Genomic DNA, 55,850 nt, shown 5'->3' with positions numbered 1-55,850 from the left:
CGTTGTCGTTGTCGTTGTCGTTGTCGTTGTCGTTGTCGTTGTCGTTGTCGGGATTTTGATCTGGTTTGCTTTATGGCTTTGCTTGCCGCTTCGCCGGTCAAAAGCAGACCCGGAGGGCGGCCCGCAGGGAGGCGGGCCGTGCGCAAGCAGGCCATGGATGGCCTGTCTGGAGCATCCCTGCGTCGGCATCGATCATGCGGGCTTGTGCCCTTGCAGGGAGAAGCACTTTTCTTTGGTGACTTTCTTTTGTTGCTTTGGACAAAAGAAAGTTACCCGCACCCTTTAGGGGGCGGAAGCTCTGCTATTGATATTGCTTCACCGCCCTGCGGCAAAAGCGCCGCAACCGAAGACGACGGGGTCGCGACTTGCGTCGCTACCCCCGCGAGAGTTAACGGCTTCGACCGGTGACTTCCGCGTTATGGACTCTGCGCGTGCCTTGGTCGCGGCTTACGCCGCTCCTACAGGGACTGCGGCCAGGAACGCCGTGAGGTCGTGCCGACGCGATCGCGACTTGCGTCGCTCCTACCCCGCGAGAGTTAACGGCTTCGACCGGTGACTTCCGCGCTGCGGACTCTGCGCCTCCCTTGATCGCGGCTTACGCCGCTCCTACAGGGGCTGCGGCCAGGAACGCCGTGAGGTCGTGCCGACGCGGTCGCGACTTGCGTCGCTCCTACCCCGCGAGAGTTAACGGCTTCGACCGGTGACCTCCGCGTTGCGGACTCTGCGCGTCCCTTGGTCGCGGCTTACGCCGCTCCTACAGGGACTGCGGCCAGGAACGCCGTGAGGTCGTGCCGACGCGGTCGCGACTTGCGTCGCTCCTACCCCGCGACAGTCAACGGCTTCGACCGATGGCCTCCGCGTTGCGGACTCTGCGCGTGCCTTGGTCGCGGCTTACGCCGCTCCTGCAGGGGCTGCGGCCAGCGACGCCGCAAGGCCGGGCCAGCGCGATCGCAGCTTACGCCGCTGTGCCCTTGGAGCTACGGAAAACGACGAGGCGAAACCGAAACAACGCGATCGCCGGCCGCGACCCGACGCCGCGCTACTTGCCGATGCAAAAACTCGAGAAGATATGCCCCAGCAGATCGTCGGCGCGCACGCGGCCGGTGATTTCGCCGAGCGCTTCGTGCGCCTGGCGCAAGGCCTCGGCGGCGAGGTCGAGCATTTCGTGGTCGAGTTGCACCCGCGCGTCGTCGAGTTCTTCGCGCGCACGCAGCAGGGCGTCGACATGACGGGCGCGCGCGGTGAAGGCGCCCTCCGAAGATTCGGCGGTATCGCCCTGGGCCAGGGCGCGCAGTCGCGCGTGCAGGCCGTCGAGGCCGGCGCCGCTGCGCGCGGAGACGAACACGCGGTCTTCGCCGCCGATGTCGACCGGGGTCGGCGAGCCGTAGTCGGACTCGATCAGATCGATCTTGTTATAGACGTAGAGCCGCGCCGGCACTTCGGCGATCGCCTCGGCGACCGCCTGCAGGCCGGTTTCCGGATCGCTCGCGTCGAGCACCACGATCGCCAGGTCGGCGCGTTCGAGTTCGCCGCGGGCGCGGCGCATGCCTTCGCGCTCGATCGCGTCGCCGCCGTCGCGCAGGCCGGCAGTGTCGACCAGAGTCAGTTCGACGCCGTCGAGCTTGACCGTCTCGTGCAGCAGGTCGCGGGTGGTGCCGGCGATGTCGGTGACGATGGCGCGGTCGCTGCCGGCCAATGCATTCAGCAACGAACTCTTGCCGGCGTTCGGCGGGCCGACGATCACTGCATGCAGGCCGTCGCGCAGGCGGCGGCCGCGTTCGGCGGCGGCGAGCAGGTCGTCGAGCGAGGCCGAGGCGGCGGCGAAGCGCGCGCGCAGGGCCGAGCCGCCCAGGGTGTCGAGCGGCTCATCGGCGAAGTCGATCGCCGCTTCGACGTGGACGCGGATCGCGAGCAGGTCGCCTGCCAGGGCCTCGACCCGCCGCGAGAACTCGCCGTCGAGGGCGCGCCGGGCGGCGCGCGCGGCGCGGACGTCGGCCGCGGCGATCAGGTCGGCGACCGCTTCGGCCTGGGCCAGGTCGAGGCGGCCTTCGAGAAAGGCGCGCTCGCTGAACTCGCCGGGACGCGCGCGCCGAGCGCCCAGGGCGCAAGCGCGAGCGAGCAGGGCCTCGAGCAGGGCCGGGCCGCCGTGGGCCTGCAACTCGACCACGTCCTCGCCGGTGTAGCTGGCCGGCGCGGCGAAGTACAGGGCGATGCCGTCGTCGATGGTTTCGTCGCGCTCGTCGCGGAAGCGCACGTAGTGCGCGTGGCGCGGGCGCAAGGCGCGCGCGGCGACGGTTTCGGCGATCGCCAGCGAACGCGGGCCGGACAGGCGGACGATGCCGACCCCGCCGGCGCCCGGCGCGGTCGCGATGGCGGCGATGGTGTCGCGGGCGGGGACGTCGGTCATGGGCGACATGATAGGGGGCCGCCGGTGCTCTACGTGAAAGCTCCGCGGCAAGGACGTCGCAAGACGTCCCGGTGAATCCGTTCGCACAAACACGAAGCCCGCCTGGCGGCGGGCTTCGTCGATCGGTTCAGGGCACGAACCGGACCGTCATTCCTTGCTGGCCGGCGCTTCGGCGTAGCGCTTGGTGGTCAGCCACTGCTGCAGCAGGCCGAGGCCGCCGTTGGCCACCTGGTACAGCACCAGGCCGGCCGGCAGGAAGGCCAGGATCACGCCGAAGATCAGCGGCATGAACTGCATCATCTTGGCCTGGGCCGGGTCCATGCCGGTCATCGGGGTCAGCTTCTGGGTCGCCCACATGATCGCGATGTTGATCAGCGGCAGCACGAAGAAGGGATCGCGTGCGGTCAGATCCTGGATCCAGCCGAACCACGGCGCATGACGCAGCTCGACCGACTCGGCGAGCATCCAGTACAAGGTCATGAAGATGATCATCTGCGGCAGCAGCGGCAGGCAGCCGCCGACCGGATTGATCTTCTCCTTCTTGTACAGCTCCATCAGCGCCATCTGGAACTTCTGCTTGTCGTCGCCGTAACGCTCCTTGAGCTGGGCGACGCGCGGCTGGAACTTGCGCATCTTCGCCGCCGACTTGTACTGCGCCGCCGACAGCGGGTACAGCACGAGCTTGAGCAGCACCACCAGGCCGACGATGGCCCAGCCCCAGTTGCCGAACAGGTTGTGCATTTTCTCCAGCAGCCAGAACAGGCCGTTGGCGAGCGTCGCGAAGATGCTGTAGCTGCTGAAGTCGACCGCGCGGTCGAGGCCGGCGACGTCCTGCGCCTCGATCGCCTTGACCAGCTTCGGGCCGACCCACAGGCGCGCTTCGGTCACCGCCCTGGCGCCCGGGGCGACGTTGACGCCGGGGCCCATGTCGCGGATCAGGTACTGCGGCGCGCCGCCGGCGCTGAGTTCTTCGAGCGAGAACTGGCCCGCATCCTTCGCGCCCGGGATCCAGGCGGCGAAGAAGTGGTGCTGCAACATCGCGATCCAGCCGCCGTTGACCTGCTTGTCGAGCTTGCCGTCGTCGCTGAAGTCCTCGAACTTGCGCTTCTCGTACTTGTCGGTCGGGCTGTACCAGGCGGCGCCCTGGAAGCTGTACTGCTCCGGGCTGAACGGACCCTTGTGGGCGAGCTCGCGCGGCACGCGGCTGAGCTGGCGATAGACATAGCCCTGCCACGGCGAGGGGCTGGCGTTGATCACTTCGTCGCGCACGCGCACCGCGTAGTCGCCACGGCGGAAGGTGTAGGTGCGCTGGATGCTGACGCCGTTCGGGCCGGTCCAGACGAACGGCACGGCGAGCTCGTTGGCGCCCGCGGCCAGGGCCAGGTTGCGCTGCTCGCCGGCGTAGCGGAAGCCCGACTCGTGCGTCGGTGCGGCATTGCCCTGGCTGACCCAGCCGCTCTGGGCGACGAAGTACAGGGTCGAGTCGCTGGCCAGCAGACGCATCGGCGGACTGTTCGGCTCGGAGGTCTTCGGGTACTTGAGCAGGTCGGCTTCGCTGAGCTCGCCCCCGCGCAGGTTGACCTTGAGCACGTCGGTGGTCACCACGACCAGCGGCTCGCCGGCGGCGGTGCCGGCGGTGCTCACCGTCGAGGCGGCGGGGGTGCTCGGCACTGCGGCGGTGTTCGGAGCGCCCGGCACGCCGGCGGCGACCGACGGCGCAGCCGTCGGTACGCTGCTGGCCGGAGCGACGGCGGCGGCAATCGGAGCCGGCGGAGCCGACTTCTCCTTGCCCCATTCCATCCACAACAAGGTCGCCACCATCAGCCAGGCGAGGATCAGAAAAGCACGGGTCTGGTTCATGGGCAGCAGGCAGGCTCAGCCGGGACCGGGGTCCGGCAGGGGGTCGGAAGGGGAAGCGGCCGGCATTGTGCCGGGCGCAGGGGTCGTGGGCAATGCGGGCGCAGGCCGGGTGCCGGCGCGCTTGAGCAGACTATGCAGGGCGGCGCGCAGTTCCTCGCCGCTGCAGCGCGAGGCGCCGGGGCGGGCGACGATCACATAGTCGCCCGGCGCCAGCTCGGCGCGCAGGTGACGGAAGGCGTCGCGCAGGATGCGCTTGATGCGGTTGCGGCCGACCGCATGCGGATCGACCTTGCGCGACACGGCCAGGCCGAGTCGCGGAGCGACGGCCGGATCGGCTTGAAAATGCAAAGCAAGCACGGGCAGCGCGACGCGCCGACCATGCTTGAAGATTCGATCGAAGTCGGAGCGCGCGCGTACCCGCGCGGTGCGCGGGAAGCGGGTCGAATTCATCGTATGCGAACGGCCGCGCGACGCCAGGTCAGCGCAGGCGGCCGAATCGACGCTTAGGCGCAGAGACGCTTGCGGCCCTTGGCGCGACGACGGGCGAGAATCTTGCGGCCGTCGGCGGTCGCCATGCGGGCACGGAAACCGTGGTCGCGCTTGCGCTTGAGGTTGCTGGGCTGATAGGTGCGCTTGGTGGCCATGATCCGGCTCGATGTAACGACGTAATAGGACCGCCGATTCTAGAGGGTGCTCAGAGTCCGGGTCAAGCCCTTGTTTACTTTGACGTTTGGGCCGATGCCCTCGTGCGCGTCGGCGCGACCCGCGCAACCTGTGCATGAACCTGTGGATTAGTCCTGTTCCGGACTGGGTCCCGATGGTAGTCTGACCGACCCCCGGCCCTGTCCGCCACGATGTCCGCATCGTGCGCTCGGCCGCTTTCGTCCGCTGCGCCGCCAGGCCTGCCGACCGAGTCAGTTACACATAAGAAGACGCATTACAGATGGAAGCCTGGCCCCGCTGCCTCGAACGCCTCGAAGCCGAATTTCCGGTCGAGGATGTACACACCTGGTTGAAACCGCTGCAGGCGACGCGACGCGACGACGTCACCGTGCTGTACGCGCCGAACGCATTCGTGGTCGAACACGTGCGCGAACGTTACCTGGGACGGATCCGCGAGCTGCTGTCGTATTTCGCCGGCAGCGGCGAGGTCAGCCTCGAGATCGGTTCGTTGCCGCGGGCGGTGCCGGCGGTGGCGCGCGAGTCCGAAATCGCGGTCAGCGCGCCGCGTCCGGTCGCGCCGCCCGAGCCGTTCCAGGGCAACCTCGACAATCACTACACCTTCGACAACTTCGTCGAAGGCCGCAGCAACCAGCTCGGCCGCGCCGCGGCTTGGCAGGCGGCGCAGAAACCCGGCGAACGCGCCCACAACCCGCTGCTGTTGTACGGCGGCACCGGCCTGGGCAAGACCCACCTGATGTTCGCCGCCGGCAACGCCATGCGCGACGCAAATCCGGCGATGCGGGTGATGTACCTGCGTTCGGAGCAGTTCTTCAGCGCGATGATGAAGGCGCTGCAGGACAAGACCATGGATGCGTTCAAGCGTCAGTTCCAGCGCGTCGACGCGCTGCTGATCGACGACATCCAGTTCTTCGCCGGCAAGGACCGCACCCAGGAAGAGTTCTTCCACACCTTCAATGCGTTGTTCGACGGCAAGCAGCAGATCATCCTGACCTGCGATCGCTACCCGCGCGAGGTCGAGGGGCTGGAGCCGCGGCTGAAGTCGCGCCTGGCCTGGGGTCTGTCGGTGGCGATCGAGCCGCCGGACTTCGAGACCCGCGCCCAGATCGTGATCTCCAAGGCCAAGGAACGCGGCGCCGCGGTGCCCGAGGAAGTCGCCTTCCTGCTGGCCAAGAAGATGCGCTCGAACGTGCGCGACCTGGAAGGCGCGCTCAATACGCTGACCGCCCGCGCCAACTTCACCGGCCGCGCGATCACCACCGAGTTCGCCCAGGAGACCCTGCGCGACCTGTTGCGTGCGCAGCAGCAGGCGATCGGCATCCCCAACATCCAGAAGACCGTGGCAGACTACTACGGCCTTCAGATCAAGGACTTGTTGTCGAAACGGCGTACGCGCTCGCTCGCTCGTCCACGTCAGGTCGCCATGGCGCTGACCAAGGAACTGACCGAGCACTCGTTGCCGGAGATCGGCGATGCCTTCGCCGGCCGCGACCACACGACCGTTCTGCATGCCTGCCGGCAGATCCGCACGTTGATGGAAACCGACGGCAAGCTGCGTGAGGATTGGGACAAGTTGATTCGCAAGCTCAGCGAGTGAGGCCGCCCGACCGCATCCGCGGTCCGCGCTCACCCGGTGGGAACGCAATACCGCTCGATGCTGTCGTCGTAAAACCGCGAGAGTTCGATGCCGACGTTCGAAGTCCGGATGCCCGTCGTCCGCTTCGTTCGCCGGGACCGCGGGCTGGCCCGGGGGCCTGCTCCGGGCTCCGGGTCCCCGGCATCGTCGCTGCTGCGGAGGCCCGGAACTGAACGTGTTTCGGGGGTTCGCGCTGCGACGAGCACAAGGTAATCGGTAAGTACTTGTTGCGAAAGGCATAACTCGGGGGATGAAAGTCGTACAAACTGTGGACAAGTCAGCGGCCGCCGGCAGGCGCCATTCTTATCCACAGGATGTACCGCATGCCCAGGGTCAGTTCTACCCGCTTTTGAAGTGCCGAAAACCGCTTGTAAATCAAATATTTAAGTGACTTCTCCAGCGTTTTTCGCTACACCATCACCACCAAGCTTTTGATTTATACATCTCTTTAGTAATGGGCTTAGGCCCACCGACGGGCAAGGGGTCCGCATGCGTTTCAGCCTGCAACGCGAAGTCTTTCTCAAGCCGTTGGCCCAAGTGGTCAACGTCGTCGAACGCCGGCAGACCTTGCCGGTCCTGGCCAACCTGCTCGTGCAGGTCAAGGACGGGCAGCTCTCGCTGACCGGTACCGATCTCGAAGTCGAAATGATTTCGCGGGTCGCGGTCGACGATGCGAAGGACGGCGAAACCACGATTCCGGCACGCAAGCTGTTCGAGATCGTTCGAGCGCTTCCGGACGGCAGCAAGGTCACCGTGTCGCAGACCGCCGAAAAGGTCACGGTGCAGGCGGGGCGCTCGCGCTTCACCCTGTCGAGCCTGCCGGGCAACGACTTTCCGTCGATCGACGAAGTCGAAGCGACCGAGCGCGTGCGCGTGCCGGAAGCCGCGCTGAAGGAACTGATCGAACGCACCGCGTTCGCGATGGCCCAGCAGGACGTGCGCTATTACCTCAACGGCCTGTTGTTCGACCTGCGCGAGAACAGCCTGCGCTGCGTCGCCACCGACGGACACCGCCTCGCCCTGTGCGAAGCCCCGTATGAAGGCAATGCCCAGACCAAGCGCCAGATCATCGTCCCGCGCAAGGGCGTGCAGGAACTGCAGCGCCTGCTCGAAGGCGGCGATCGCGAGGTCGAACTCGAGATGGGCCGAGGCCACATCCGGGTGAAGCGCGACGATGTCACCTTCACCAGCAAGCTCATCGACGGCCGGTTCCCGGATTACGAAGCGGTGATCCCGATCGGCGCCGACCGCGAGGTCAAGATCGAACGCGAAATCCTGCGGGCCTCCCTGCAGCGCGCCGCGATCCTGTCGAACGAGAAGTACCGCGGTGTGCGCATCGAGGTTTCGCCGGGCCAGCTCAAGATCAGCGCGCACAACCCGGAGCAGGAAGAAGCCCAGGAAGAAGTCGAAGCCGACACCAAGGTCGACGACCTGGCCGTGGGTTTCAACGTCAATTACCTGCTCGACGCGCTGACCGCCCTGCGCGACGAGCACGTGATCCTGGCGTTGCGCGATGCGAACTCCTCGGCTCTGGTACGCGAGGCATCGAACGAGCGTTGCCGTCATGTCGTGATGCCGCTGCGCCTGTAACGGCCAGCGCAGCAGAACCGGCTTCGTCCCGGTTCCACGTGGAACATCACACGCCCGGCCTGTCCGGGCGTGTCCGTTTGCGGCTTTCGGATCACGTGCCCGTCTGCCGGCCCTCCCCTTCTGCGATCATCTGCCGATGCATGTCACCCGTCTGGAAGCCCGAGGATTCAGGCGTTTCGCTGAAGTCGGCCTGCTGCCGGCTCCCGGAATTAATCTGATTACCGGCGAAAACGGTGCGGGCAAGACCAGCCTGCTCGAAGCCCTGCATCTGATGGCCTATGGCCGCAGCTTCCGCGGCCGCGTACGCGATGGGCTGATCCGGGCCGGCGATACGGCGCTCGAGGTCTTCGTCGAGTGGCAAGAGGCCCGACGCGAGCCGCGCCGCAAGGCCGGGCTGCGCCACAGTGGCCAGGAATGGGCCGGCCGGCTCGACGGCGCCTCGGTATCCCAGCTCGGCGAGCTTTGCGCCGCCTTGGCCGTGGTCAGTTTCGAGCCGGGCAGCCATTCCCTGATCACCGGCGCCGGCGAGATCCGTCGTCGTTACCTGGATTGGGGCTTGTTCCACGTGGAACCTGACTTCACTCCGCTGTGGCGCCGCTATACCCGGGCGCTCAAGCAGCGCAATGCTCTGCTCAAGGCGCGGGCCCGCGACGGCCAGCTCGATGCTTGGGATCACGAGCTGGCCGAGGCCGGCGAACCGCTGACCCGGCGCCGGCACCAGTACCTCGACGAGCTGCAACCCAAGTTTTCCGCCCTCGCCGCCGAACTGGCGCCGGGACTAGGCTCGGTCCGTCTGGATTACCTGTCCGGCTGGCGACGCGACGAGTTTCCGCTCGCCGATGCCCTGCTGCTGGCCCGCGAACGCGATCAGTTGGCAGGCTATACCTCGGTCGGGCCGCATCGGGCGGACTGGCGCATCGCCTTCGGTGGCCTGCCCGGTCGCGAAGCCCTTTCGCGCGGCCAGGCCAAACTGACCGCCCTGTGCGCCCTCCTGGCCCAGGCCGAACACCATGCGGCGAACCGCGGCGAATGGCCGGTCGTGGCTTTGGACGACCTGGCCTCGGAGCTCGACCGGAATCACCAGCAACGGGTGCTGGAGCGCCTGCTGGCCTCGAAGGCCCAGGTCTTCATCACCGGCACCGATCCGCCGCCGGCACTGGCCTCGATGCGGGTCGAGCTGACCAGGTTCCACGTGGAACACGGACAGCTCGGTGAGCTGTCGCGCGCGGGCTGAGCGGGGCCATACCTCGCGGAGTTCGCGGTATGGCAGTGCGCGCCTCGGATTAAGCAACAGTGGGGCATTGTTCGTTCGCGTCGACGCGGAATACCTCTGGCGGGCAGGTTTGGCTCGTCGTCGGATGGAGCAAATCGCCGACTGAGCACCGGCGTCGCCTAGGGGAGGAATCAGCGTCTGCAGTCAGGCCGCCGCGGGCGGCCGTTCGATTCCGGCCGTGCATTCCCTGGCCGGAGACGTTATCGGCGTCTGCGCCGTGGGCGGCCGAGCGTTCCTCGCCCCGAATCGACCCGAACCGGGTCAGTCGCCGCAGCTGAAGACCATGTTCCACGTGAAACATGACCGCCAGCCGCCTGCGTCGACTTTGAAAGCCGCCCCTCAGCCACCATCTCAAGGGCCATAACGGCGCTGTAAGCGCCCCGGAGCCCGTTTCGGCCCGGAGCGCCACCCACCCGGCGCTCCGGGTCGGCCTCCGCTCAGCCGGCCCGTACGCCCCGCCTGCTATACTGCAACCACTCACTACTGTGTCTCGACGCGTTCGGCGCCTTCGCCGGCAGCGCGTCGTCGGAGACTGTTGACGCAATGACCAACACCGAGCACGACCCCTCGCAAGACCCGACCTCCGACCCGATCCCGCAATCGCAGACCTACGACTCCAGCAAGATCACCGTCTTGCGCGGTCTCGAGGCCGTGCGCAAGCGCCCGGGCATGTACATCGGCGACGTCCACGACGGCACCGGCCTGCACCACATGGTCTTCGAGGTCGTCGACAACGCGATCGACGAGGCGTTGGCCGGTCATGCCGACGACGTCGTGGTCACCTTGCACGAAGACGGCTCGGTCTCCTGTTACGACAACGGTCGCGGCATTCCGGTCGACATCCACAAGGAAGAAGGCGTGTCCGCGGCCGAGGTGATCCTCACCGTGCTGCATGCCGGCGGCAAGTTCGACGACAACAGTTACAAGGTTTCCGGCGGCCTGCACGGCGTCGGCGTGTCGGTGGTCAACGCCCTGTCCGAGCACCTGTGGCTGAACATCTGGCGCGACGGCCACCAGTACCAGCAGGAATATTCGCTCGGAGAGCCGCTCTACCCGTTGAAGCAGCTGGAGGCCTCGAGCAAGCGCGGCACCCTGCTGCGCTTCAAGCCGGCGGTGGAGATCTTCACCGACGTCGAATTCCACTACGACATTCTGGCCAAGCGCCTGCGCGAGCTGTCGTTCCTGAATTCCGGGGTCAAGATCACCCTGGTCGACGAGCGCGGCGAAGGCCGCCGCGACGTGTTCCAGTACGAGGGCGGCATCCGCTCCTTCGTCGAGCATCTGGCCCAGCTCAAGACCCCGCTGCACCCGAACGTGATCTCGGTGTCGGGCGAGCAGAACGGCATCACCGTCGACGTGGCGCTGCAGTGGACCGACTCCTACCAGGAGACGATGTTCTGCTTCACCAACAATATTCCGCAGAAGGACGGCGGCACCCACCTGATTGGGTTCCGCGCCGCCCTCACCCGCACCCTGACCAACTACATCGAGCAAAGCGGCCTGGCCAAGCAGGCCAAGATCGCCCTGTCCGGCGACGACATGCGCGAAGGCATGATCGCGGTGTTGTCGGTGAAGGTGCCGGACCCGAGCTTTTCTTCGCAGACCAAGGAGAAATTGGTCAGTTCCGAGGTTCGCCCGGTCGTTGAGAGCACGTTCGGCGCACGTTTGGAGGAGTTCCTGCAGGAACACCCGAACGAGGCCCGCGCGATCACCGGCAAGATCATCGACGCCGCCCGCGCGCGCGAGGCCGCGCGCAAGGCCCGCGACCTGACCCGCCGCAAGGGCGCGCTCGATATCGCCGGCCTGCCCGGCAAGCTCGCCGACTGCCAGGAGAAAGACCCGGCGCTCAGCGAACTGTTCATCGTCGAGGGCGACTCCGCGGGCGGCTCGGCCAAGCAGGGCCGCAACCGCAAGACCCAGGCGATCCTGCCGCTCAAGGGCAAGATCCTCAACGTCGAGCGCGCGCGTTTCGACCGCATGCTCGGCAGCGCCGAAGTCGGCACCCTGATCACCGCGCTCGGCACCGGCATCGGCAAGGACGAGTACAACCCGGACAAGCTGCGCTATCACCGCATCATCCTGATGACCGACGCCGACGTCGACGGCTCGCACATCCGGACCCTGCTGCTGACGTTCTTCTACCGGCAGATGCCGGAGTTGATCGAGCGCGGCCACATCTACATCGGCCTGCCGCCGCTGTACAAGATCAAGCAGGGCAAGAACGAGATCTACCTCAAGGACGATGCCGCGCTGGACCAGTACCTGGCCAACAACGCGGTCGAAGGCGCGGCGCTGATTCCGGCCACCGGCGAGCCGCCGATCGAAGGCGCGGCGCTGGAAAAGTTGCTGCTCGCTTACGCCGGCGCCAAGGAAACCATCGCCCGCAACGCGCATCGCTACGATCCGAACGTGCTGCAGGCGCTGATCGATTTCACCCCGCTCGACACCGAGCACCTGCTCAAGAACGTCGACGAGCGCCACGAACTCGACGCGCTGGAAAAGCGCCTCAACCAGACCGGCCTCGGCAAGCCGCGCTATTCGCTGGCGCTGCACCCGGCCAACGAAACCCGCCAGGCCGCATTGCTGGTCACGCGCAATCACATGGGCCAGCAACTGATCCAGGTGCTGCCGCTGTCGGCGTTCGAAGGCGGCGAACTGCGTTCGCTGCGCGACGCGGCGGCGATGCTGCACGGCCTGGTGCGCGAAGGCGCGCAGATCGTGCGCGGCAATCGCGCGCAACCGGTCGCCAGCTTCGCCCAGGCCCAGGCCTGGTTGCTCGACGAAGCCAAGAAGGGCCGCGCGATCCAGCGATTCAAGGGCCTGGGCGAAATGAACCCCGAGCAGCTCTGGGACACCACGGTCAATCCGGAAACCCGCCGCCTGCTGCAGGTGCGCATCGAAGACGCGGTCGCCGCCGACCAGATCTTCAGCACCCTGATGGGCGATGTGGTCGAACCGCGCCGTGAGTTCATCGAGGACAACGCGTTGAAGGTGGCTAATCTCGACGTCTGATCCGGGCGCGGACGACGTCCCCGTCGTCGCCGCGTCGTCGCCCTCGCAGGCGGCGACGCGCGGCAGATGGTTGGGCAGCGTCGCCGGCTTCGCGATCGACCTGCTGCTGTCGGTGGTGTTGCTCGCCGCCTTCGTCATGCTCGGCGGCCTGCTGTGGGGCGTCGCGCACGGCCTGCGCGGCGTCCCGGTCGAACTGGACGCCGGGTCCGACGCGATGATCGCGATCACCCTGGTCGGCACCGGCCTGGCCGCACTGACGGTCTACCTGCTGCGTCGCCGCGCGACGCGCGAGGAATGCGCGGCCTCGTGGCGCGCCCTGTGGCGCAAGTCGACCTGGATTGCGATCCTCGTCGCGCTGCTCGCGACCATGGGTTTCAGCATGCTGGTCGGCCTGCTCGCGCAGCAGCTGCAGATAGAGATGAGCCCGAGCAATCTGGTGCTCAGCGAAGCGGTCGCCCAACACCCCGCGTTGTTGCTGATCTTCGCCGTGCTGATCGCGCCGGGCTACGAAGAACTGCTGTTCCGGCGGGTGCTGTTCGGCCGCTTGTGGGCGGCGGGACGGCCCGGGCTCGGCTTGGCGCTGAGTTCGATCGCGTTCGCACTGGTCCATGAGCCGCCCGGCCTCGGCGCCAGCCAGGGCTGGAACATGCTGCTGCTGTGGGCCGTGTACGCCTTCATGGGCGCGGTTTTCGCCACCGTCTACCGGCGCACCGGCACCCTGTGGGCGGCCTATGCGGCGCACGCGCTCAACAACCTGGTGGCCGGCGCGGCGCTTTTTGCAAGCCTTTGAGGCCCCCTCGTTGACGAAGTATTAATCCAGGCGGCGCTACAAAGTTGGTTCGTTCTGGGGAATCGTCATGAAACGCATCCTGCTTGCGCTTTCGGTCGCCACCGTGGTGGCTGCCTGCGCCACCACGACCTCGCCAACCGGGCGGACCCAGCACATCGGCGCGGTGTCGCAGGACCAGCTCGACTTGATGGGCGCCAAGGCCTTCGAGGAGGCGAAGAGCAAGCAGCGCCTGAGCACCGATTCGCGCCAGAACGCCTACGTGCGCTGTGTGGTCAGTTCGATCACCCGACAGCTGCCGCAGGGCTGGCAGGCCAACTGGGACGTGGCCGTGTTCGCCGACAATTCGCCCAATGCCTTTGCCCTTCCTGGCGGCAAGGTCGGCGTCAACACCGGCATCTTCACCGTCGCCAAGAACCAGGACCAGCTCGCGGCGGTGATCGCCCACGAGATCGGCCACGTGGTCTCGCGCCATCACGACGAACGCATCACCCGGCAGATGAGCGCCCAGGTCGGCCTCGGCATCCTCGGCAGCCTGGTCGGCTCGCGCTACGGCGAAGGCGCGGTCAGCGCCACCAATCAGCTCGGCGGCGCGGCCCTGCAGACCGCCTTCCTGCTGCCGGGCTCGCGCACCCAGGAGAGCGAGGCCGACGTGGTCGGCCAGCGGCTGATGGCCCAGGCCGGCTACGACCCCCGCCAAGCGGTGAATCTGTGGCAGAACATGATCGCCGCGAGCGCCTCGCGGCCGCCGCAATGGCTCTCCACTCACCCCGATCCGCAATCGCGCATCCAGGAGCTGAACGCTCGCGCCGGGGCCTTGATTCCCACCTTCGAGCAGGCCCGCGCCTCCGGCCGTACGCCGAAGTGTGGATGAAATCCAGGTGAAAATGGCTGTCTTAACCCGTATCGCGCGGCCCCAAGTTTCTGTTAGCGTGACGGCCCCTTGGCCTTGCGCCGTTCCGCCACAAGGCCACCCGCCTGCGGCCGCTGAGTCTCTCTGAGGTGAGTACATGAGCAAGCAACCCACCCGCCGTAGCACCCTGCTGGCCGCCGCGATCGGCGTGACGCTGGTCTTCGGCGCAGTCTCCCAGGTCAACGCGCAGAGCATGGCCGAGCGCAATGCGCAGCGCCGCGCCAACAAGGAAGCCAGCAAGGGCACCGCCGCCAAGGCCGAGAACCAGTTCCCGAACGCGACGCGCACCGCGCCGGACGCGAAGGCATCGTCGAAGGGCGGCGCCAAGCTGCAGAAGATGATGGAGTTCTACGACAAGGAGAAGGCCGCCGAAGCGCGCGCCGTCGCCGACGAAATCATCGCCAACACCGCGTTCAACGCTTACGAGCGTTCGTTCGCCGCGCAGATCGGCGCCCAACTCGCCTACGACGGCGACGACAGCAAGGCCGCGATCGCCTATCTCAAGCAAGCGCTGGAATTCAACGGCCTGGACAACAACGGCCACTTCGGCGCGATGTTCATGATGGCCCAGCTGCAGTTGCAGGAAGACCAGTACGCCGATTCGCTGGCGACGGCCGACCGTTTCCTGGCCGAGACCAAGAGCACCAAGCCCGAGCACCTGATCGTGCGCGGCAATGCTCTGTATCGCCTGGAGCGCTACGCCGACGCCGCCAAGGCGATCAAGGAAGCCATCGACGCCTCGCCCGAGCCGAAGGTCGAATGGCAGCAGCTGCTGATGGCCAGCTACATTGAGAACAACCAGGGCGCCGAAGCGGCCAAGATCGCCGAGGCGATCGCCGCCAAGACCCCGAACGACAAGCGCGCCCAGATGAACGTCGCCGCGGTGTATTCGCAGGCCGACATGCTCGACAAGGCCGCGGTCGTGCTGGAAAAGGTGCGCGCCGCCGGTCAGTTCACCGACGACAAGGATTACCGCCAGCTCTATGCCACCTATCTGAATCTGGATGGTAAGGAGAAGGAAGCGGCCGGCGTGATCACCGAGGGCCTCGAGAAGGGCGTCCTCAAGCCGGACTACCAGGCCTACGTGGCCCTGGCCCAGTCCTATTACTTCTCCGATCAGACTGCGAAGTCGATCGACGCGTACAAGAAAGCGGCTCCGCTCGCACCGGACGGTGAGACGTACCTCAATCTCGCCCGTGTCCTGTGGCAGGAAGACCGCATTCCCGAGGCAAAGGAAGCCGCCAAGCAGGCGATAGCGAAGGGCGTAAAAAAGCCCGACGACGCCAACAAGATTCTCGCGCTGAAAGGCAAGTAATTCGGCAAAGAGAAGCCCAACCGCGCTTGGAACCTGTGACGCGGTTTGGTATATGCTAGGAGGTTCGCGCGACTGGAAACGGTTGCAGGAACCGAACGATGGCCCGAGGCGCCCTGGCGTCCGGAAACACCTCCCGAGCTGACGGCATGACGCAAGACCTCGAACTCCAAGTTAGGAAAGATGACAACGACCGCGAAGGGTTGAACTGGGCACGTATTGCCGGTATCACCTGCGCGATCGCTGTGCATGCCGCGGCGCTCCTGTTGTTGCTGGCCCCAATGACGCCACCTGCCCAGCAGCAGGACGAAGAGCAGGTGACGATGGTCAACATCATCAAGCCTCCGCCGCCGCCCCCGCCGCCGCCGCCGCCGCCGCCGGAACCGCCCAAGGAGCTCAAGCAGCCTCCGAAGGAACTGTCCCCGCCGCGACCGACCCCGACTCCCCCGCCGCCGGACCAGCCGCCGGTCGAGAATCTGGACCCGAGTCCGATCGACCCGCCTGCGCCGCCGCCGGCTCCGCCTGCGCCGCCGACGGCCGCCAGCGACATCGGCTCCAGCGTCGACCCGTCCTCGCGTCGCCTGAATCCGCCGAAGTACCCGCCGACCGAAGCCCGCCAGGGCGTGGGCGGTACCGTAGTCCTGGTCATCAGCATCGACGCCCAGGGCAACGTCATGGACGTGCAGGTCGAAAAATCCAGCCGTAACCGCAACCTGGATCGCGCGGCCATGGACGCTGCCCGCAAGTGGCGCTTCAACCCTGAAGTGCGCAACGGCCAACCGGTCGCCAGCCGCGTCCGCGTTCCCGTCGATTTCGTCCCGCCGACCTGATCGGGGTCGGCGCGACTGTTGTCCCGCCTGATGAACACCGCTACTTCGTAATACCTTCTTTCCTTTCCACGACATTCAAAGGTAAGCGTCATGCTGCAGCAAACCACCACCGCCGCCGCCGGAGGCTCCAACGCTGAAGCGCTTCAGCAGATGAGCTTTTCGCATCTGTTGCAGAACTTCGACCTCGTCGGCTGGATCGTGTTCATCACGCTCACGCTGATGTCGGTTCTGTCGGTCTACTGGATCGTCATCAATTTCGTTAAGAATCTGCGCCTGCGCGGCTCTTCCGACCGCGTCGTCAGCACGTTCTGGGAAACCCCGAACGCACAGGACGCGATCCGCTACATGGAAGAACAGTCGCGCAGCGAACCGTTCTCCAAGATCGCCCTCGACGCCGCCCAGGCCGCCGCTCACCACCAGCGCCACGAAGGTTCGCGCCTGGTCGAGTCGCTGAACCGCTCGGAGTTCGTCGATCGCGCCCTGCGTCAGGCCGTGACCCGCGAGAGCTCGCGTCTGGAAGCCGGTCTGACCGTGCTCGCCACCGTCGGCTCGACCGCTCCGTTCGTCGGTCTGCTCGGTACGGTCTGGGGCATCTACCACGCCCTGCTCCGCCTCGGCGCCAGCGGCGAGTCCTCGATCCAGGCCGTTGCCGGCCCGGTGGGCGAAGCGCTGATCATGACCGCGATCGGTCTGTTCGTCGCGATCCCGGCCGTGCTCGCGTACAACTTCTTCGTGCGTCTGAACCGTGTCACGAACAACAAGTTCGACACCTTCGCCCACGACCTGCACGACTTCTTCGCCACCGGCTCGCGCGTCGGCGAACTGTCGAACAAGCGCTAATCAACACTGACGCCTCTCATTTAGCGTAGTTGGAGTTCGGACATGGCCTTCAGTACAGGCAACGACAACGGCCCCATGGCCACCATCAACGTCACGCCCCTCGTGGACGTGATGCTGGTGCTGCTGATCATCTTCATGATCACCGCGCCGCTGATGACCCATAAGGTCGAGATCAAGCTGCCCGAAGCCACTCTCACCAAGACGGAGGAGCCGCCCAAGACTCCGCCGATTACCTTGGCGATCCAGGAGAGCGGCTCGCTGTACTGGAACGACGAGCCGGTTACCCGCGACCAGCTGGAGAGCCGTCTTTCGGTTGAAGCGCAGAAGACCCCGCAGCCGCAGATCAACGTCCGCGGTGACCGCACCACGAAGTACCGCGTGGTCAATGAAGTGGTGACGATTGCGCAGAGGCAGGGCATGCGCAAGGTCGGCTTCATCGCGATCAAAGAACGTTAATCGGAGACCGAGCACATGGCTTTCAGCAACAACTCCGATAGCGGCGCGATCTCCGACATCAACGTGACCCCGCTGGTCGACGTGCTGTTGGTGCTGCTGATCATCTTCATGGTCACCGCGCCCACGGTGTCTTACCCGATCGACGTCAACCTGCCGCAACCGACGTTGAACCCGCCGCCCCAGACGCAGGAACCGCCGCCGCCGATCGCGCTGCGGATCGATGCGACTGGCCAGGTGTTCTGGAACGACAACCCCACGCCGCTGCAGGCGATCCCGGGGATGATGAAGGAAACGGTTCAACGCGATCCCACCAATCAACCTCTGCTAGAAATCGACACCAACGAAGACGCCGAATACGGCATCCTCGCCAAGGTGCTGGCTTACGCCAAAAACGCAGACATGAAAAAGATCGGTTTCGTGCAGAAGTAATTCTTGCGAAACCGACGCTTACCGTCGTGAGAACGCCGCCCACCGGGCGGCGTTTTTTTATCCGCGACCGCCCCCCCTCTTGCGCGGCGAACTGTGACGGGCTTAACGTCAAGCCGGGCGTCCCGCCCCAGGATGGAGGTGCTTATGGCCGGCTCCGCTTATTCCGCTCCCGCTTACCGCAACGGCGAGGTCGTCGCCGAAATCAACGTCACGCCCCTGGTCGACGTGCTGCTGGTGCTGCTGATCATCTTCATGGTCACCGCACCGGTGCTGACCGGCCAATTGGACCTGAGCCTGCCGGTTCCTCACGACGAACCGGTGCCGGTGGCGCCGAAAGCGATCCTGCTCGTCGAGCAGAACGGCAGCTTCGAACTCGACGGCCGCAGCCTGTCGGCCGGCGAGTTGCCGGCCGCGCTGAAGGCCCTGGCGCAGGCCTCGCCGGACACCGTGCTCGAAGTCGGCGCGAACGCCGATGCGGACTACCAGGGATTCGCCCATGCGATCTCCGCAGCGCGCGACAGCGGCCTGAGCAATATCTCGACGCGTTGAGGATTGCGCGCGCATCGATCGTTCGCGTCGATCGACCCGAGACGGCCGTCCGCAGGGCGGCCGGCTCGTTCTGTACGTGGTCGCCGCCCTCGGCGCATCAGGGTATCCATGCCGGTTTCGCGCCGAGCTCTTGGAGTAGGAGCGGCGCAAGCCGCAACTGCCACACCTCGATTTCGCGACGATTCTGATTCGTAGGTCCTGTAGGAGCGAGGTAAGTCGCGACCACGTCGCCTCAATCTCGCGGCGTTGCCGACGGTACCCCGTCAGGGTAGGAGCGAGGCAAGGCGCGACCGCGTACCCTCATTCTCGCGGCGCAGCCGGGATGTCTTTGCAGGAGCGGCGTGAGCCGCGACAGCGCAGCTGGCGGTTACGGCGCCTCTCGCCGCAAAGCGATGAAGCAACATCGATTGCAAAGCTTCCGTCCGCTGACACGACCGGGTTACTTTCTTTTGCTGGCCCAAAAGAAAGATAACCAAAGAAAAGGCCTTCCTTGACGAAACCCCCTGCGAGTTCGATGCGTCCGCGGGAAAACGGCGCACGTCCTGTGCGCCGCCCTCCGGGTCTCCAGGTGCTCCCGCAGATCGGAGCTGCGCCAAGCTTTTCTAAGGCAACGGTAACGGCCGACGTGTTGCCTCTGCTCAAGGGTAGGAGCGGCGCAAGCCGCGACCGCGCAACCGGGACCGCCTGCGCCGCCAGCCGCAGATACGTGGTCGCGGCTTGCCTCGCTCCTACGGGGATGGTGACGTCGCGTACGTCCGCGGCCTTTGCTTTGGCTGTGCGTCGTCTCGCACTCGCGAAGGTAACGGAAGACCCGGAGGGCGGCGCGCAGGGGACGCGCGCCGTTTTTCATCGGGACAGGGATGTCCCGTATGAAAAATCCCCGCGAATGCATCGCTCGTGCGGGCCTGTGATTCAAAACAAAGCCACTTCTTTGGTTGCCTTTCTTTTGTTGCTTCAGACAAAAGAAAGTAACCCGCCGCTTTAGTGGCGGAAGCTTTGGGTTTGATCTTGATCTTGATCTTGACCTGATCCAGGTCCTGATCTTTCGTGACCGATGCGCCGCAAGACCGGCGCAGCGATGTCGCGGCTTGCGCCGCTCCTACCCGGCATAAGCACACCGCTTCGGCGAACGGCGACGGCCTCGCTATCTCTGCGCGTCCCCTGGTCGCGGCTCACGCCGCTCCTACAGGGATGGCGTCGCCGCTATCCGATTTCCTGTTCGTGGCCTTGGCTTTGCGTCGCCTGGGACTCGCGAAGGCCCTAGAAGACCCGGAGGGCGGCGCGCAGGGGATGCGCGCCGTTTTTCATCGGGACAGGGATGTCCCGCACGTAGATCCCCGCGGATGCATCGCTCGTGCGGGCTGGTGATTCGAAGAAAAGCAACTTCTTTGGTTGCCTTTCTTTTGCTCCTACCCCGGCGCGAATGCGCCGCTTCGATACAAACGACTCAACGCGCCCTCGCGATCACATCCAGATACCCACGCACCGTCGCGTCCAGCCCTTGGTACAAGGCTTCGCCGATCAGGGCGTGGCCGATCGAGACTTCGAGGACGTTCGGGACGCCGCGCAGGAAGGCGCCCAGATTGCCCTGGCTGAGGTCGTGGCCGGCGTTGACGCCGAGGCCCGCGGCTTGGGCCCGGCGGGCGGCGGCTGCGAAGATCTGCAGAGTGCTGTCGAGGTCGCCCCCGTCGAAGGCTTCGGCGTAAGGACCGGTGTACAGCTCGACCCGCGCGGCGCCGAGGTCGGCGGCGCGCTCGATGCCGTCGCGGTCGGCGTCGGCGAACACGCTGACGCGGCATCCAAGCTCGGCCAGTCCGGCGATCAAGGGGCGCAGCCGTTCGCCGTCGCGCTCGAAGTCGAAGCCGTGGTCGGAGGTGAGTTGATCGTCGCCGTCGGGCACCAGGGTGACCTGGGCCGGCAGCGTCTCTCGGCACAGGGCCAGCAGGCCGGGATAGCCTTCGCGCGGCGGTGCGAAGGGATTGCCTTCGATGTTGAATTCGACGCCGCGCGCGCGGGTCAGTTCGGACAAGGCATAGACATCGTCGGTGCGGATATGCCGCGCATCGGGACGCGGGTGCACGGTGATGCCATGGGCGCCGGCATCGAGGCAGGCCTGCGCGGCGCGGCGCACATCGGGCTCGCTGCCGCCGCGCGAGTTGCGCAGCACGGCGATCTTGTTGACGTTGACACTGAGGGCGGTCATGACGCAAAGCCTAACGCGCCGCGCCGGGCACGGCGAGTGGTCGGGCGTTGCGCGCTAACGCCCGACGCCGCCGAGCCGGCGCGGGCCGGACTCGCGGCGCGGTGCGGTGCGGCGGCGATCAGTTCGGCGAGGTTTCCGACTGCGACGACGCGGCCAGCTTGCGCGCCTCGGCCTGTTCGCGCAGGCGGCGCAGTTCCATCGGGTCGACGATCGAGGACACGTCGCGGCTGGTGTTGTCCAGGCGCCGCGCGAGCAAGCTCATGACGCCGGCGAGCATGAACCCGAGCGCGGCCAACAGGCTGACGGCCAGGATCCCCGGCGAAGTGGTTTTCAGCGCCAGCACGAAGGCGGCGGCGGCCAGCAGCAGGTAAACCCAAGGCATTGCGGCGTGCTCCCTGACGTAAAAGCCCGGTCCCGGTCCGGTGGCGGGCCGGAACGGATGGACCCGGCCGGGTCCAGGCCGAGTGTAGCGCGCGCACCCGCCGTGGCGGCAGCTGGGGCCGCCGGCGGATGCGACCGGCGGCACAAACCGCTAGAGCAACGGCGAGACCAGCCGCGCCAGGGCCTCCGGCAGGCGCGAGCGCCACAGCGAGCGCTCCCGGTCCGGGCGCACCCGAGGTGCGCGCGAGCACTCTTCCTGAATCAGGGTCGCCAGCTCGCCGGCGAGCTGCTCGTCGTAGAACAGCACCGAAATCTCGAAGTTCAGGCGGAAGCTGCGGTGATCGAAGTTGGCGCTGCCGATGATCGCCATCTTGTCGTCGCACAGCAGCGCCTTGCTGTGCAGCATGCGCGGGCCGTACTCGTGGATCTTGACCCCGGCGTCGAGCAGTTCGTCGAAGTAGGAACGCGCCGCGTAGGTCACCAGGCGGCTGTCGCTGAGCTTGGGCACCAGCAGGCGCACGTCGAGACCGCCGAGCGCGGCCGAGGTCAGGGCCATGCGCGCGGCCTCGCTGGGCACGAAATAAGGCGTGACCAGCCAGACCCGGCGCTGCGCGGCGTGGATCGCGCCGACGTGGACGCGATGGATCGTCTCCCACGGCGAATCCGGCCCGGAGGTGACCACCTGCGAGGCGACGTGCCCGGGCCGCGGCGGCGGATGCCGCAGTTTCAACGGCGGCTGGCCGGTGGCGTAGCACCAGTCCTCGGTGAAGACCAGTTCGAGCTCGCGCACCACGTCGCCTTCCAGGCGCAGGTGCAGATCGCGATAGGCGTCCTCGCGCAGCCGCTCGTCTTCCTCGTCGGTGATGTTGATGCCGCCGGTATAGCCGACCAGGCCATCGATGATGACGATCTTGCGGTGGGTGCGCAGGTTGAGCCACGGCCGGCGCCAGAACCAGCGCAGCCGCATCGGATGGAACCAGGCCACTTCGGCGCCGGCGTCGAGCAGGGGCTTGATGAAGCGGCGCGAGGTCTGGCCGGAGCCGACCGCGTCCATCAGCAGCCGCACCTTGACCCCGGCGCGGGCGCGCTCGATCAGCGCGTCGCGCAGCGTGGTGCCGGTGCGATCGGGCAGATAGATGTAGTACTCCAAGTGGATGTGCTCGCGCGCCCGGGCGATATCGGCCAGCAAGGCGGCGTACTTGGCGCCGCCGTCGATCAGCAGGCGCACGTCGGTCGCGGTGGTCGGCGGCAGGCCGGTGGTGGCCTGGCCGAGCCGGGCCAGTTCGATCGCTTCCGGCGACGGCGCCAGTCCGTCCGGAGGCGCCGGCAGCGAGGCGCGCGCACGCACCCGGCGCAGGCGCTGGCGGTGGATGCGCAGCGGGCCGAAGAAGTAATAGATCAAAAAGCCGATGTAGGGCAGCGCCGCGAGGCTGATCAGCCAGCTGATCGTCGCCACCGGCTCGCGCTTCTGCAGCACGATCCAGAAGCTCAGCCCGAGCAGGTACACCGCCCAGCCGGCGGTCAGGTACAGGCCGAGGTGGGGAATGGCGAGCAGGTCTCGCCAAAGGTCGGTCAGCAGGTCCAGCACGTTGGGCGACTCCATCGATGCAGCGGCGCCACCGGTACGGCGGTGCGGCGCCTAGGCTAGCCCGCCGGCCCGGGCCGGCATAGCCCGCGTGAGCGCCGCATCGCCGGCCGGCCGCCGCTGCCGGCGAAGACCGGCGGCGATCCGCCGACGTAGGATGCGGCTTCGCCCGCCCGAACCACAGGAAGGACTCCCATGATCCACCGGTTCCTCATCGCCGCCCTGCTCGTATTGCCCTCGACCCAGGCGTTCGCAGCCTCCGAGCCGCGAAGCATCAACGTATCGGGTTCGGCCGAGATCAAGGTCGTGCCGGACCTGATCCTGCTCGACGTCGGGGTCGAGTCGCGCCACGCCCAGCTCGACCAGGCCAAGCGCAGCAACGACGAGAACCTCGCCAAGGCCCTGGCCTTCCTCAAGCGCAGCGGCGTGCCCGACAAGGACGTGCAGACCGACTTCATCAGCATCGAGCCGAGTTACCAGTACGACTACTCGTCCACCAAGCCGCAGATCTACATCGTGCGCAAGAGCATCGGCATCAGGCTGACCCGGATCGGCGAGCTGGAGAACGTGTTGACCGGGCTGTTGTCCAGCGGCGTGCAGTACGTCCACGGCATCGAATTCCGCACCTCGCAGCTGCGCAAGCATCGCGACGCCGCGCGGGCCCTGGCGATCCAGGCGGCGAAGGAAAAAGCCGATGCGCTGGCCGCCGAGCTCGGAGTGCGCCGTGGGCCGGTGCTGAACGTGTCCGAGTCGTACGCCGGCGGCTGGTGGCGCAGCGGCAGCCGCTGGGGCGGCGGCATGAGCGGCGGCCAGATGGTGCAGAACGTCATGCAGAACAGCGGCGGCGGCGAAGCGGCCGACGGCGGGACGATCTCGGTCGGCCAGATCAGCGTAAGCGCCTCGGTCAGCACCAGCTTCGCGATCGACTGAGCCCGTTGCGCCGCGGCGGGGTTGAAGCGCCGGCAGGCCTGTTCAGCTTGCTGACGAGGCCCGGACGCAACCGAGCGATCCAGGCGCGTCGCGAAACCTGCGACGCGCCCGGCGTAGCCTGCGCGGATGGACGCCGCACGCAAAGCCCAGCTCTCGATCCAGCCCAGCGCATTCAAGGGACGCGGCGCGGCGTCCTACGTGGCCGGGCGCTACGCCGTCACCACCGTGCAGGGCGAGGACGACGGCTGGGGCTCGCTGTACGGCGAGGCCGACGCGGACTCGCGGCCGGACACCCAGGTGCGCGAGGAAACCGCGCGCAGCATCATCACCCGCAACGATTCGCCGGATGTCGGCTTCAGCCAGTCGATCAATCCCTATCGCGGTTGCGAACACGGCTGCGTGTATTGCTTCGCGCGGCCCTCGCACGCCTATCTGGAGCTGTCGCCGGGCCTCGACTTCGAGACCCGGCTGTTCGCCAAGGTCAACGCCGCCGAGCGCCTGCAGAACGAACTCGCCCGCCCCGGTTACCAGTGCTCGCCGATCGCGCTAGGCATCAATACCGATGCCTACCAGCCGATCGAACGCCGCTACCGCATCACCCGAGGAGTGATGGAAGTGCTCGACGCCTGCTCGCACCCTTTCAGCATGATCACCAAGAACGCCTCGATCGTGCGCGACGTCGAAGTGCTGGCGTCGATGGCGCGGCGGCGCCTGGTCTCGGTGTACTTCTCGGTCACCACCCTGGACAACCAGCTGTCGGCGAAAATGGAGCCGCGCGCCTCGGCGCCGCATTCGCGGCTCAAGGCCATGCGCACCCTGGCCGAGGCCGGCGTGCCGGTCGGGGTGATGGTCGCGCCGACGATTCCGATGATCAACGACGGCGAGCTCGAGCAGATCCTCGCCGCCGCGCACGAGGCCGGCGCGCGCGCCGCCGGCTACGTGCTGTTGCGCCTGCCCCACGAACTCAAGCAGGTCTGGCGCGACTGGCTGCAGTTGCACTACCCCGACCGCGCCGCGCACGTCATGAGCCTGATCCAGCAGATGCGCGGCGGCAAGGACTACGACAGCGCCTTCGGCAAGCGCATGCGCGGCGAAGGCCCGTTCGCTCAGCTGATCGGGCAACGCTTCCAGAAAGCCTGGCGCAAGCATGGCTACGGGCGCTTGCCGGCGCTGGACACCAGCCAGTTCGTGCCTCCGCGCAAGCCGACCCCGCAGCTGGATTTGTTCTGACCGCGATGCGCTGAGTCGTTCGCGGCAGCGGGGCGTCGCAGCCGTTGCCGGTGCTGGCCGGCCTGTCCGGCGGCAGCGCACGAGCCAAGTGCTGGCGGATATCGGCGCTGTCGCTGTGCCCCGGGGTTCGTTGCCATCGTGCGCCGAAGCCGCTGGATCGCACGTTGACGGGAGTGTCCTGGCGCTTGGGCTGGCGAGCCTCGTGTAGACGGTCGACAATGTCCGTACGCCTTACCGAAAGCAGGGTAAGCGAGCATTGCTCAGCCCCGCGCAGCCAAGGACCCGCCGCCGTGACCGTCCCCGCCCTCGCCTCTTCCGTCCTGCTGGCCGTGTCGCTCGCGCTGCCGGCTTCGGCGCTCGCATCCACCCCCGCACCGGCGAAACCCTCGTTCGATTGCGCCAAGGCCGCGGCACCGGTGGAGAAGGCGATCTGCAGGGACGCCGGCCTGGCGCGCGCGGACGCCGCGGTCGGCCGCGCCTACGAGCGCCTGCGCAAGTCGCTCGATGCCCAGTCCGCGAAAGCACTGCGCGAAGACCAGCGCTGGTTCGTCGGCGTGCGCGATGCGGCCTACGCCGCCGCCGCGCCGGCGAGCCGGACGCAATCGCTGAAGGCCTTGCTCGACGATCGCGCCCGCGCGCTGTCGCAGATCCGCGGCAACCCGCCGCCCGGCGTGGTCGGACGTTGGCGCAATGTCGCCGGCGGCGTCGACGTGGCCGATGATGGCGCAGGCCGGCTGACGGTCGAAGCCAACGCCGCGCACCCTCTCGACGGACGTTGGCTTTGCGACACCGCCGGCAGCGGGCGCGTCGTCGGCGCGGAGTTGAAAGTGCAGGTCGACGACGACCGGGGCAGCTCCCTGAAGCTGACCCGCGAAGGCGCCGCCCTGCGTGTGCAGGCCCTGGACGCGGACGGCAAACCGCTGCGGGGCCCCGAGTACTGCGGCCTCAACGGCAGCGTCGATGGTATTTACTTCGCGGTGTCGCCGGACGCCGGATAAGCGGTCGATGGCGCTGCGGATACGGTTTCGCATTGCCGACGCGAGAAGAGGCAGGTTCTAATGCAGGAGCGATGCAAGTCGCGACCGCGCAGTCGCCCGTACCTGCGCAGCCGGCCGCCAGCCCGCGGTCGCAGCTCACGCAGCTCCTACAGAGACCTCGAAGCTCCGACCGAGGCCAGAGGTCCTTTTGCAGGAGCGACGTGAGTCGCGACCGCGCAGTCGCCCGTACCTGCGCAGCCGGCCGCCAGCCCGCGGTCGCAGCTCACGCAGCTCCTACAGAGACCTCGAAGCTCCGACCGAGGTCAGAAGTCCTTTTGCAGGGGCGACGTGAGTCGCGACCGCGCAGTCGCCCGTACCTGCGCAGCCGGCCGCCAGCCCGCGGTCGCAGCTCACGCAGCTCCTACAGAGACCTCGAAGCTCCGACCGAGGCCAGAGTCCTTTTGCAGGAGCGACGTGAGTCGCGACCGCGCAGTCGCCCGCACCTGCGCAGCCGGCCGCCAGCCCGCGGTCGCAGCTCACGCAGCTCCTACAGAGACCTGGAAGCTCCGACTGAGGCCAGAGGTCCTTTTGCAGGAGCGACGTGAGTCGCGACCGCGCAGTCGCCCGTACCTGCGCAGCCGGCCGCCAGCCCGCGGTCGCAGCTCACGCAGCTCCTACAGAGACCTCGAAGCTCCGACCGAGGCCGGAGGTCCTTTTGCAGGAGCGACGTGAGTCGCGACCGCGCAGTCGCCCGTACCTGCGCAGCCGGCCGCCAGCCCGCGGTCGCAGCTCACGCAGCTCCTACAAAGGACTTCGAAGCGCCGAATGAGGCCTGGGGTAGGAGCGACGCAAGTCGCGACCGCGCAGTGACCCGCCACCTGCGCCGCTGACCGTCATCCGTGGTCGCAGCTCACGCGTTCCTACCACTGACCTCGGGTTGCGGAAGCGACCGAAGACGCGAAGGCTCAGCGTCGCGGCGCCGGCATGATGTGCGACAGGTAGATGCGGCTGTCTTCGAAGATGCGGATCGCGACCGGCAGGCCGAGCTGCATGGTCAGGTGGAAGGCCTCGGTCTTGGCCGCATGGGAGGCCTGGATGGCATCGCTGAAGTGTTCGTCGGCGACGTCGCACGACAGTCGGCGGCCTTGATAGTCGGATTCGCTCAGTTGCACCGTGTAACGCATGACCGTGCCTGGATTCGGAGGAATCGAAAGGAAGAAGGGCCCCGGCCCAGCTGGACCGCTTGCTCAAGGCGGCGAACTAGTCCTTTGCTGAGCGGCGTCCTTGCCAACGCACTCGTCGCGCTGCCGGGGCCTGGCTAAGTTGAGGCAAGCTGTGACCGATTGCTCTCAGTGGACCGCCGAACGTGGGGTAGGAAATTCCCTACCCGCCATCGCGAGCCGATCGCGACTCCCGCCGGTAAGACCACATCCAACGCTGAAACGTTTCGTCGACACGATCGAACGATGCGGCCGCCGCGCCCCGCGATCACGACGCGACGAAGCGACATGAGGCCGTCAGGACGACAGCGGCCACAACGGCCCGCCCAGCCACAGCCACCGTGCCATCCAGGCGCTGACCAGCGCGATCATCGCGGTCAACGGCAGACCGATGCGCAGGAAGTCGTTGAAGCGGTACTGGCCCGGGCCGAGGATCAGCAGGTTGCCGTGATGGCCGATCGGGGTCAGGAAGGCGGCGACCGCGCCGAGCGCGGTGCAGACCACGAACGGGGTCGGCGGCAGGCCGAGCGACTGCGCCAGGGAGATCGCGATGGGACCGAGCAGCACGGTGGTGGCGGCGTCGGACAAAATCTGGGTCAGCAAGGCGGCGGAGGCGAACATGACCAGCAGGACCGCCAGCGGCGACCAGCCCGAGACCACGTGCAACAAACCCTGCGCGAGGAGCTGCGCGGTGCCGGTCTGTTCCATCGCCACGCCGAGCGGGATCACCCCGGCGATCATCACGAAGATGCGCACGTCGATCTCGCGGTAGGCCTGTTCGACATCGACGCAGCGCGTGGCCACCATCGCCACCGCGCCGAGCAGGAACGCCAGCGACGCCGGCAGCCATTCGGTGGCCGCGGCGATCACGGTCGCGGCGAGGATCGCCAGCGCCAGCGGCGCGCGGATGCGCCGGCGCGCTTCGCCGGCGAACGGCACCAGCATCAGAAAACCGTGGTGCGCGGCCAGTTCGGCGAACCGCGAGGGCCGGCCCCACAGCACCAGCAGGTCGCCCTCGCGCAGGCGCGCGTCCGACAGCCGCGGCGCGACCGCGCCCTGGCGACGCCACAGGCCGGCGATGACGGCGTGGAAACGGCGCGCGAAATCGAGTTCGCGCACGCTGCGCCCGATGAATTCCGAGCCGGGCGCGACCACCGCCTGCACCAGTTGCGGCTCGCCGTCGCCCTCGATGCCGCCGCCGAAGCGCGCGATCGCGTTGAGATCGAGTCCGCTGTCGTCGTGCAGCGAGGCCAACGCGTCGGCCGAAGCCTCGACCAGCAGGATGTCGCCGCTGATCAGCGGGCTGCCCGGGCCGAGGTCCTGGCGGCGCTGGCCGTTGCGCAGCCAGCCGGTGAGGACGAATCGGTCGCCGAGCGCCTTCTGCAATTCGGCCAGCGGCCGGGTGCTCCAGCGCGAGCCTTCGACGATCAGCAGCTCGGTGCGGTAACGGTCCAGGCGCAGATAGCCGTCGTCGCCGTGCTCGCCGCCACGCTTGGGCAACAGCCAGCGCGTGGCGAGCATGTAGATCATCCCCAGCGCCACCAGGGCCAGGCCGATCGGAGTGATCGAGAAGATGCCCAGGCCCGGCGCGCCGGTGCGTTCGATCAGGTTGTCGGCGAGCAGGAAGGCCGGCGCGCTGACCAGGGTCAGGGTGGTGCCGAGCGAGGCGGCGAACGACATCGGCATCAGCAGGCGCGAGGTCGACAGCCCGCGCGCCTTGGCGAAGCGGGTCAGGATCGGCAGCATCATCGCCGTGACCATGACATGGTGGGTGAACGAGGACAGCGCCGCGACCGCCGGCATGGTCACCGCTATCGCGCGGGTCTCGCTCTTGCCGGAGGCGTCGCCGATCCATTGGCCCAGGCGCTCGGTGATGCCGGTCGCGGCCAGGCCCCCGGAGATCACGAACACCGCCGCGACGATGATCGCCGGTTCGCTGGCGAAGCCCGACAAGGCCTGCTTGGCGTCGAGCACGCCGGTCAGCACCAGCGCCAGCAGGGTCAGCATGGCGGTCACATCGACCCGCAGGCGCTCGCTGATGAACAAATACAGCGCTGCGCCCAGGATCAGCAGGAAGGCGATCTGAGGGAAATCCATGCCGGCATTGTGCTCGACTTGGCTGTGTGGGCGCCGTATTCGGCCGTCCACCGTGCCGTCACGAGCCGGGCGGATACACTCCCCGGTCACATAATCCGCCGAAGCCCCCTGCCCCAGCACCGATGAGTCTCCCGCGCGCCACGCCCGCCGCCGCCCATGCCACCGCCGCAGTGGCCTCCAAGATCGGCGACGACCGTTTCCGGCAGGCCATGGCCGCCTCGAACATCGGCATGGCGATCGTCTCGACCGAGGGGATCTGGCTGGAAACCAACCCGGCGTTGTGCGCGATGCTCGGTTACCGCGAAGACGAGCTGCGCGGGCATCACTACAGCGAAGTGACCCACCCCGACGACCTGGCGATCAGCAACAACCTGGTCAGCGCGCTGGTCAACGGCAGCCTGGCCTCGGTCGACGAACACAAGCGCTACGTGCACCGCGACGGCAGCGAGGTCTGGGTGCAGCTCAACATCGCGGTGATGCGCGACGAGTCCGGCGCCCCGCAATATTTCATCTCGCACATGCGCGACATCCGCGGCGAGCGCGAAGCCGGCATCGCCCTGAGCGCGCGCATCGAGGAACGCGGCGCTGCGCTCGATGCCTCCAACCGGCAGTTGCAGCTGTTCGCCGATGCGGTCGCCCACGACCTGCGTGCGCCGCTGCGCTCGATCGAAAGTTTCTCGGCCCTGCTGAGCGAACGCGCGATGGAGCGCTTGAACGAGACCGACCGCGATTACCTGGGGCGCATCCGCGCCGCGGCCTCGCGCATGACCGGCTTGCTCGCCGCGCTGACCGAGTTGTCGCACGTGACCCGCGCCGAGATGCGGACGGCGCCGGTCGACCTGAGCCTGCTCGCCGACTGGGTCGGCGCCGAGCTGCAGGACGCCGATCCGCGCCATCGCGGCGAAATCGCCGTCCAGCCCGGCTTGCAGGTCGAAGGCGACGAGCGCCTGCTCAAGCTGATGCTGAACCAGCTGATGCACAACGCCTGGAAGTTCTCCTGCGAACGCGAAGGCCAGGTCGAGCCGGTGCGCATCGAGGTCGCCGGCGAAACCGTCGCGGGCCGTCTGCAGCTGAGCATCCGCGACCACGGCTCCGGTTTTGACATGCGATATGCTCACAAACTGTTCGAGCCCTTCCAGCGCCTGCACGGGCCGGACCAGGGCGGCGGTCACGGCCTGGGCCTGGCGATCGCGCGCCGCGTGGCCGAGCGCCACCGCGGCGAGCTGCGTGCGCATTCGCAGCCCGGGGCGGGCAGTACTTTCATAGTGGAGTTGCCCGTCGCTGCGGCGGGCGAGGAAAACACAGATGCATAAGGAAATCCTGCTGGTCGAGGACAATCCCGACGACGTCGAGCTGACCCGGCTCGCCTTCGACGAGGCCAAGATCGCCAACAGGCTGGTGGTGATGGGCGACGGCGCCGAGGCGCTGGACTACCTGTTCGCCCGCGGCCGCTATTCCGATCGCGACCCCAACGATCTGCCGTCGATCGTCCTGCTCGACCTGAACCTGCCGAAGGTCGACGGCCGCGAAGTGCTGCAGGCGATCCGCGCCCACGAGCCCACCCGCACCCTGCCGGTGGTGGTGCTGACCACCAGCACCGAGCCCTTCGACGTCGAGGCGAGCTACGCGCTCGGGGTCAACAGCTACATCCAGAAGCCGGTGGATTTCGAGCAATTCGTCTGGGCGGTCAAGCAGGTCGGCTTGTACTGGCTGGTGCTGAACCACCCGCGCAATCCCTGATTCGGCGGCTGGTCGTTGGCAGCCGACAACACATCCCCCGGGCCCCTCTCAGAGGGGGAACAGCGAAGGGCTTCGAACCTGTACCAAGCTTGCCGCATCATTCGCGCCCTTTGACGAAGGGGGGCGGGCGCCTGCGTTCGACGCAGGCCCGCGTCGTGGTCGCGCAGGGGAACCGGCTACGCAGCTGCCTCGCCTCGAGCGCTCAGCGCCCGCCGAACAACTGCTCGGCGCGCTGGAACAGGATCCAGCTGGTCGCGATGTACTTGTCGCCGCCCTTGGGCCGGTTGCCCCGATGGGTGTGGGTGAACGCGGCCGGCGCGATCAGCAGGTCGCCGGCACGCGGCACGATCTTGCGGCGCTGATACAGGAATTCGGTCTCGCCTTCCTCGAAGCCGTCGTTGAGGTAGATCGTCCACAGCACGTGCCGATGCAGGGTTTCGCCGCCCGGGTCGCGCGGATACAGCTCGCAATGCCAGTACGGGTAACCGCCGCGGTCGGCGGTGTAGCGCTGCAGGTTGATCGAGCCCGGGCGGAACACGGTCTGGGCGATCGGCGCCAGCGCATTGTCGTCCATCTCGGCCATGCGCTCGGGGGTGAGGCGGTGACGCTTGCCGTCGGCCGAGGGCGCTTCCAGCATCAGCGGCGCGATCATCGTGTGCGGGTAACGGCGCAGGTAGCTCAGCAGGCCGCGGAACACCGCCAGATTCAGGGCGATCTCGACGTCCTTCCAGCCTTCGCGCCCGGTGATGGTCAGGTCTCGGCTGTCCTTGAGGTCCGGCAACACGCCGCCGCCGACCCGGCCCGGCTCGCTGTCGCGGCTGGCGTCGAACCGGCGCCGCAGGTCCGCGCATTGCTCGCGCGTCAGGGCCCCGGGATAGACCTCGATGAAATCGTCCGGGGCGTCGATCGTCGGTGACATGGCGGGAAAGGCAGGCGCGGGAAGGCGGTCATCCTCGCACGCGAGGCGCGTTGCAAAAAGGCGACGGCGTCGATGTGCTTGTTTACACGGTTTCGCCGAGAGCCCGCCGGCCGCCGGATCAGGCCGTGCATGGGTCTATCGCAGTGCGCGCGCCGCCGGTTCGCCGCCGCGGTAACCCGGGCGCACCGCTTTCGCCGGATCGCTTCGGTGCAACGGCAATGGAACGGAAAATAATAATATAATTCAATAACTTACCGGGTTTGTCGCGACTCTCGCGCGGCTCCGTATGTCACGCCGGCGCCGAGTTCCATCTCGAATGCCCAGTCCGGTGTCGTCGGTTCGACGGCGCTCGCGTCGGGGCGGAGGTGGGAGGCCTCCGTCCCGATTTTTCGAAGACGCCTAACCACAGTAGCCAGCCTCGATCGGCACCGCTTTCAGCCTGCCGCCACCGGCGGGTGTTCGCTCGGCCAGGGATCGGCCCAGGCTGGCAGGCGCATCAGCTCGTCGAGCCAGCGCCGGATGTGGGCGTAGGGTTCGAACGGCATCTGCGACTCGCGCCAGTAAGCCGCCATCGAGGCGAGCTGGAAGTCGGCGATGGTCAGCCGGCCGCAGGCGATGTAGCGGCGATCGGCGAGATGCGCATCGAGCACGCGAGCGAATTTCGCCAGGCGCGCGGCCTCGCCCTGCAACGACTCGGTGTCCGGCGGGCCGAAGCCGAAGGTGCTCTTGACCACATGTTCGAAGTAGAACGGCGACACCGCCTCGGCCCAGTGGCAGTCGTTCCACGACAGCCAGCGCAACACCTCGACCTGTTCGTCGGGGCAGTGCGCCGGCCACATGTCCGAGCCTTGCTTGATGCACAGGTAGGCCATGATCGCCGAGGACTCCCACAGCACGCGTTCGCCGTCGACCAGAGTCGGCGCCTTGCAGTTGGGATTGAGCGCGGCATAGTCGGCGGCCTTGAGTTCGCCGGCCATCAGGTCCTTTTCGATCAACTCGGCGTCGATGCCGAGGTGCTTGACCAGCGCCAGGACCCGCCGTGGCGCCTGGGCCCTGATCCAATAGATCCTCATACCGGTGCTCCGTCGCTTGGGGTGGTATCCATCCGACGAACGGCGAGGCGGCGAATCGACACGGCCGGGCTGGCGCTGTCGGCGCAAAACGCGTGCGAAGCGGCGGTCGGAGCCGGTGCCGCCGACTTAGTATCGATTGTAGTTGGTTGATTTTAAAGAGTATTTTAATCGATGCGTGGTGGGCGGCAAATATCGCCGCAGGGCGCGGCCTGGCGATGCTCCGGCCAACCCGAGGCCGCAGGCGATTGCGACCTCCCGCGGGCCGGCCGCCACCCCAACGGACCGAACGAGGGCCGCGTATCGTGTCGGGATGATGCATGAGTTCCTCACATCGAACCGCGCCGAGCTCATAGCCCGGTGCCGGGTCAAGGTGGCCCGGCGCGCGCCGCCGGGCGTGCCGGAAGTGGAGCTGGAACACGGCATCACCGTATTCCTGGAGCAGCTCATCAAGACCCTGCGGGTGGAACAGACTTCCGAGCCTGCGCGCAGCCGCAAGGTGTCGGGGCCCACCGGCGGAGGCCAGCCCGCGTTGTCGGAGATCGGCGAAACCGCGGCGCTGCACGGCAAGGAGTTGCTGGCTCACGGTTTCAGCATCGATGAGGTCGTCCACGATTACGGCGACCTGTGCCAGGCCATCACCGACCTGGCGGTGGAACGCGGCGTGCAAATCGACATCGACGAGTTCAGGACGCTCAATCGTTGCCTCGACAATGCGATCGCCAACGCGGTGACCGAATTCGGCTATCAACACGATTTCGCCCTCGCCGGCCAGCAGGTCGACGCCCTGAACGAAAAGCTGGGCTTCTTCGCTCACGAGCTTCGCAACCACCTGTGCACCGCGACGCTGGCGCTGTCGATCATCAAGGAAGGCAACGTCGGCCTGGGCGGCGCCACCGGCGGCGTGCTCGATCGCGCCCTGGTGAGCCTGGGCAACCTGATCGACCGATCGCTGGCCGAGGTCCGCATGACCGCGGGGATGCCGGTGCATCAGCATCTGTTCTCGCTGTCGGATTTCATCGCCGAGATCAAATTGTCGGCCTCGCTCGAAGCGCAGGTGAGAAATTGCAGCCTGGCCGTATCGAACGTCGACCCGATGCTGGCGGTCGATGCCGACCGCGATCTGCTGCTGTCGGCGGTGGGCAATCTGCTGCAGAACGCGTTCAAGTTCTCCCATCCCGGCAGCGAGATCGTCCTCAACGCCTATGCCGCGGCCGATCGCATCCTGATCGATGTCGAGGATCGTTGCGGCGGCCTGCCGCCGGGCGATGCGGAAGCCTTGTTCCAGCCGTTCTCCCAGGCCGGCGCGGACACCAGCGGATTGGGTCTGGGGTTGTCGATCGCCCGCCGCAGCATCCTGGCCAACAACGGCGATCTGAGCGTCCGCAACCTTCCCGGTTCGGGCTGCGTGTTCACCATCGACCTGCCGCGCCGTTCGCTGGAAGAAGCCAAGCGCTAGGCGCGCAGGCGGCGGCCTGGAGGTCCGATGCGCCGGTGCCGGCGGGCCGGATGCGTTGCGGCCATGCGCAGCGCGCTCAGGCGGTCTGCGTTTCCTCGGAGGCGTCGTCTTCGCTGCTGCGCATGCCGAGTTTCTGCATCAGCCGGTAAAGCGTCACCCGCGACACACCGAGTTCGCGCGCCGACTCGCCGAGACGGCGGCGGTTGCGGTGCAGCGCGCGTTCGATCGCTTCGCGGGTCGCGGTGTCGCGCGCTTCTTCCAGGGTCATCGGCGGTGCGTCGCCGACCGGACCGATGCGCAGGTCGGCGGCGGTGATGTAGCGGCCTTCGGCCATCACCGCCGCCTGACGCACTCGGTTGATCAGCTCGCGCACGTTGCCGGGCCAGGCGTGGCGGTGCATCGCATGGCGCGCGCACGGCGAAAAACCTTTCAGGCCGCGGCTGTTTTCCTGCGCATACCGTTGCAGCGCGTAGTCGGCGAGCAGGTCGATGTCGCCGCCGCGTTCGCGTAGCGGCGGCAGCTGCAGGCGCAGCACGCACAGGCGGTGATAGAGGTCGCTGCGGAAACGGCCTTCGGCGACCGCGAGCTCGAGGTCGTGGTGGGTCGCCGAGACGATGCGCACGTCGATCTTGACCGGCTCCTGGCCGCCGGGACGGTCGATGCTGCCCTGTTCGAGGAAGCGCAGCAGCGAGGTTTGGCCTTCCAGCGGCAGTTCGCCGATTTCGTCGAGGAACAAGGTGCCGCCGTGGGCCATCTCGATGCGGCCGGGCTTGCGCTGCTGCGCGCCGGCGACGCCGCCGCGTTCGTAGCCGAACAGCTCCGACTCGACCAAGTGGTGCGCAATCGCGCCGCAATTGATCGCCACGAACGGACTGCGCTGGCGGCGCGAATGGCGGTGGATCGCCATCGCCGCGAGTTCCTTGCCGGTGCCGGTCTCGCCGCAGATGAAGGCCGGCGCACCGGTCGAGGCGGCCTTCTTCAGGATCCGGCCCAGGGTGCGCATGGGTTCGCTGTCGCCGATCAGGCCGTCGACGTAGCCCGAGCCGGCATCGTCGCTGTGGCCGCAGGCCAGCGCGGCCATGCCGTAGGCGTGGCCGATCACCGTATGCAGCACGGTTTCGGGGCAGGGCAGGGTGACGTAGTCGTAACAGTAGTCGCGGATCAGCCGGCGCACGACCGGATCTTCGACCTGGTCGGCGGCGATGCCGGCGATCCAGCCGGCGTTGTGCGCGCTCAAGGCCGGACCGAGCTCGTCGAGGTCGCGCGCGTCGAAGCCTTCGCGCAGGTCGATCAATACCGCATGCGGCAGACGCAGGTCGGCGTACAGCATGCGCATCGCGGCGCGCGCGTCGACCGCGCGGCGCAGGGTCCAGCCCAGGGTCTGCAGCGCGGTCAGGGCGTGCATGCGCCCGGCGCCGCCGGGACTCAGGTAAAGCAGCTCGCGGCCGGCGAAGTCGCGCGCCGCGGCGAGTTTGCGCGAGGCCACGCCGCCGGCCGCGTAGCGACCTCCCACGTCGCGCCGAGTACTGTTCGACATCGCTGTTCCCCGTGGGCGCAAGGCGCCGACACACTGCAAGTGTTACTACCAACGCACACTCGAAGCAAAGCCGGTCATCGGGCGACCGCTATCGGCGGCGATGCGCGTTTAGGCACCGCCGCGATCGATTCATCCCTGGGGTTCATCGACGACGCGCGCGGGGGACGGCCGATGTCCCCCCGGCGAACGGTGGCGCGGCGACACCCTGCCGAAGCCGGCAGGGCACGCCTGTTCAGCTGTGAACCTCAGGCCCTGGCTCAGGCCTGTTCAGCGTCGTGCTCGCGGTGGTAGCGCACCGCGGTCTCGACTTCGGCCTTGCTGCCGAGGAACACCGGCACGCGCATGTGCAGGCCGGTCGGCTGCACTTCGAGCATGCGCTGGCGGCCGGTGCTGGCGGCGCCGCCGGCCTGTTCGACCAGGAAGCTCATCGGGTTGGCCTCGTACATCAGGCGCAGCTTGCCGCCCTTGTCGGCGCACTTGGCGTCGAGCGGATAGCTGAAGATGCCGCCGCGGGTCAGGATGCGGTGCACGTCGGCGACCATCGAGGCGACCCAGCGCATGTTGAAGTCCTTGCCGCGCGGGCCTTCCTTGCCGGCCAGCAGATCGGCCACGTAGGCCTGCATCGGCGGCTGCCAGTGGCGCTGGTTCGACATGTTGACCGCGAACTCCTTGGTTTCCTCGGGAATGGTCATGTTGCGCGTGGTCATCACGAAGCTGCCGACTTCGCGGTCGAGGGTAAAGGCGTGGGTGCCGTTGCCGATGGTCAGCACCAGCATCGTGCTCGGGCCATAGGTCGTGTAGCCGGCGCAGACCTGTTCGGTGCCGGGCTGGAGGAAGTCCTTGTCGGCGGCCTGGGTCACCCCGTCGGGGCAGCGCAGCACCGAGAAGATCGTGCCGACCGAAATGTTGACGTCGATGTTGGACGAGCCGTCGAGGGGATCGAACAGCAGCAGGTAGTTGCCGCGCGGGTAGACGTCGGGGATCGGGTGCGAGGTGTCCATCTCCTCCGAGGCCAGGCCGGCGAGGTGGCCGCCCCAGGCATTGGCTTCGAGCAGAATCTCGTTGCTGAGCACGTCGAGCTTCTTCTGCGCCTCGCCCTGAATGTTCATGCGGGCCTCGCCGGGGTTGCCGGCTTCGCCGAGTACCCCGCCGAGCGCACCCTTGCCGACCGCGATCGAGATGGTCTTGCAGGCGCGGGCGACGACTTCGATCAGCAGGCGCAGGTCGGGGTTGATCCGCCCGGCGCGTTGTTCTTCGATCAGGTAGCGGGTCAGGGAGATGGAGCTGGGCACGGGGGAGGTGGCGGACATGGCGGAGGGCGGTGGCAGGCAAGGGGCGCCATTGTCGCCGATGCCGCGCGCGCGGCGCAGTCGGGCCGGCGCCGCGCGGCCGATCCGGCCCCGGTCAGTCGGCGCGCAGTCCGTCCGGGCGCAGGTTGTCGGCCTCGCGGCGCAGGTGGCGTTCGGTCACCCCGAAGGTCTGGGCGACCTCGCGCTGGCTGCGCCCGGCGCGCACCGCGGCGCGGATGCCGACCCGGCGCAGGCCGACGAACACGCCCCAGGCCGAAGGGATCTCGATGGTGCCGGCGGCGCTGGCGCGGTCGAGCAGGCGCCGATGGGTGAGCGGGTCCAGGGCCACGCCGAGCCGGGTCGAGCACGCGTTGCGGCTGCGCGAGAGGTACAGCCGGCGCCCGCCGTGGCGGCGCACCAGCCGCAGCATGGCGTCGAAGCCTTCGAGCGCGGCGATCTCGGCCGCGACCCAGGGCAGCGACGACAGCACCTCGATCCGGTGCTCTTCGCAGAAGCGGCACAAGGCCTCGAACTCGGCCGATTCCGGTTCCGGCAGGCCGGCGAAGCAGGGATGCGAATCGACGGCCGCTTCCTCGGCGTGTGTGCGTAGAGAGATAGTCATGTCCGCCAGAACGCGGCCGGCGCGCGGCCGTGAAGCGGCGAGGGCGGTGCGCAGGGCGATCCGCGACGCAGGCGGCGTTTGCGCGCCGGATCCGACGCGATGCCGAAGCCTTTGCGATGCCATAGCCCTCGCGATGCCGGAACCGACGCGATGCCGCGCTGCGGACCGCGTCCGCATATCGCGCCGCGGCCGGGGCCGCTAGAAGGAACGCTGGCGCGGCATCCGCTGCGTCTCACCCACAGGAGACTTCAGATGCCTTATCAGATCACTCGTTGCCGCACGCCGCTCGACATCGGCGAATGCCAGTGGGCCAGCGCGCAGGCGATTCTGCCGGTCAACGGCCAGCCCGTGCCGACGGTGCAGTTCGGCAACTTCACTTCCTGCATCGGCATCGTCGCCAGCAATGTCGATGCCACCGAGATCATCGGCATCCATCTGGTGATGGTGAACGACCAGGACCAGCAGTTCACCGCCGCCGACGTGCCCACCGTAACCGCGTTGCTGGCCGGCTTCCCGGAGAATCAATCCATCGTCGGCCAGATCGCGCTATGGCAGGACAATGTTCCCGACGCTTTCGCCGCGTTGGTCGACGCGCTGCCGAACGCCGGGCAATCCGATCAGGGCGACGGCACCTACGGCGCCGGCCTCAACAGCGTCGACCAGCTGGAAGTGTTGTTCCAGCCGCTCTGACCGTCGCGGCGATCCGCCCGATCCGGCGCAAGCGGGCAGGCGACGAGGCGCTACCATGGCGCGTTCGTCCGCCTGCCCCGGTGCCGTGTCCGAAACCGCGCCCAGCCGCAAAGTCCTGCACGTCGACATGGACGCGTTCTACGCGTCGGTCGAGCAGCGCGATGCGCCGGAGCTGCGCGGCCAGCCGGTGGTGGTGGCCTGGCGCGGCGCGCGTTCGGTGGTGTGCGCGGCCAGTTACGAGGCGCGCAAGTTCGGCGTGCGTTCGGCGATGCCGGCGGTGCGCGCCGAGCGCCTGTGCCCGCACGCGGTGTTCGTGCCGCCGGACTTCGCGCGCTACAAGGCGGTCTCGCGCCAGGTGCGCGAGATCTTCGCCCGCCACACCGACCTGATCGAACCCTTGTCGCTCGACGAGGCCTATCTCGACGTCACCACCACCAAGACCGGCCTGCCCTCGGCCACTGCGACCGCCGAGGCGATCCGCACGGCGATCCGCGAAGAGACCCGGCTGACCGCATCGGCCGGAGTGGCGTCGAACAAGTTCCTGGCCAAGATCGCCTCGGACTGGCGCAAGCCCGATGGGCTGTTCGTGATCCGCCCGCACCAGGTCGAGGCCTTTCTGGCGCCGCTGCCGGTCGGGCGCCTGCCCGGGGTCGGCAAGGTCATGGAGGCCAAGCTCGCCGAACTCGGCGTCGGCGTGGTCGCCGATCTGCGCGCGCTCGGCGCGCTCGCACTGGAGCAGCGTTTCGGCCGCTGGGGACGGCGCCTGCACGAACTCTCGCTCGGCATCGACCACAACGCGGTCGAACCGGAGCGGCCGACCCTGCAGGTGTCTTCGGAGGACACCTTCGAGCGCGACCTGCCGCTGGAGCAGGTCGAGGCCGACATCCGCCGGCTGGCGGCCAAGACCTGGGCCGGCTATCGACGCGAACTGCAGCGCAGCCCGGGGCGGGTCGCCCGCACCGTGGTGCTGAAGCTCAAGACCGCCGACTTCCGCATCCTCACCCGCAGCCTGACCGCGGCGCATCCGCCGGCCGACGAGACCGAGCTGGCCGACATCGCCTGCGCGCTGCGCGCGCGGGTCGAGCTGCCGGCGCAGACCCTGTTCCGGTTGGTCGGCGTCGGCCTGTCGGGTTTCGCCGAAGACGAGGACGGCGCCGTCCAGTCGGACCTGTTCGAACGCTCACCGGACCGCGACTGAGCGGAACCTCGCGCTCAGGCCGCGGCGGTCTCGCTGTCCATCCGCACCACGTAGCGCATCGCGTCCATGCGCAGTGCGCGCACCGGGGCATCGGCCTCGCGCGCGGCCTCGCTCCACAGCGGCGACTGGCACTGCAGGTTGAGGCAACCGAACCGGCGCGCCGCGTCGAGCGCCTGGCGGAACAGCTCGGCCTCGATGCCGCGGCCCCGCCACGGCGCGCGCAGGTAAGGGTCGTCGAGCTGCAGGCAATAGGCGCGTTCGAGCATCGAGAAGCCGGCGGTGGCGCTGGCGTAGCCGACGTGCAGGCCGTCGACCTCGGCGATCCAGGCCCAGGCGCCGAACGGCGGCTCGAACAGCACTTCCATCAGCTCCAGCGCATCGTTGCGCGGCGGGCCGTAGGGCCGGCGTTCCAGGGCGAGCTGCTCGGCGTGTTCGTTGCACAGCTCGATCAGCACGGCGGCGTCTTCGCGCACTACCGGGCGGACCACCAGGCCGGCCAGGGTCCGGGGCGCGGGGGCGGTCGGGTCGGGAGCGGCAGGCTGGGGTTTCATGGGCGGCGGGTTCCGGGAGGGGGAGGGAAAGGAGGCGTCAGGGAGCGGGGCGTCGGCGCTGCGCAGGGTTCGCGGCCGCGACGCGAGTGCGTCGATCGGCACCGGCGGCGGGGGTAGCATCGTCGGCGGCGATGCGCGCGGAGCGCCGCTGCGGGCGGCGAAGAACGGCGGGGCGGGCATGGCGAGGCTCCTGACCGGAATGCAGCGCATCCTGCGCGCCTGCTTTTAAGAAGTTTTTAATCGTGCCGGCGCACTGTGCGGCTGGCGATGCGACAAGGTGACGCAAGGCGAGGCATGAACATCCTGCTGGTGGAAGACGACGCGATGCTCGCCGAGGCGGTGCGCGCGGGCCTGATGCACGACGGTTGGCGGGTCGACTGGGTCGCCGATGCGCCCTTGGCGAAGACCGCCCTGGTCGATCACGACTTCGATGCGGTCCTGCTCGATCTCGGCCTGCCCGGCGGCAGCGGCCTGGGCGTGCTGGCGACCCTGCGCGGCCGCTACGACGCGACCCCGGTGCTGATCGTGACCGCGCGCGACAAGCTCAGCGAACGCATCGCCGGGCTCGATGCCGGCGCCGACGACTACATCGTCAAGCCGTTCCAGCTCGACGAGTTGTGCGCGCGCCTGCGCGCGGTGATGCGGCGCAGCCAGGGCCGGGTCTCGCCGGTGCTGAGCTGCGGCACGGTGGTGCTCGACCCGGCGCGGCGCCTGGTCAGTCGCGACGGCGAACCGGTCGCGCTGAGCGGGCACGAGTTCCGCACCCTGATGCTGCTGCTCGAACGCCAGGGCCGGGTGGTCACTCGCGAGCAACTCGAGGAAGCCGTGTACGGCAGCTCCGGCACCATCGAAAGCAACACCATCGCGGTGTACGTGCACCAGCTGCGGCGCAAGCTCGGCGAACACCTGATCGTGACCGTGCACGGCTACGGCTATCGCGTCGGCGCGGGGGCGGCATGAGCGCGCCCGCACCCGCGAAGCCTGCGGCTGCCGCGTCCGCGGTTGCTGCGCCCGCGGCTGTCGCCGACAAGCGTTGCCGCGGCACCCGCTCGCTGCGCTGGCGCCTGACCTTCGTCCTGATCAAGAGCGTGCTGCTGGCCTGGTTCGTATGGATGGGCTGCCAGATCTGGCAGCTCGGCCGCGAGCACACCGGTTTTCTCGACAACTCGCTGCGCGAGATCGCCGAGCAGGTGCTGGCGTCGATGCCGGAGGGATTGGAGCGGCTGCCCTCGCGCGACCCGAAGCGGGTCACCGTGCCGGTCGAGGCCGATCGCAAGATGAGCTTCCAGGTGTGGGCGCAGGGCCGCAACGTGGTGTATTCGGCGGCCGCGCCGCTGGAGCCGTTGAAGCCCGACTTCCGCGACGGCTTCGCCCGCCGCGAGATCCACGGCGAGCGCTGGCAGGTCTACAGCCTCACCGACCCCCTGCGCGGCCTGGTGGTGCAGGTCGGCCGCACCAAGCAGATGGCGATCCAGGAACTGCAGGGCTGGATTCTCGGCAGCCTGCTCGCCGCGGCCTTGATCCTGGTGGTGTTCGGGTTGGCGATGTGGATGGTGATCGGCCGTTCGCTGCGGCCGCTGACGACCTTGCGCGACACCCTGCGCGAGCGCCCGCCGCTAGATCTCACGCCGCTGCCCAGCGCCGAGTTGCCGAACGAGTTCCGGCCGCTGGTCGACGCCTTCAACAGCCAGCTCGAACGCGTCGACACCGCGGTCCAGCACGAGCGCCGGTTCATCGCCGACGCCGCCCACGAATTGCGTACGCCGCTGGCGGTGCTCAGCACCCATGCCGAGCTGGCCCTGCGCGCCGACACCCTGGAAGAAAAGAACGCCGCCTTGCTGCGCTTGCGCGCCGGCGTGCAACGCAGCGCGCGCCTGTCCGAGCAGTTGCTCGACCTGGCCCGGCTCGATGCCGGCGAAGAATCGGTGCGGCTGGCGCCGCTGGATCTGTCCGACTTGATCGTGCTGGTGATCCGCGACTTCGAGACGCTCGCCCGCGAACGCCGCCAGCGCATCACCCTGCGCGCCGAACCGACCCGCTTGCTCGGCGACGTCGACCAGCTCGGCATCCTGCTGCGCAACCTGATCGACAACGCGGTACGCCATGCCGGCGCCGACGGTACCGTCGCGGTTTCCTGCCATGCCGAAGGCGACGGTGCGGTCGCGCTGTGCGTCGCCGACAACGGCCCCGGCGTCGCGGTCGACGACTGCCAACGCATCTTCGACCGCTTCTACCGCGCGCCCGGCAGCCCGGACGGCGGCAGCGGCATCGGCCTGTCGTTGGTCGCCCGCATCGCCCAGACCCATGGCGCCCGCATCGAATGCGGCGAAGGCCTGGAGCGCGGCGCCGACGACCCGCGCGGCCCAGGCCGCGGATTCGAAGTGCGGGTGCTGTTCCCGGTGGCGCCGGCGGCTTGAGCTCCGGTTGAGGCCGGGACTCGGAGCGACGGCGGCGAGGGCGACGACAGCGACGACAGCGGCAAATCTCCCCTGGCCCCTTTCGTCGAAGAGCGGGAGGGGGCGCCTTGCCTTGCTTTCTCCATTGCCCGTGCTTTCGCTTTCGCCCTCCCGCTGCGCCCTGCTGACAGCAGGCTGGCAGCAGCCCCCGCGCACAGTGGCGGCGTGCGATCGGCACGGCCTGGCCCGACGCGGCCACGGGGGAAGCGCGAGATGGACCGGCAACGACGATTGATCCTGCAGGTGGGGGCGAGCGCGCAGCTCGCAGCGATGAGCTCGGTCCTGCAGGCGGCGCCGTTCGCCGCGACCGCGGCGGCCCCGGCCGGCGGCGGCCCGACCGCGCCCGATCGCGACGGCCGCCACGATTTCGACTTCTATCACGGTCGTTGGCAGGTCAAGAACCGCCGCCTGGCCAAGCGCCTGGCCGGCAGCGACGACTGGATCGAATTCGACGCCACCGACGAATGCCGGCCGGTGCTCGGCGGTCTCGGCAGCGTCGACCGCTACCTCACTGCCTGGGGCGGCGGCATCGAAGGCTTCGCCCTGCGCCTGTATCAACCGGCGACGAAGCTGTGGCAGGTGTACTGGGCCAGCGATCGCGACGGCGTGCTCGAAGCGCCGCTCAGCGGCGGCTTCCGCGACGGCATCGGCGTGTTCCACGGGCTGGAAGCGCACGAAGGCCGGATGCTGCCTTCGCGCGCGACCTGGTCGGAGATCACCGCCGACAGCGTGCGCTGGGAGCAGGCCTTGTCGGCGGACGGCGGCCGCAGCTGGGAAACCAACTGGATCATGTGGATGACGCGGCGGGCCTGAGCCCGCATGCGAGGAGCGACGCGATGAACGACACCACTGCGGCCGACGGCCGCCACGATTTCGATTTCCTGCACGGCCGTTGGCAGGTGCACAACGAACGCCTGCGCCAGCGCCTGGTCGGGTCCGAAGACTGGGAGATCTTCCCGGCCGTCCAGACCTGCGCACCGGTGCTCGGCGGGCTGGGCAATGTCGATGCCTTCGTCTCCGACTGGGGCCGCCCCGGCGCCGAGGACGGCTTCCAGGGCATGACTTTGCGCCTGTTCAACCTCGAGCGCCGGCAATGGAGCATCTATTGGGCCGGCAGCCACGACGGCGTGCTCGAGCCGCCGGTGGTCGGCGGCTACGACAACGGGGTCGGCGTATTCCACGGCGAACTCGAACACGAGGGCCGGCCGGTGCCGGCCAAGTTCGTATGGAACGCCATCAGCGCCAACACCGCGCACTGGCAGCAGGAATTCTCGCCCGACGGCGGCGTCAGCTGGGAAACCAACTGGCATATGTGGATGCACCGCAGCGACGAACACGGCCGCCTGCTGCACGAGGATGCGGTGATCGAACTGCGCCAGTACCGCATGCAGCCGGGCCGCCGCGACGAACTGATCGATCTGTTCGAGCGCGAATTCATCGAGCCGCAGGAAGCGGTGGGGATGCACGTGATCGCGCAGTTCCGCGACCTCGACCATGCCGATCGCTACACCTGGGTGCGCGGGTTTCCCAATCACGCCTTGCGCGCGGCCTCGCTCGACGCCTTCTACGGCGGACCGATCTGGAAGCGGCACCGCGAGGCCGCCAACGCGACCCTGCTCGACAACGACGACGTGCTGATGCTGAGGCCGGCGCGGCCGGGTTCGGGCTTCGCGGCCGCGCCGAGCGCGCGCGCGTCGGTCGGCAGCGCCGCGAGCGGCGAGGGCGTGGTCGCGATCGGGATCTGCGAGCTGAACGCGCCGGCCGAGGACGGTTTCGCCGAGTTGTTCGAGCAGCGTTTCGCGCCCTTGCTCGGCGCCGGCGCCGAACTGCTGGCGACCTATGCGACCGATCCGTCGCCGAACGGCTACCCGCGCCTGCCGGTGCGCGAGCGCGAGGCGGTGCTGGTCTGGTTCGCCCGGTATCCCGACGAAGCCGCGCAGCGTGCCCACTTCGCCGCCCTGGACGGCGACCCGCGTTGGCGCGCGCTGCTGGCCGACGCCATGCTCGGCGACCTCAAGCAGGCGCCGCAGCTGCTGCGCCTGGCGCCGACCGCGCGTTCGGAACTGCGGGCATGAATATCGGCGGTCGCGGTCCGGATCCCATGCGGCCGCTTGAGCCCGGCGCGGCGGCGCGGGATCATGCCGGATGCGCCGCGCCGACCGCCTGTTCCTGCTGATCCATGCCCTGCGCGGACGCCGCCATGCGATCACCGCCCAGCAGCTGGCGCAGACCCTGGAGGTGTCGCTGCGCACGGTCTACCGCGACGTCGCCGACCTGCAGCGCTCCGGCGTGCCGATCGAGGGCGAGGCCGGAGTCGGCTATCTGCTGCGCAAGGGCGCGGACATCCCCCCGCTGATGTTCAATCCCGACGAGCTCGAAGCCCTGGTGGTCGGCACGCGGTTCGTGCGCGCCTTCGGCGGCGAGCGTCTGGGCCGCGGCGCGATCGCGGCCCTGCTCAAGATCGAAGCGGTGCTGCCGCCGGAATTGCGCGCGCGCAGCGCCCGCACCCGCATCTTCGCCCCACAGCTCGACAACCGCATCGAAGCCAGCGGCCTGATCGACGCCCTGCACGGCGCGGTGCTCGAACAACGCGTGCTGCGCCTGGTCTATCGCGATGGCGAAGCGCGTGCGAGCGCGCGCGACATCGAACCGCTGTGCCTGTCGTTCTGGGGCGGCAGCTGGACCCTGGGCGCCTGGTGTCGCCTGCGCACCGACTTCCGCAGCTTCCGGCCCGACCGCATCGTCGAGTACGCCGCCACCGGCGAGAGCTTCGTCGACACCCGCGAGCGCGGCCTCGACGCCTACCTGCGCTCGGTGGGGGCGGCGGCGACGGACTCGGGATAAGGGGGCAAGCGAACGGTTTCACTCTCCGAGTCGCGAGTCCCAAGCCCGAATCCCAAGCCCCGAACCACTCAACGAATCCTCACCGCCTCCAGCCGCGCCAACTTGTCCGGGTTGCGCATGATGAAGATGTCGCGCAAGCGGTCGTTCTCGTCGTAGCCGAAACTCACCGCGGCCTCGATGCGGCCGTCGCGTTCGAGGATCACGCCGCGCGAGCCGTTGAGGTCGACGAAGGTCCAGTGATCGTTGCGGCAGGCCGGGTGCAGCACGCTTTCGATGAAACCCAGCACCGCGTCGCGGCCATGCAGGGCCTCGGCGACGGCGGTGACCTTGCCGCCGCCGTCGGCGTGCAGGGCGATCTGCTCGGACAGCAGGGCGGCCAGCGGCGCGGTGCGGCCCTCGGTCAATGCGGTCTCGAACGCGGCCAAGAGCTGGTCCTGTTGCTCGGCCGGGGTGACGTGGCGGACCTTTTCCTGTTCGACGTTGGCGCGCGCGCGCTGGACCAGCTTGCGGCAGGCGGCCTCCTCGATTTCCAGGGTGCGGGCGACGTCGGCGTAGGACTGCTCGAAGATCTCGTGCAGCAGATACGCTGCGCGCTCCTTCGGGGTCAGCCGTTCGAGCAGCAGCAGGAACGCGGTCGACAGCGACGAGGCCAGCGACAGCTGCTCGTCGGGACGCTCGGCCGCGGCGGTCTGGATCGGTTCGGGCAGCCAGGAGCCGACGTAGTCGACACGGGTGCGGTGGGCCGAGCGCAGCAGGTCGATGCAGCGGCGCGTGCAGGCGGTGGTCAGCCAGGCGCCCGGGTTGTCGATCGCGCCGCGATCGGTCGCCTGCCACTTCAGAAAGGTGTCCTGGACCGCGTCTTCGGCGTCGGCGCGCGAGCCGAGGATGCGGTAAGCCAGGCCGATCAGCATCGGCACCGATTGCGCGAACAGTTGGGAGTCTTCGGAAGCGTTCATGGCTCGGTTCTAAGCGCGGGCGGTGCGCGCTCGCGTCGTGGGATGTTGGGCTGGCGAGTATGTAGGGCGCGCGGCCCTCACCCAACTCCTCTCCCGCACTCGAGAGAGGAGCTCAGAGCAGCGGACCGCAGCGACCGCTCAGTGCCTGGATACCTGCAGCCGGTTCCACAGGTTGATCATCGCCACCGCCGCGCTGAGCGCGCCGATCAGCTGGTCGCTGTAATGCTCGCGCAGGGCCTCGCGCAGCGCGCCGTAATCGGTGCGCTCGTCCAGCGTGGTCAGCGCCTCGGTCCAGGCCAGGGCGGCGCGCTCGGCGGCGCTGAAGTCGCCGACATGGCGCCACACGACCAGGCGGTCGAGGCGGTCGTTGCTCTCGCCGTCGGCGCGGGCCTCGCGCAGATGCATCTTGACGCAGAAGGCGCAGCCGTTGATTTGCGACGCGCGCAGCTTGATCAGGTGGTAGATGGGCCGCTCCAGGCCCAGGCCCGAGACAGCGGTCTCGACCTGGCCGAGCTGGGCCAGGATCTCGGGAATCTCGCGTTCGTACTTGATCGGGGCGGTATTGCTCATGGGGCGTTCTCCGGTGGGGATTGCGGGGCTTATATCGGTTCGACGATCCACCGGGCCGCCGTGTGACATCCGCGGGGCGAAAAGTTATCTGGGCCCCGCAGGACAGGCCCTGTCCGGTATCCCGACGTCATCCAGCGCGGCAGATCCCGCCACCGGGGTGTATCGATCGAGCAGGGTGTATCGATCGGGCAGCAGGCTATCTGCTCGTGGCTCTTGCTCCGCGGAGCATCGATTTCGCGAAGGCCGTAGAAGACCCGGAGGGCGACCCGCAGGGATGCGGGCCGCTTTTCATCGGGACAGGGGGTCCTGTATGTAGATCCCCGCGTCGGCATCGCTCGTGCGGGCCTTTGATTCAAAGAGAAGCCACTTCTTTGGCTATCTTTCTTTTGTTGCTGTAGACAAAAGAAGGTAACCCGTCGCTTCAGTGGCGGAAGCTTTGGGTTTGATCTTGATCTTCCACGAGGAATGCGCCGCAAGACCGCCGCAACGATGTCGCGGCTCGCGCCGCTCCCACCCTGCCAAGGCACGCCGCTTCGATGAATGACGGCGGCTTCGTTGTTTCTGCGCCTTCCTTGGTCGCGACTCACGTCGCTCCTACAGTGAGAGGTTCGCAGCGATACGCTGATGCAGCAGTCTCCAGGGTAGGAGCGACGCAAGTCGCGACCGCGCCGTCGCCGGTTGCGGCGTTTCTTGCCGCGGAGCGGTAAAGCCACATCGAGATCTGAAGCTTCCGTCCGCTGACGCGGCCGGGTTACTTTCTTTTTCTAAGCCCGAAAGTCCTTCTGGATTCCCTTCGGTGAAAGCGAACCGAAGAAAAGGGCTCTCCTTGCAAGGGCACCGGCCCACGCGATCGCTGCCGACGCAGGGATGCTCCAGACAGGCCATCCATGGCCTGCTTGCGCGCGGCCCGCCTCCCTGCGGGCCGCCCTACGGATGTTCATTCGACCGGCAAAGCCGCGAAGCGGAAGGCAGGGCAACGGCTGAAGACAACTGCAAGTGCGTCGCGACCGAGAACGATCGGCCCCGCCTTCGCGGGGATGATGCTTGCAAGGGGCACGGGAAACCTACCTCTCCTCGTTCCCGCGTAGACGGGAATCTGGGGCTCTACCGCGACATGACTTCGAAGTCTTTGCTACCGGCCAGGACGCGTGACGCCCTGACCGTCGCGGGGATGACGCTCTGAGAGGTCGGGCCGTGAAAGGTTTTGACGACCACCGCCGCCATTGCGCAGCAACAGTCTCCCCACTTCTTCCTCACTTCGCCTCGGCCAGTACCTTCGCCCGGCCGTAAGGCTGGCCATCGAGCTTGCCGCGCTTGATCCAGTCCAGTTGCATCGCGAAGTAACCTTCGGCGACACGGGTGTGCCGGCGTTCGCCCTTGGCATCGATTTCGAAATCGAGCATGCCATGGTCCGACTGCGGGAACAGCACGGTGGTGATGGGTCGGCCTTCCCCGGCCAGGCCGACCAGGCGCTTTTGGGTTTCGTCCGACGGCGCTTCGAGGTCGGAGCCGCCCAGTATCCACAACTGCGGCACCGGCAGGCTGCGCAGCACCGGCATCGGGTCGTAGTCCCAGCTTAGGTCGACGTCCTGCTTGGCCAACTCGGCCAGCACCTCGGCCCGGGTGCTGTTGATCACCAGGCCGGTGTACTCGCCCTTGAGCGCCTTCCACCATGGCTGCGCCGCGTACTTGGCGCGCAGCGCGTCGAGTTCCTGCCAGCCGCGCTGGCCGTCGCTGGAGGCGATCAGGCCGGTGGCATCGGAGACTTCGCGCGCCTTGGCCAGGGTCGGCGCATCGCCGAAGCCGGCCGCGCGCAGGTCCATCGCGACCTGGTCGCGGTCTTCGGCCAGCACGCCGTCGGCGAGGCCGAAACCGACCACGACGAACTCGGCTTGCGGCTCCTTGCTCGCCGCCAGCGGCGCGACCCAGCCGCCCTGGCTGCCGCCGTGGAAGCCGGTGCGGCCGGCGCGCGGTCCGGCCAGGCGCTTGGCCTCGCGCAACGCCGCCGCGGCATCATCGGAAAGTTGGTAGAAGTTCTGGTTGTACTTGCCGGTCGAACCGCCGGTGCCGCGCTTGTCGTAGACGAACACGCCGATCCCGTGGGCCGGGAACAGGTTCTGCAGGTGATACAGGTCGACGCCGGAGTAGTTCTCCGAGCCGTGCACCAGCACCACCAGCGGCACCGGGCCCTCGCCGGGCGGCAGCACCAGGCGGCCGCGCAGGTCGACGCCGTTGCCCTGGAACCGGGTTTCGGTAACGTCGAACTTCAGTTTGCGACCGTCATGGCCGTCATAACGGATGCGGCCGTCGGCGCAATCGCCGAACGACACCGTCACGCCGTCGGCCCGGTCGGTCCAGCCGAGGGTGCTGGTCCAGGCGCCGTCCTTGAGCGTCAGCTTGCCGGTGCGGCCGTCGAGCAGGCGCCAGCGCAGCACACCGGCGGCGCTGGTGCGGGCGACATCGACCACGCGATCGTCGTCGAGGCGATAGGCGCCGGTGTGGCATTGCGCCTGCGTCGAGGCCGGGTCGGCGGCGGGCTTGGCGGCCTGCTCGGCGGCTTGCACCGCGGGTTCGGCGGCGAGAGCGCCGCCGCTCACCAACAATGCGATCGGCAGGGCGTGGCGGTACAGGGCGGATCGGTTCATGAGCGTCGCCGTTTCGGTGAAGAGTGATGCTGAGATGCGCCGTTCGTCCTGCAGGTTGCAAGCCGCCGGGCTCAATTCGGCCGGATCCGGCTCAACCGTCGCCACTTTCTTTTACCCGTGCGTTGTGATCGGTGGCCCCGCGGGCGATGCGTCATGCGCTGGCGCGGACCGCGTTCGTCGGCGCTGCGACGGGCTTCCAGCGCCGGTCGAACCACAGCTTGGCGCCAACGGCTACGATCAGCGGGCCGAACCAGGCCGCGTAATGCAGGGCCGCGCCGTCGATCGCCGGCAGCAGGCGCGGCAAGCCGATGCCGAGCAAGGCGACATGGGTGGCGATGCCGTTGCCGAGCATCGCGGTGTAGTGCTCGATCAGCCACCAGCGCGGCCGCTGGGCCAACCGGTCGCGGCGCCAGCGCTTGTGCAGCAGGTCGGCGCCGACGAACAAGCCGATGCTGGAGAACCCGCTTAGCAGCGGTGCGCCGACCTTGAGGCCGAGCGCGAGGATGGCGGCGCCCGACAGCAACGACAACACGGCCAGGGCGACGTAGACCGGGCCCGTGTAGCGCACCACGTCGCGCTTGTCGCGCACCGCCCGCCAGCTGGTCCACACGCCGGTGGCGGTGATCACCAACAGGTAGCCGAGGAAAGCCGCGGTCACCGGATGGCCGTCCTGCCACTGGTGCCAGGCCATCGGCACGGCGGTGACGAGGATGCCGGTCATCGCGAGCAGGAAGGCCTGGCCGGCGCGCCGGTGCAGCGGGCTGCCCTTGCGGGCCAGGCCCGCGCTCCAGAAGCCGGCCAGCGCCACGCAGCCGATCGCGATGTGCAGGTATTTGATCCATTCGTAAGCCGATGCCATGGCGGCGTCTCCTCGGGTCCGGCGCGGTTACCGGGTGGGGCCATGGTGGTCGCGCGCGGTCGCGGCGACAGGGCCCGACAGTCAGGACTTCACCCTGCCGGAAGTCACTTTCTGCGCCGCGGCCATTGCCACCGCCGGCGCCCACGCGCAGCATCCCGGCATGCCCGCCGCCCTGCGCGTGATCTTCCAAGCCATCAACCTGCCTGCCGTGCTGACCTGGCTGGCGGTGGCGCTGTCGTTGCGCCACGACGGTGCCCGCGACCAGCTCGCGCAATGGGCGGCGATGATCGGTTTTCTGCTGAGTTTTCTCGCCAGCGATCTGGTGCCGCCGTCGCGGCCGCGCTGGACGCTGGCGCTGTTCGCGGTCGAAACGGTGTGCGCGCTTGCGGTGTGCTGGCTGGCGCCGAAGGGCGGCACTTCGCCGGCGCTGCTGGTGGTGCTGATCGCCCACCTCGCCCTGGTCTACCCGCCGCGGCCGGTGTTGATCCTGGCCCTGCTGTTGAACTTGGCGCTGTACCTGATCATGCGCGCCGCCGGGCACAGCGCGCCTTTGGTGGTGACGCTGATTTTTGCCGGCTTCGAAAGTTTCGCGGCGATGGTCGCCCATTACGCGCGCAGCGCCGAACACACTCGCGACCAGCTCGCCCTGGTCAATGCCGACCTGCTCGCTACCCGCGCGTTGCTCGCCGACAGCGCGCGCGACGCCGAGCGCCTGCGCGTGGCGCGCGAGCTGCACGACGTCGCCGGGCACAAACTCACCGCGATGACGTTGAACCTGCGCGCGCTCGCCGCCGATCCCGCCCTCGGCCAACGCGACGAGGTGCAGTTGGCGCAGCGGCTGGCCGGCGAATTGCTCGGCGACATCCGCGACGTGGTGCAGGCGCTGCGCGATTCGCGCGGCCTCGACCTCGCCACCGCCCTGCGCGCGCTCGCCGCGCCGATGCCGCGGCCGGCCCTGGAGCTCGACATCGACGAGCGCATCCACCTGACCGACCCGGCGCTCGCCGAGACCTTGCTGCGCCTGGTCCAGGAGGCGCTGACCAACAGCGCCCGCCACGCCGATGCCGAGCGGGTGCGCGTCTCGATCCATCGCGACGGCGATCATCTGCAGATCCGGGTCGAAGACGACGGCCGCCTGCGCGGCGCATTGCGCGAAGGCAACGGTCTGGCCGGCATGCGCGAGCGCATCGCCGCGGCCGGTGGCAGCCTGAGTTTCGCCCGCAACGAGCGCGGCGCGATGCGGATCGAGGCGAGGTTGCCGGGATGAGCGAACCCCTGCGCATCGGGCTCGCCGACGACCAGATGCTGGTGCGCGCCGGCCTGCGCGCCCTGCTCGAACGCCTGGGTATGCGCATCGCTTTCGAGGCCGACGACGGCCAGGCCTTGCTCGACCGTCTCGCCGACACCCCGGTCGACGTGATCCTCAGCGACATCCGCATGCCCGGCGTCGACGGCATCGACGCCTTGCTGCGCCTGCGCGCGCGCGGCGACCGCACCCCGGTGTTGCTGCTGACCACCTTCGACGACAGCGAACTGCTGCTGCGCGCGACCGAAGCCGGCGCGCAGGGGTTCCTGCTCAAGGACGCGGCCCCGGAAGACCTGCGCGAGGCGATCGTGCGCGTCGCCGCCGGCGAAGTCCTGTTGCAGCCGGTCAGCACCGAACCGGTCCGTGCGCGTTACCGCTACCACGCCGACGACGCCCCGCGCGCCTTGTTCACCGAGCGTGAAGTGTCGGTATTGCGGCTGATGGCCGGCGGTTACTCCAACAAGGAGATCGCCCGCGCGATGTTTCTGGCCGAGGGCACGGTCAAGAACTACGTCTCGGTGATCCTGGAAAAGCTCGACACCCGCGACCGCACCCGCGCGGTGCTGAAGGCGATCACCTTGCGGGTGATTTGAGGGGCGGGAATAGCTTCGGCTGCCCCCTGTAGGAGCGACGTGAGTCGCGACCGCGAAACACGCAGAAACGACGAGGCCGTCGGCGTTCGCAGAAGCGGCGTGCCTTCGCCAGGGTAGGAGCGGCGCAAGCCGCGACCACGCTGCTGCGGTCTCGCGGCGTCTCTTTCAATTAAAGATCAGGATCAGGATCAGGATCAGGGTCAGGGTCAGGGTCAAACCCAAAGCTTCCGCCACTAAAGCGGCGGGTTACTTTCTTTTGTCTAAAGCAACAAAAGAAAGGTAATCAAAGAAAGGTGCTTTCTTTGAATCAAGGGCCCGTGTGTTCGATGCCGACGCGGTGATTTTTCATACGGGACCTCCCTGTCCCGATGAAAAACGGCCCGCATCCCTGCGGGCCGCCCTCCGGGTCTTCTTTAGCCTTCGCTAGTGCGCGGCGTAAAGCCTAAATGAAAGCAATAGCCGCAGTCACAGCCTTGGCCGACGGATACGCGTGCGACGTAGCGGTCGTTGTAGAAGCGACGCGAGTCGCGACCGCGACCTCGCACTATCGCGTCGATGCCGGCCGTAGCTCGTCAGGGTAGGAGCGGCGCAAGCCGCGACCGCGAATTTTCGGCCGGCGACGCAGGCGATCGGAGTTGCGCGGTCGCGGCTTGCGCCGCTCCTACTCGAGAGTAGCGACGATCGTTGCCGTTGCGATCGCCCTGTTTTGATTTGCTTTGCCGGTCAAGTGAAAACCCGTAGGGCGGCCCGCAGGGAGGCGGGCCGTGCGCAGGCAGACCATGGATGGCCTGTCTGGAGCATCTCTGCGCCGGCTTCGATCGTGCGGGCCTTTGACTAAAACAAAAGCACTTTTCTTTGGTTACCTTTCTTTTGTTGCTTCAGACAAAAGAAAGTAACCCGCCGCTTTAGTGGCGGAAGCTTTGGGATTGATCTTGATCTTCGTCTTCAACGAGTAATGCGTCGCGAGACCGTCGCAGCGATGCCGCGGCTTGCGCCACCCCTACCCTGCGACATTCCACGGCGTGATCCGGCAACGGCGATGCGGTGTCCATCCGTCCGGTATAACTGCATCCGCATCCGTCCTGCCCGATGGCGAAAGGTCGCCGCGGCGCTCAGACGTCCCCATCCGTCAGCCAACCCTCGCCGGTGCCGCGATGGAACACGGTATCGGTGGCGAGAACGTCGCCGGCCGGGACCGAGTCCTGGATGGCGAGGCGGTCGTAGATCGGGGTGAAGTCCGGTTCGGTCGCACGCATCAGCTGTTCGAAGCTGTCGATGACGAAATAGGTCTTCTGATAGGTGTCGATGCGGTAGCGGGTGCGCATGATCCGCTCCAGGTCGAAGCCGATCCGGTTCGGGGCATCCGATTCCAGGCAGTGGATCGATTCGCTCTTCGACGAGACGATGCCGCTGCCGTAGATGCGCAAGCCGTCGGCCTGTTTGATCAGGCCGAATTCCACGGTGTACCAATACAGACGGGTCAAGTGGACCAACGCCTCGGGGTTGATCCCGTGGGCTTTGACGCCGCCGCGGCCGTAGGCCTCCATGTAGTCGGCGAACACCGGGTTCATCAGCAGCGGCACATGGCCGAACAGGTCGTGGAACAGATCCGGCTCGGCGAGGTAGTCGATCTGCTCGGGCTTGCGGATCCACCAGGTCACCGGGAAACGGCGGTTGGCGAGGTGGTCGAAGAAGGTCAGTTCCGGCAGCAGGCCTTCGACGCCGATCAGCTCCCAGCCGGTATGCGCGCGCAGCACGCGGTTGAGATCGTCGAACTTCGGAATCTGGTGCGGGCTCATGTGCATGGCCCGCTGCGCGGTCAGGAACTCGTCGCTGGCCCGGCCGACCAACACCTGCTGCTGGCGCTCGAACAACTGCGCCCACACCGCATGGTCCTGGCTTGAATACGACGCCCACGGCTGCTCGATCACGGCGGTCGTATAGACCGGCACGTAGCCCTTGTCGGTGAGCTGGTGTTCGACGCGCTGTGGGGTGGCGGGGGTCATGGCCGTGGGGCTCCTGGAACGTCCCGGACAGTTGGGGACCAGACGACTTTAACCGCGCTTCGGCGCAATAGGCTTGCGTTATTGCGCGTGGATGGCCGATTGGCGCAATATTATTGCGTCATGACCGCCATGGGCGCTGAATGTGGCCATCGTAGAACTCGACCGTACCGACATCGTCCTGCTCGCCGAACTGCAGCGCGACGGCCGCCTGACCAATGCCGAGCTGGCCGAACGCGTGCATCTGTCGGCCTCGGCCTGCCTGCGCCGGGTCCAGCGGCTGGAGCGCGAAGGGGTGATCTCCGGATACCGCGCCGAGGTCGACCCGGAACGCCTCGGCCTGGGCCTGCAGGCCTTCGTGCGGGTGCGCCTGGGCCGCCACGACAGCGAGGCGGTCGCCGCCTTCGCCGAGTTCGTCGAAACCTGGGACGAGGTGGTGGCCTGTTACGCGCTGACCGGCGACATGGACTATCTGCTGCAGATCGTCGTGCGCGACCTCGAGCATCTGTCGCGCTTCCTGCTCGACCGGCTGCTCAACCAGGCCGGCGGCGCCGACATCAATTCCAGCCTGGTGCTGCGTACGGTCAAGTCCTTCCGCGGCCTGCCGCTGCCGCCGCGCTGACCCGTCCGGCGTTGTCGCCGGGCGCGGCTTCGGGTTCGGCGCCGGGATCGCCCTGAGGTTCGCTGCGCGGCGGCTCGGTTGGCTTGGCGGGTGTGGCCGGCTCGCGCGGCGCCGCTTGCCCGTCGAGCAGATCGATGCGTTGGCCGCTGCCCTTGATCGCCACTTCCAGCAATGAATAGGTCCAGCGGTCGGCCTCGCGTTCGCCCTTGATGTAGAGGGTCGCCTCGCCCTTGGGACCGGTCAGCGGCACCGACAGGTCGGCTCGGCCGTTCGCGTTCTCGGTGGTGAGCGTGCCCTGGATCATGCTGCCGGTGCGCAGCGGCGTGCCGAGCGCGGCCACGACTTCGGCGTTGCCCTCGGCCAGGACGACGGCATGCCGATACGGTTCGCTGGCTTTCATCACGCCCGACAGGCCCTTGATGCCCAGGCCGATGACGCCGACCAGCAGCAGCCCGGCGAGCAGGACCAGGGTCAGGCAACCGCTCGGCACCGCCCACTTCCAGTTGCGGCTCCACCAGCCCGGGTTCGGACGATCGTCGTTCATGGGGCGCTCCGCGGAATCGATTGGCGGTCAGTGTCGCCGCGGATCGCATCGCTGACCAGCGACGCCGCTGGCCCGCGAGGTGCGGGCGAGTGCGGCAACGCCTGCTTCAGGCGCCGTCGATCGCCGCCAGCGCCGCCGCGCGCGCGTGCAGGGCGGTGGTGTCGAACAAGGGAATCTCG

Annotated in this window: 51 protein-coding genes (1 of these 51 cut by a window edge); 29 read left to right on the top strand and 22 right to left on the bottom strand. The window is 67.9% G+C overall.

Annotated elements, in window-relative coordinates:
• Window positions 1-1,039: 1,039 nt before the first annotated feature.
• The 4 genes from mnmE to rpmH form a co-directional block, all read right to left on the bottom strand.
• Window positions 1,040-2,407 carry a tRNA uridine-5-carboxymethylaminomethyl(34) synthesis GTPase MnmE gene (gene mnmE / locus AC6CH2_RS09515; RefSeq protein WP_498269013.1) on the bottom strand — a complete coding sequence of 456 codons (1,368 nt, stop codon included), beginning with the start codon at window positions 2,405-2,407 and terminating at the stop codon, window positions 1,040-1,042.
• Between the two features lie 147 nt (window positions 2,408-2,554).
• Complete coding sequence (gene yidC, locus AC6CH2_RS09510) at window positions 2,555-4,267, bottom strand: membrane protein insertase YidC (RefSeq protein ID WP_498269012.1); 1,713 nt, start codon at window positions 4,265-4,267, stop codon at window positions 2,555-2,557.
• A gap of 15 nt (window positions 4,268-4,282) precedes the next feature.
• Window positions 4,283-4,717: a ribonuclease P protein component gene (rnpA, locus tag AC6CH2_RS09505; RefSeq protein WP_435395716.1), complete on the bottom strand. Its 435-nt coding sequence runs from the start codon at window positions 4,715-4,717 to the stop codon at window positions 4,283-4,285.
• A gap of 53 nt (window positions 4,718-4,770) precedes the next feature.
• On the bottom strand, window positions 4,771-4,911 hold the full coding sequence (rpmH, locus tag AC6CH2_RS09500) for a 50S ribosomal protein L34 (RefSeq protein ID WP_031374044.1): 141 nt from the start codon (window positions 4,909-4,911) through the stop codon (window positions 4,771-4,773).
• Window positions 4,912-5,210: 299 nt separating this feature from the next.
• Between rpmH and dnaA the strand changes: the two genes are divergently transcribed.
• The 13 genes from dnaA (at window position 5,211) to AC6CH2_RS09435 (ending at window position 19,069) form a co-directional block, all read left to right on the top strand.
• Window positions 5,211-6,545 (top strand): chromosomal replication initiator protein DnaA, encoded by a 1,335-nt coding sequence (gene dnaA, locus AC6CH2_RS09495; protein ID WP_031374043.1) that lies wholly within the window; start codon window positions 5,211-5,213, stop codon window positions 6,543-6,545.
• A gap of 528 nt (window positions 6,546-7,073) precedes the next feature.
• Window positions 7,074-8,174, top strand: coding sequence for a DNA polymerase III subunit beta (dnaN, locus tag AC6CH2_RS09490; protein WP_498269011.1), 1,101 nt, complete (start codon window positions 7,074-7,076; stop codon window positions 8,172-8,174).
• Between the two features lie 136 nt (window positions 8,175-8,310).
• On the top strand, window positions 8,311-9,408 hold the full coding sequence (gene recF / locus AC6CH2_RS09485; protein WP_498269010.1) for a DNA replication/repair protein RecF: 1,098 nt from the start codon (window positions 8,311-8,313) through the stop codon (window positions 9,406-9,408).
• 582 nt (window positions 9,409-9,990) lie between these two features.
• Window positions 9,991-12,459, top strand: coding sequence for a DNA topoisomerase (ATP-hydrolyzing) subunit B (gyrB, locus tag AC6CH2_RS09480; protein WP_498269009.1), 2,469 nt, complete (start codon window positions 9,991-9,993; stop codon window positions 12,457-12,459).
• Window positions 12,460-12,529: 70 nt separating this feature from the next.
• On the top strand, window positions 12,530-13,249 hold the full coding sequence (locus tag AC6CH2_RS09475) for a CPBP family intramembrane glutamic endopeptidase (RefSeq protein WP_498269008.1): 720 nt from the start codon (window positions 12,530-12,532) through the stop codon (window positions 13,247-13,249).
• Between the two features lie 67 nt (window positions 13,250-13,316).
• A complete protein-coding gene (locus tag AC6CH2_RS09470; RefSeq protein WP_498269007.1) occupies window positions 13,317-14,120 on the top strand; it encodes a M48 family metallopeptidase in 804 nt (267 codons plus the stop codon).
• 136 nt (window positions 14,121-14,256) lie between these two features.
• Window positions 14,257-15,474: a tetratricopeptide repeat protein gene (locus AC6CH2_RS09465; RefSeq protein ID WP_498269006.1), complete on the top strand. Its 1,218-nt coding sequence runs from the start codon at window positions 14,257-14,259 to the stop codon at window positions 15,472-15,474.
• Window positions 15,475-15,620: 146 nt separating this feature from the next.
• Window positions 15,621-16,301 carry an energy transducer TonB gene (locus tag AC6CH2_RS09460; RefSeq protein WP_036149770.1) on the top strand — a complete coding sequence of 227 codons (681 nt, stop codon included), beginning with the start codon at window positions 15,621-15,623 and terminating at the stop codon, window positions 16,299-16,301.
• A gap of 90 nt (window positions 16,302-16,391) precedes the next feature.
• Window positions 16,392-17,141, top strand: coding sequence for a MotA/TolQ/ExbB proton channel family protein (locus AC6CH2_RS09455; RefSeq protein ID WP_031374035.1), 750 nt, complete (start codon window positions 16,392-16,394; stop codon window positions 17,139-17,141).
• A 42-nt stretch (window positions 17,142-17,183) separates the two neighbouring features.
• On the top strand, window positions 17,184-17,597 hold the full coding sequence (locus AC6CH2_RS09450) for an ExbD/TolR family protein (protein WP_435395723.1): 414 nt from the start codon (window positions 17,184-17,186) through the stop codon (window positions 17,595-17,597).
• Window positions 17,598-17,612: 15 nt separating this feature from the next.
• The gene (locus AC6CH2_RS09445) at window positions 17,613-18,026 is read left to right on the top strand and encodes an ExbD/TolR family protein (RefSeq protein WP_057916050.1); all 414 of its coding nucleotides are present in this window, start codon (window positions 17,613-17,615) and stop codon (window positions 18,024-18,026) included.
• Window positions 18,027-18,170: 144 nt separating this feature from the next.
• The gene (locus AC6CH2_RS09440) at window positions 18,171-18,575 is read left to right on the top strand and encodes an ExbD/TolR family protein (protein ID WP_498269005.1); all 405 of its coding nucleotides are present in this window, start codon (window positions 18,171-18,173) and stop codon (window positions 18,573-18,575) included.
• Window positions 18,576-18,916: 341 nt separating this feature from the next.
• Window positions 18,917-19,069 (top strand): hypothetical protein, encoded by a 153-nt coding sequence (locus AC6CH2_RS09435; protein ID WP_498269004.1) that lies wholly within the window; start codon window positions 18,917-18,919, stop codon window positions 19,067-19,069.
• A 953-nt stretch (window positions 19,070-20,022) separates the two neighbouring features.
• Here the strand turns inward: AC6CH2_RS09435 and AC6CH2_RS09430 are convergent.
• The 3 genes from AC6CH2_RS09430 to cls form a co-directional block, all read right to left on the bottom strand.
• Window positions 20,023-20,778 carry a pyridoxine 5'-phosphate synthase gene (locus AC6CH2_RS09430; RefSeq protein WP_498269003.1) on the bottom strand — a complete coding sequence of 252 codons (756 nt, stop codon included), beginning with the start codon at window positions 20,776-20,778 and terminating at the stop codon, window positions 20,023-20,025.
• A 118-nt stretch (window positions 20,779-20,896) separates the two neighbouring features.
• Entirely contained in the window at window positions 20,897-21,160 is a 264-nt protein-coding gene (locus tag AC6CH2_RS09425; RefSeq protein WP_435395726.1) for a hypothetical protein, read from the bottom strand.
• Between the two features lie 150 nt (window positions 21,161-21,310).
• A complete protein-coding gene (cls, locus tag AC6CH2_RS09420) occupies window positions 21,311-22,762 on the bottom strand; it encodes a cardiolipin synthase (RefSeq protein ID WP_498269002.1) in 1,452 nt (483 codons plus the stop codon).
• 177 nt (window positions 22,763-22,939) lie between these two features.
• Between cls and AC6CH2_RS09415 the strand changes: the two genes are divergently transcribed.
• From AC6CH2_RS09415 to AC6CH2_RS09405, 3 genes are all read left to right on the top strand, one after another.
• The gene (locus AC6CH2_RS09415; RefSeq protein WP_498269001.1) at window positions 22,940-23,674 is read left to right on the top strand and encodes an SIMPL domain-containing protein; all 735 of its coding nucleotides are present in this window, start codon (window positions 22,940-22,942) and stop codon (window positions 23,672-23,674) included.
• 126 nt (window positions 23,675-23,800) lie between these two features.
• A complete protein-coding gene (locus AC6CH2_RS09410) occupies window positions 23,801-24,904 on the top strand; it encodes a PA0069 family radical SAM protein (protein ID WP_498269000.1) in 1,104 nt (367 codons plus the stop codon).
• A 290-nt stretch (window positions 24,905-25,194) separates the two neighbouring features.
• Complete coding sequence (locus AC6CH2_RS09405) at window positions 25,195-25,902, top strand: lysozyme inhibitor LprI family protein (RefSeq protein WP_498268999.1); 708 nt, start codon at window positions 25,195-25,197, stop codon at window positions 25,900-25,902.
• Window positions 25,903-26,846: 944 nt separating this feature from the next.
• On the opposite strand, the gene AC6CH2_RS09400 is transcribed toward AC6CH2_RS09405, so the two are convergent.
• Both AC6CH2_RS09400 and AC6CH2_RS09395 read right to left on the bottom strand, forming a co-directional pair.
• Window positions 26,847-27,065, bottom strand: coding sequence for a hypothetical protein (locus tag AC6CH2_RS09400; RefSeq protein WP_498268998.1), 219 nt, complete (start codon window positions 27,063-27,065; stop codon window positions 26,847-26,849).
• Between the two features lie 333 nt (window positions 27,066-27,398).
• The gene (locus AC6CH2_RS09395; RefSeq protein ID WP_498268997.1) at window positions 27,399-29,198 is read right to left on the bottom strand and encodes an SLC13 family permease; all 1,800 of its coding nucleotides are present in this window, start codon (window positions 29,196-29,198) and stop codon (window positions 27,399-27,401) included.
• A 122-nt stretch (window positions 29,199-29,320) separates the two neighbouring features.
• Between AC6CH2_RS09395 and AC6CH2_RS09390 the strand changes: the two genes are divergently transcribed.
• Both AC6CH2_RS09390 and AC6CH2_RS09385 read left to right on the top strand, forming a co-directional pair.
• Window positions 29,321-30,511 carry a sensor histidine kinase gene (locus AC6CH2_RS09390; protein ID WP_498268996.1) on the top strand — a complete coding sequence of 397 codons (1,191 nt, stop codon included), beginning with the start codon at window positions 29,321-29,323 and terminating at the stop codon, window positions 30,509-30,511.
• Complete coding sequence (locus tag AC6CH2_RS09385) at window positions 30,504-30,938, top strand: response regulator (RefSeq protein ID WP_031374300.1); 435 nt, start codon at window positions 30,504-30,506, stop codon at window positions 30,936-30,938. Before AC6CH2_RS09390 ends, AC6CH2_RS09385 begins: the two co-directional genes overlap by 8 nt.
• A 202-nt stretch (window positions 30,939-31,140) precedes the next feature.
• On the opposite strand, the gene AC6CH2_RS09380 is transcribed toward AC6CH2_RS09385, so the two are convergent.
• Window positions 31,141-31,857 carry a 2OG-Fe(II) oxygenase gene (locus tag AC6CH2_RS09380; protein WP_498268995.1) on the bottom strand — a complete coding sequence of 239 codons (717 nt, stop codon included), beginning with the start codon at window positions 31,855-31,857 and terminating at the stop codon, window positions 31,141-31,143.
• A 434-nt stretch (window positions 31,858-32,291) separates the two neighbouring features.
• A complete protein-coding gene (locus AC6CH2_RS09375; protein ID WP_498268994.1) occupies window positions 32,292-32,930 on the bottom strand; it encodes a glutathione S-transferase family protein in 639 nt (212 codons plus the stop codon).
• Between the two features lie 370 nt (window positions 32,931-33,300).
• Between AC6CH2_RS09375 and AC6CH2_RS09370 the strand changes: the two genes are divergently transcribed.
• Window positions 33,301-34,386, top strand: a complete 1,086-nt coding sequence (locus AC6CH2_RS09370; RefSeq protein ID WP_498268993.1) for a sensor histidine kinase — start codon at window positions 33,301-33,303, stop codon at window positions 34,384-34,386.
• A gap of 76 nt (window positions 34,387-34,462) precedes the next feature.
• On the opposite strand, the gene AC6CH2_RS09365 is transcribed toward AC6CH2_RS09370, so the two are convergent.
• From AC6CH2_RS09365 to AC6CH2_RS09355, 3 genes are all read right to left on the bottom strand, one after another.
• On the bottom strand, window positions 34,463-35,923 hold the full coding sequence (locus AC6CH2_RS09365) for a sigma-54 dependent transcriptional regulator (protein WP_498268992.1): 1,461 nt from the start codon (window positions 35,921-35,923) through the stop codon (window positions 34,463-34,465).
• Window positions 35,924-36,180: 257 nt separating this feature from the next.
• Window positions 36,181-37,233 carry a class 1 fructose-bisphosphatase gene (locus tag AC6CH2_RS09360; protein ID WP_498268991.1) on the bottom strand — a complete coding sequence of 351 codons (1,053 nt, stop codon included), beginning with the start codon at window positions 37,231-37,233 and terminating at the stop codon, window positions 36,181-36,183.
• Between the two features lie 94 nt (window positions 37,234-37,327).
• Entirely contained in the window at window positions 37,328-37,834 is a 507-nt protein-coding gene (locus tag AC6CH2_RS09355; protein WP_498268990.1) for a hypothetical protein, read from the bottom strand.
• A 252-nt stretch (window positions 37,835-38,086) separates the two neighbouring features.
• Here AC6CH2_RS09355 and AC6CH2_RS09350 point away from each other — a divergent pair, with 252 nt between their 5' ends.
• Together AC6CH2_RS09350 and dinB are read left to right on the top strand one after the other, a co-directional pair.
• Window positions 38,087-38,524, top strand: a complete 438-nt coding sequence (locus AC6CH2_RS09350; RefSeq protein WP_498268989.1) for a hypothetical protein — start codon at window positions 38,087-38,089, stop codon at window positions 38,522-38,524.
• Window positions 38,525-38,579: 55 nt separating this feature from the next.
• Window positions 38,580-39,722: a DNA polymerase IV gene (gene dinB / locus AC6CH2_RS09345; protein WP_435395790.1), complete on the top strand. Its 1,143-nt coding sequence runs from the start codon at window positions 38,580-38,582 to the stop codon at window positions 39,720-39,722.
• A 14-nt stretch (window positions 39,723-39,736) separates the two neighbouring features.
• On the opposite strand, the gene AC6CH2_RS09340 is transcribed toward dinB, so the two are convergent.
• Complete coding sequence (locus AC6CH2_RS09340; RefSeq protein WP_498268988.1) at window positions 39,737-40,273, bottom strand: GNAT family N-acetyltransferase; 537 nt, start codon at window positions 40,271-40,273, stop codon at window positions 39,737-39,739.
• A gap of 294 nt (window positions 40,274-40,567) precedes the next feature.
• Here AC6CH2_RS09340 and AC6CH2_RS09335 point away from each other — a divergent pair, with 294 nt between their 5' ends.
• The 5 genes from AC6CH2_RS09335 to AC6CH2_RS09315 all read left to right on the top strand — a co-directional run bounded on the left by AC6CH2_RS09335 (window position 40,568) and on the right by AC6CH2_RS09315 (window position 45,573).
• Complete coding sequence (locus tag AC6CH2_RS09335) at window positions 40,568-41,233, top strand: response regulator (protein ID WP_498268987.1); 666 nt, start codon at window positions 40,568-40,570, stop codon at window positions 41,231-41,233.
• The gene (locus AC6CH2_RS09330) at window positions 41,230-42,690 is read left to right on the top strand and encodes an ATP-binding protein (RefSeq protein WP_498268986.1); all 1,461 of its coding nucleotides are present in this window, start codon (window positions 41,230-41,232) and stop codon (window positions 42,688-42,690) included. Before AC6CH2_RS09335 ends, AC6CH2_RS09330 begins: the two co-directional genes overlap by 4 nt.
• A 252-nt stretch (window positions 42,691-42,942) precedes the next feature.
• A complete protein-coding gene (locus tag AC6CH2_RS09325; protein ID WP_498268985.1) occupies window positions 42,943-43,542 on the top strand; it encodes a hypothetical protein in 600 nt (199 codons plus the stop codon).
• 23 nt (window positions 43,543-43,565) lie between these two features.
• Window positions 43,566-44,804, top strand: coding sequence for an NIPSNAP family protein (locus tag AC6CH2_RS09320; RefSeq protein WP_498268984.1), 1,239 nt, complete (start codon window positions 43,566-43,568; stop codon window positions 44,802-44,804).
• Window positions 44,805-44,874: 70 nt separating this feature from the next.
• A complete protein-coding gene (locus tag AC6CH2_RS09315; RefSeq protein ID WP_498268983.1) occupies window positions 44,875-45,573 on the top strand; it encodes a helix-turn-helix transcriptional regulator in 699 nt (232 codons plus the stop codon).
• 68 nt (window positions 45,574-45,641) lie between these two features.
• Here AC6CH2_RS09315 and sigJ read toward each other — a convergent pair whose 3' ends face one another.
• The 4 genes from sigJ to AC6CH2_RS09295 form a co-directional block, all read right to left on the bottom strand.
• Complete coding sequence (gene sigJ / locus AC6CH2_RS09310) at window positions 45,642-46,529, bottom strand: RNA polymerase sigma factor SigJ (RefSeq protein WP_498268982.1); 888 nt, start codon at window positions 46,527-46,529, stop codon at window positions 45,642-45,644.
• A 138-nt stretch (window positions 46,530-46,667) separates the two neighbouring features.
• Window positions 46,668-47,099, bottom strand: a complete 432-nt coding sequence (locus AC6CH2_RS09305) for a carboxymuconolactone decarboxylase family protein (protein WP_498268981.1) — start codon at window positions 47,097-47,099, stop codon at window positions 46,668-46,670.
• A gap of 1,253 nt (window positions 47,100-48,352) precedes the next feature.
• Window positions 48,353-49,744, bottom strand: coding sequence for an alpha/beta hydrolase family protein (locus AC6CH2_RS09300; RefSeq protein ID WP_498268980.1), 1,392 nt, complete (start codon window positions 49,742-49,744; stop codon window positions 48,353-48,355).
• Between the two features lie 151 nt (window positions 49,745-49,895).
• Window positions 49,896-50,603, bottom strand: a complete 708-nt coding sequence (locus AC6CH2_RS09295) for a hypothetical protein (RefSeq protein ID WP_498268979.1) — start codon at window positions 50,601-50,603, stop codon at window positions 49,896-49,898.
• A gap of 160 nt (window positions 50,604-50,763) precedes the next feature.
• On the opposite strand from AC6CH2_RS09295, the gene AC6CH2_RS09290 reads away from it, so the two are divergent.
• A complete protein-coding gene (locus AC6CH2_RS09290) occupies window positions 50,764-51,870 on the top strand; it encodes a sensor histidine kinase (RefSeq protein WP_498269113.1) in 1,107 nt (368 codons plus the stop codon).
• Window positions 51,867-52,502 carry a response regulator gene (locus tag AC6CH2_RS09285; protein ID WP_498268978.1) on the top strand — a complete coding sequence of 212 codons (636 nt, stop codon included), beginning with the start codon at window positions 51,867-51,869 and terminating at the stop codon, window positions 52,500-52,502. Before AC6CH2_RS09290 ends, AC6CH2_RS09285 begins: the two co-directional genes overlap by 4 nt.
• Before the next feature lie 1,112 nt (window positions 52,503-53,614).
• Here AC6CH2_RS09285 and phhA read toward each other — a convergent pair.
• Window positions 53,615-54,508, bottom strand: a complete 894-nt coding sequence (phhA, locus tag AC6CH2_RS09280) for a phenylalanine 4-monooxygenase (RefSeq protein ID WP_498268977.1) — start codon at window positions 54,506-54,508, stop codon at window positions 53,615-53,617.
• A gap of 148 nt (window positions 54,509-54,656) precedes the next feature.
• Between phhA and AC6CH2_RS09275 the strand changes: the two genes are divergently transcribed.
• A complete protein-coding gene (locus AC6CH2_RS09275) occupies window positions 54,657-55,127 on the top strand; it encodes an Lrp/AsnC family transcriptional regulator (RefSeq protein WP_498269112.1) in 471 nt (156 codons plus the stop codon).
• On the opposite strand, the gene AC6CH2_RS09270 is transcribed toward AC6CH2_RS09275, so the two are convergent.
• Together AC6CH2_RS09270 and AC6CH2_RS09265 are read right to left on the bottom strand one after the other, a co-directional pair.
• Window positions 55,090-55,671: a cytochrome c oxidase assembly factor Coa1 family protein gene (locus AC6CH2_RS09270; RefSeq protein WP_498268976.1), complete on the bottom strand. Its 582-nt coding sequence runs from the start codon at window positions 55,669-55,671 to the stop codon at window positions 55,090-55,092. The genes AC6CH2_RS09275 and AC6CH2_RS09270 overlap by 38 nt on opposite strands.
• Before the next feature lie 106 nt (window positions 55,672-55,777).
• Window positions 55,778-55,850 carry the final stretch of an aspartate/glutamate racemase family protein gene (locus tag AC6CH2_RS09265; RefSeq protein WP_498268975.1) on the bottom strand. Its footprint extends 641 nt past the window's final position, so the window shows 73 of its 714 coding nt (coding positions 642-714); its start codon lies beyond the right edge, outside the window; it ends in the stop codon at window positions 55,778-55,780.

It is taken from the genome of Lysobacter sp. GQ73 (assembly GCF_059758755.1).
The sequence above is the reverse complement of the archived record's forward strand: the minus strand, read 5'-3'. Positions and strand labels throughout refer to the sequence as shown.

What these genes read in the sequence shown, in the direction of transcription:
- mnmE (WP_498269013.1), bottom strand. Translation starts at nt 2,407, where the DNA reads ATGACCGACGTCCCCGCCCGCGACACCATCGCCGCCATCGCGACCGCG.
- yidC (WP_498269012.1), bottom strand. Translation starts at nt 4,267, where the DNA reads ATGAACCAGACCCGTGCTTTTCTGATCCTCGCCTGGCTGATGGTGGCG.
- rnpA (WP_435395716.1), bottom strand. Translation starts at nt 4,717, where the DNA reads ATGAATTCGACCCGCTTCCCGCGCACCGCGCGGGTACGCGCGCGCTCC.
- rpmH (WP_031374044.1), bottom strand. Translation starts at nt 4,911, where the DNA reads ATGGCCACCAAGCGCACCTATCAGCCCAGCAACCTCAAGCGCAAGCGC.
- dnaA (WP_031374043.1), top strand. Translation starts at nt 5,211, where the DNA reads ATGGAAGCCTGGCCCCGCTGCCTCGAACGCCTCGAAGCCGAATTTCCG.
- dnaN (WP_498269011.1), top strand. Translation starts at nt 7,074, where the DNA reads ATGCGTTTCAGCCTGCAACGCGAAGTCTTTCTCAAGCCGTTGGCCCAA.
- recF (WP_498269010.1), top strand. Translation starts at nt 8,311, where the DNA reads ATGCATGTCACCCGTCTGGAAGCCCGAGGATTCAGGCGTTTCGCTGAA.
- gyrB (WP_498269009.1), top strand. Translation starts at nt 9,991, where the DNA reads ATGACCAACACCGAGCACGACCCCTCGCAAGACCCGACCTCCGACCCG.
- AC6CH2_RS09470 (WP_498269007.1), top strand. Translation starts at nt 13,317, where the DNA reads ATGAAACGCATCCTGCTTGCGCTTTCGGTCGCCACCGTGGTGGCTGCC.
- AC6CH2_RS09465 (WP_498269006.1), top strand. Translation starts at nt 14,257, where the DNA reads ATGAGCAAGCAACCCACCCGCCGTAGCACCCTGCTGGCCGCCGCGATC.
- AC6CH2_RS09460 (WP_036149770.1), top strand. Translation starts at nt 15,621, where the DNA reads ATGACGCAAGACCTCGAACTCCAAGTTAGGAAAGATGACAACGACCGC.
- AC6CH2_RS09455 (WP_031374035.1), top strand. Translation starts at nt 16,392, where the DNA reads ATGCTGCAGCAAACCACCACCGCCGCCGCCGGAGGCTCCAACGCTGAA.
- AC6CH2_RS09450 (WP_435395723.1), top strand. Translation starts at nt 17,184, where the DNA reads ATGGCCTTCAGTACAGGCAACGACAACGGCCCCATGGCCACCATCAAC.
- AC6CH2_RS09445 (WP_057916050.1), top strand. Translation starts at nt 17,613, where the DNA reads ATGGCTTTCAGCAACAACTCCGATAGCGGCGCGATCTCCGACATCAAC.
- AC6CH2_RS09440 (WP_498269005.1), top strand. Translation starts at nt 18,171, where the DNA reads ATGGCCGGCTCCGCTTATTCCGCTCCCGCTTACCGCAACGGCGAGGTC.
- AC6CH2_RS09430 (WP_498269003.1), bottom strand. Translation starts at nt 20,778, where the DNA reads ATGACCGCCCTCAGTGTCAACGTCAACAAGATCGCCGTGCTGCGCAAC.
- AC6CH2_RS09425 (WP_435395726.1), bottom strand. Translation starts at nt 21,160, where the DNA reads ATGCCTTGGGTTTACCTGCTGCTGGCCGCCGCCGCCTTCGTGCTGGCG.
- cls (WP_498269002.1), bottom strand. Translation starts at nt 22,762, where the DNA reads ATGGAGTCGCCCAACGTGCTGGACCTGCTGACCGACCTTTGGCGAGAC.
- AC6CH2_RS09415 (WP_498269001.1), top strand. Translation starts at nt 22,940, where the DNA reads ATGATCCACCGGTTCCTCATCGCCGCCCTGCTCGTATTGCCCTCGACC.
- AC6CH2_RS09410 (WP_498269000.1), top strand. Translation starts at nt 23,801, where the DNA reads ATGGACGCCGCACGCAAAGCCCAGCTCTCGATCCAGCCCAGCGCATTC.
- AC6CH2_RS09400 (WP_498268998.1), bottom strand. Translation starts at nt 27,065, where the DNA reads ATGCGTTACACGGTGCAACTGAGCGAATCCGACTATCAAGGCCGCCGA.
- AC6CH2_RS09395 (WP_498268997.1), bottom strand. Translation starts at nt 29,198, where the DNA reads ATGGATTTCCCTCAGATCGCCTTCCTGCTGATCCTGGGCGCAGCGCTG.
- AC6CH2_RS09390 (WP_498268996.1), top strand. Translation starts at nt 29,321, where the DNA reads ATGAGTCTCCCGCGCGCCACGCCCGCCGCCGCCCATGCCACCGCCGCA.
- AC6CH2_RS09385 (WP_031374300.1), top strand. Translation starts at nt 30,504, where the DNA reads ATGCATAAGGAAATCCTGCTGGTCGAGGACAATCCCGACGACGTCGAG.
- AC6CH2_RS09380 (WP_498268995.1), bottom strand. Translation starts at nt 31,857, where the DNA reads ATGTCACCGACGATCGACGCCCCGGACGATTTCATCGAGGTCTATCCC.
- AC6CH2_RS09375 (WP_498268994.1), bottom strand. Translation starts at nt 32,930, where the DNA reads ATGAGGATCTATTGGATCAGGGCCCAGGCGCCACGGCGGGTCCTGGCG.
- AC6CH2_RS09365 (WP_498268992.1), bottom strand. Translation starts at nt 35,923, where the DNA reads ATGTCGAACAGTACTCGGCGCGACGTGGGAGGTCGCTACGCGGCCGGC.
- AC6CH2_RS09360 (WP_498268991.1), bottom strand. Translation starts at nt 37,233, where the DNA reads ATGTCCGCCACCTCCCCCGTGCCCAGCTCCATCTCCCTGACCCGCTAC.
- AC6CH2_RS09355 (WP_498268990.1), bottom strand. Translation starts at nt 37,834, where the DNA reads ATGACTATCTCTCTACGCACACACGCCGAGGAAGCGGCCGTCGATTCG.
- AC6CH2_RS09350 (WP_498268989.1), top strand. Translation starts at nt 38,087, where the DNA reads ATGCCTTATCAGATCACTCGTTGCCGCACGCCGCTCGACATCGGCGAA.
- dinB (WP_435395790.1), top strand. Translation starts at nt 38,580, where the DNA reads ATGGCGCGTTCGTCCGCCTGCCCCGGTGCCGTGTCCGAAACCGCGCCC.
- AC6CH2_RS09340 (WP_498268988.1), bottom strand. Translation starts at nt 40,273, where the DNA reads ATGAAACCCCAGCCTGCCGCTCCCGACCCGACCGCCCCCGCGCCCCGG.
- AC6CH2_RS09335 (WP_498268987.1), top strand. Translation starts at nt 40,568, where the DNA reads ATGAACATCCTGCTGGTGGAAGACGACGCGATGCTCGCCGAGGCGGTG.
- AC6CH2_RS09330 (WP_498268986.1), top strand. Translation starts at nt 41,230, where the DNA reads ATGAGCGCGCCCGCACCCGCGAAGCCTGCGGCTGCCGCGTCCGCGGTT.
- AC6CH2_RS09325 (WP_498268985.1), top strand. Translation starts at nt 42,943, where the DNA reads ATGGACCGGCAACGACGATTGATCCTGCAGGTGGGGGCGAGCGCGCAG.
- AC6CH2_RS09320 (WP_498268984.1), top strand. Translation starts at nt 43,566, where the DNA reads ATGAACGACACCACTGCGGCCGACGGCCGCCACGATTTCGATTTCCTG.
- AC6CH2_RS09315 (WP_498268983.1), top strand. Translation starts at nt 44,875, where the DNA reads ATGCGCCGCGCCGACCGCCTGTTCCTGCTGATCCATGCCCTGCGCGGA.
- sigJ (WP_498268982.1), bottom strand. Translation starts at nt 46,529, where the DNA reads ATGAACGCTTCCGAAGACTCCCAACTGTTCGCGCAATCGGTGCCGATG.
- AC6CH2_RS09305 (WP_498268981.1), bottom strand. Translation starts at nt 47,099, where the DNA reads ATGAGCAATACCGCCCCGATCAAGTACGAACGCGAGATTCCCGAGATC.
- AC6CH2_RS09300 (WP_498268980.1), bottom strand. Translation starts at nt 49,744, where the DNA reads ATGAACCGATCCGCCCTGTACCGCCACGCCCTGCCGATCGCATTGTTG.
- AC6CH2_RS09295 (WP_498268979.1), bottom strand. Translation starts at nt 50,603, where the DNA reads ATGGCATCGGCTTACGAATGGATCAAATACCTGCACATCGCGATCGGC.
- AC6CH2_RS09290 (WP_498269113.1), top strand. Translation starts at nt 50,764, where the DNA reads ATGCCCGCCGCCCTGCGCGTGATCTTCCAAGCCATCAACCTGCCTGCC.
- AC6CH2_RS09285 (WP_498268978.1), top strand. Translation starts at nt 51,867, where the DNA reads ATGAGCGAACCCCTGCGCATCGGGCTCGCCGACGACCAGATGCTGGTG.
- phhA (WP_498268977.1), bottom strand. Translation starts at nt 54,508, where the DNA reads ATGACCCCCGCCACCCCACAGCGCGTCGAACACCAGCTCACCGACAAG.
- AC6CH2_RS09270 (WP_498268976.1), bottom strand. Translation starts at nt 55,671, where the DNA reads ATGAACGACGATCGTCCGAACCCGGGCTGGTGGAGCCGCAACTGGAAG.